Source organism: Halomonas sp. LBP4, from assembly GCF_003202205.1.
GTDB classification, from domain to species: domain Bacteria; phylum Pseudomonadota; class Gammaproteobacteria; order Pseudomonadales; family Halomonadaceae; genus Halomonas; species Halomonas flagellata.
The window spans coordinates 573,810-631,480 of the sequence record NZ_PDOG01000002.1 but is presented as its reverse complement, the minus strand read 5'-3'; the positions used below and the strand labels follow the sequence as shown (position 1 = coordinate 631,480).

Sequence of the window (57,671 nt, the reverse complement as noted above, 5' to 3'; positions counted from 1 at the left end):
GGAAGGTACCAGGCTCCGCATTCACATAGCTTCCCGAGCCCTTGAACAGGTTGTCGATATGAGTCTTCTTGCGGGTGCCCGTCAGCTTCTTCTTGAAGACCTCACGCGGGGCCGAATTGCGTGACACGTACTGCGTCATCATCTCGCGGTTGGTCAGCTCCACCAGCAGGTTGATGGCCACCACGGACTTTCCGGTGCCAGGCCCGCCCTTTACGATAAGGCACTGCTTGTTTCCGGTGGCCGCGCGATGCGCAAGGTCGATCGCGGTTTCATAGACCAGCTTCTGATCGTCAATCATCAGAAACTCGGCGTTGCCTTGCATCATCGACGCCAGCGCATCCGCCAGGTTCTTGCTGGGCTTGATCACACCATGCTCGATACGATACATGATGTCGTTACTATCGCCGTATTTGATGTGCTGCTTTAGAAACTCGGACAACCGCATGGCATCGCGCGAGATAAAGACCGGCGCACGCCTGGTGTGGTTCTCATAGAAGGGGTCATTGATCGCATTGCCCTGCTTCATGTTATGAAGGTAGGTACAGGGCACCAAGCTGATCGACTCTGAGCGCACGGTTTCGTTGTAGTCCTCGATCAAGGCTGCATAGGACCACGCTTGGTACGAAGGATGGTTAGTTTCCCGGATACCGGAGCCCAGTTGAGTACGCACAATGGCATCTTTCGGGGTAACCTCGACCGCCTGCCACTGCTTTAGCTCCACGATGATGGCAGCATCATCCCGCTGGTGATTCTTGCCGGTAAGGATGAAGTCCACACGGCGATTGGTCAGCGGAATATTGTACTCGATTGCCACCCCAGCCGACGCTGGAATACCTTCATCAAGCAGCACATTCATCATGAATCGAAGAGAGTTCTCCCAAGACGTCACCTCGTTGCGGGGCGAGTTGCGATTCAGCTTGCGAGCCACCTCGTTCTCGATGGCTTCTCCGATCACGTTCGCACGCACATCGTCGATAAACTGCTGCTTGGTGGCATTATAGACCAGCATAGGTCTGAAACTCCATTTATAAATTTTTTCTAATTAATTCTGCTTTCATTGCCATATCACCTTTCATTAAGCTCATTTTCGCTTGGTAGCCAACACCTGCCGTCCCTTATCTGTGAGCCGGTAGCGCTGCTTGCTACTGCGAGGCTTGTCGGGAATGGTCATCTCCAGCAGGCCACGCACCAGCAATGGCTTGAGAATCGTATTGGCGAAGTGCTCGCGGTGGCTGAGCCCCGCTGCCTCCTGTAGGACAGCGCGCGATACCGGACTTATGGCCGCCTGAAGCACCACCGCCTCTTGCTCGGTGACTTGTCCGGTACTTGTCCGGTACTTGCCCGGTACTTGTCCCATCGCTGGATCTGTCGTGTCTTCGGGCTTCTGTACTGCTTGCGACCGCCATACCACCGCCCGGAACTGGTTGCTGTCCCGCTCATCGATCAAGTCGATCTTCGGCCAGGCATGCAGGGCACGAGGAATGCCGGTCCCCATGCCCCGGTAAGGGAGGATATGGGCAGCATGGCCAGCCAGCACCTTGTTGCGACGATTGGAGCGCCCAGCGCGGATCTGTTCCGGAGTCAGAGCATCCGGCAGATGACCGGGGCTGATGATTTCCACCCGGTCGGCGAAGACGAACAGGCGAATGGTGGCACTGACCAGGAAGTCGCGGTGTATCAGGGCATTGACCAGCAGCTCCTCGAAGGCGTCTTCGGGGATCTCCAGTTGTCCCAGGGTGTTGAACCCCCGGTCGCCCTGCACGTGGTGCAGGTTGCGCTTGATGAACGCCATGGCACGCCGGTACTGCTCCTCCAGCGGGCCATCGATGTTCTCGCTATCCAGGTACTGCTTGTCGTACAACACGGTGCCTGGGAAGGCCACGGCGGTGATTTCGCACACCTGCAGGCGGCGCTGTGGCTGCTTGCCGAACAGCAACATGCCGGCCAGGTTGGGGACGCCGTCGCGGGCCAGGTCGATGTTTTCCAGCAGTTGCATGGGCGGCAGGCCCGCCTGCTCGATGCTCTGGCCGTAGCGACGCTCGAAATAACGGGCAAAGGCACGCTCGTCGATGTCGTCGGTACTGGCGTCACGCACCGGCACCTGATCGGCCTGGAGCAGTCCGGATTGCTGAAACAGGCGCTGCATTTCCTCGCGTGCGGTCACATGGCGCTTGTCGGCGCCGTTCTTGACCCAGATTCGGCCCTGCAAGTCCACGTAGGGCTTGTTGATGCCCTCGGGCACCTCCACCACGATGACCAACCCTGCCTCGGTCTGGACGTTGTGGCTGGTGGGGTTGAGCGGCGGACGCACATGCTGGCTGGCCGCGTTGGAGATCAGCTGATTGAGTCGGCCGACATCTTGCCGGCTCAAGCCGGCAATGTGGCCATCATCGGTGACGCCGATAAAGAGCCGGCCACCGGCGCCATTGGCCAGCGAAGCCAGCTCCGACGCCAGAGCGTTGACGTTGGTAAAGTCTGCCTTGAACTGATGGCGACTGTCCTCACCACGCTCCAGAACGGCTTGCAGAGCGCTTTCGTCCATCATCACTTGCTCTCACTGACAGCTTGAAAGCCCACTACGGCCGCCCGCTGCGCACGACGTCCAGTGTCCACGATGCTTCCCCCACGTATCGAACGCTAATTATGAGTAGTCGAGGGAATCATACACGGCATGGTCGCCCTACCGCAGCCCACGGACGCTTCGAGGCGAGTGAGTCGCTATGGCAGCAAGCGGGAAACGATACCGCGAGATGGTGGGCCCAGCTGGACTCGAACCAGCGACCAAAGGATTATGAGTCCTCTGCTCTAACCAACTGAGCTATAGGCCCTTTCCGGAAAGCGCCGAACAGCGCTGCCGTATGATAGCGAATGCCACGGAGCGAGGCCAGACCCAAGGCGCGTGGCGCTCGTCTTCCACCCCGTTGGGCACTTCCTGCCCGTTCGCGTGTCTTCATGCCAGACATGGCACCCTCTGGAGATTTCCTGGTGACGAAACGACTTCTTGGCCTCGGCATGGGGCTTGGTGCGGTATTGCTGCTGGCGCTGCCGGCCGTGGCGGCGTGGGAGCTGGACCCGGCGCAGTCGCGGGTGGCGGCGACGGTGGTGCAGATCGGCCCCGACGGGCCGGTCCCCCGCCATCACGAGGTGCGCCGGCTGGCCGGCAGCGCCGATGCCAGCGGCGCTCTGGAGCTGCCGCTGCGGCTGAACCAGAGCGACGTGATCGAGAAGCTGGGACCGCTGCCGCCCTGGCTCTCGGGCCTCACCGAACGCCCCCTGGCCACCCTGACTACCCGCTTCCCGCCTGAGCAACTCGAGCAACTGGCCGTCGGCGACTCGCTGGTGGAGGTGCTCGAGCTCTCGGTGCAGTCGGGCCATGCCACGCGCACGGAGCCGCTGGCGGTGCGCTTCACCCGGGAATCCGCCGACCGGATCCGGGTGACCAACGCCGAGCGGGTGGCGCTGGACGGCCAGGAGCTGATGGCCGACCCCACCCTGCGCTCGATCCTGCTGCTACTCGGCTACGAGCGGATCGGCGACGAGGTGCCGGTCAGTCTCGATGCCATGCTGGTTCGGCAGTAGCCTCCCGGAGCCTGCGGCCTCCCCACGAATATCTCGATGATGGCGGCACCTTCGCAGAAAATGACGCCGAGGCCCGGCCCTATGGGGTCAGACTCCGGCCGAGTTGTCGGGCCTGTCATAGGCACGGGGCGAGCGGATTCGACGCCGCCGGGGTCTGACCCCATAGGGACCGGCAGCGCTGGCAGCCTCCCTCCCACCCATGCCCAATGCATTGATAATGCTGAAATATTTCTGGGGAGGCCTCAGGGTCTGACCCCACAGGGCCTCAAAGGGCCGCCTCCCCCACCTCCAGCGCCCCGGTCTGCACCCGCCACTGGGCGGCGTAGCGGCCATCCCGTGCAAGCAGTTCGGCGTGGGTGCCCTTCTCCACCACCCGGCCGGCGTCGATCACCACGATCTCGTCGGCGTGGACGATGGTCGAGAGCCGGTGGGCGATCATGATCACCGTGCGGCCGTGGCCGATCTTGCGCAGCGAGCGCTGGATCGCCGCCTCGGTCTCGTTGTCCACGGCGCTGGTCGCTTCATCCAGCACCAGGATCGGCGGGTCCTTGAGCAGCGCCCGGGCCAACGACAACCGCTGGCGCTGGCCGCCGGAGAGACGCACGCCACGCTCGCCCACCGGGGTGTCGAGCCCCTGGGGCAACGCCACGATGAATTCCCACGCCTCGGCGGTTCTGGCGGCCTCGATCACTTCCGCCTCCGATGCATCCGGCTTGCCATAGGCGATATTGTCGCGAATCGAGCCCTCGAACAGGTAGACGTCCTGGCTGACCAGGCCGATCGCCTGGCGTAGCGAGACCAGGCTCACCCCGTCGATCGGCTGGCCGTCGATGTAGATCTGCCCCGCGCTCGGGTCGTAGAAGCGCAGCAACAGCTTGATCAGCGTCGACTTGCCGGAGCCGGTGGCGCCCACCAGCGCCAGGGTATGGCCCGCGGGCACCCGCAGGCTGACGTCCTCGACCCCCACCCCACTGGCGGCGTAGTGGAAGCGCACCCCCTCGAAGCTCACCTCGCCGCGCACCGGTCCGGCCAGCGGCCGACCGTGGTTGTCGCGCACGGTGATCGGCACCGCCAGCAGGTCGAGGATGCGCCGGGTACTGGCCATGGCGCGCTCGAAGAGGTCGATCACCTCGGCGAGCCCGGTCAGCGGCCAGAGCAGCCGCTGGGTGAGGAACACCAGCACGCCATAGGCACCCACGTTCAGGTCGCCGCGCAGCGCCAGCATGCCGCCCACGGTGAAGGTGGCCAGGAAGCCGGCCAGGATCGCCATGCGGATCACCGGGATAAAGGCCGAGCTGACGCGGATCGCCCGGCGGTTGGCCTCCACGTAGGCCTCGCTGGTGGCGCGCAGCCGCTCGGCCTCGCGGGCTTCGCTGGTGAAGCTCTTGATGGTGGCGATGCCGGCGAGGTTGTTGGAGAGCCGGCTGGCGAGGTCGCCGACCTTCTCGCGCACGTCGGCGTAGAGCGGGCCGGCCTTGCGCTGGAAGAAGAAGGCGCCCCAGATGATCAGCGGGATCGGCGTGAAGGCGAGCAGCGCGATCAGCGGCGAGATGACGAAGAACACCGCCCCCACCGCCACCACGGTGACGCCCACCTGGATCAGCGAGTTGGCCCCGCCGTCGAGGAAGCGCTCGAGCTGGTTGACGTCGTCGTTCATGGTGGCGACGAGCTGGCCGGAGCTCTTCGACTCGAAGAAGGCCATGTCGAGGCGCTGGGCGTGCTCGTAGGTGTCCAGGCGCATGTCGGCCTGCAGGCGCTGGGCCAGGTTGCGCCACAGGATCTTGTAGAGGTATTCGAAGATCGACTCGCCGGCCCAGATAAAGAAGGTGAGCACGGCCAGAATGAGGATCTGCTCTTGCGCAGACTCGAAGCCGAGCCGGGCGACGAAGCTCTCTTCCTGGTTGACCACCACGTCGATGGCCACCCCGATGAGGATCTCCGGGGCGATGTCGAAGAGCTTGTTGATGATCGAACAGGTCGTCGCCGCGACGATGCGGCGGCGGTACCCCCGGGCATAGCGCAGCAGGCGCACCAGCGCCTGGAAGCTGTTGGCGGAAGCGGTGGAGGACATGGGTGTTTCCTTGTCGACAAGGAGACCAGCTTAACGGAGAGTCGCCCGCCTCCACCAATGTCGCGCGCCGCTTCGGCTTCCGGGCGCGGCCCGGCGCTTGCATCGCCACTCGCCGATTCACGACAATGGTGGGCTTCCCCTCTCGCAAGGACACTCGATGTTCGCCGAACTCTTTGCCGTCATGGCCCCGGTGCTGGCCGGCGCCGGGCTGGGCTTCACCTGGATCCGCCTCGGCCACCCCTATCCGGTGGAGTTCGTCACCCGGCTGGTCTTCAACATCGGCACGCCGGCGCTGGTCCTGGCCTCGCTCGCCGACGCCGAGATCGATGCCGGCAGCTTCGGGCGTACCATGCTGGCCACCGCCCTGGTCATCATCGCCATGGCGGGCCTGGCCTTCTTGCTCGCCTGGCTGCTGAAACGCGACTGGCGGGTGCTGCTGGCCCCCACCATGTACCCGAACACCGGCAACATGGGGCTGCCGGTGGTGCTCTACGCCTTCGGCAGCGCGGGCTTCGCCTTCGGCATCACCGTGATGGTGACCGTCTCGCTGTTCCAGTTCACCGTGGGCAGCGTGCTCGCCAGCCGCGGCAATCCGCTGAGGACCCTGGTGAAGACCCCCACCGTCTACGCCATCCTGATCTCGCTGGCCCTGTTGCTCACCGATACCCGGCTGCCGCTGTGGCTGCACAACAGCGTCGACCTGATCTCCGGCTTCACCGTGCCCTTGATGCTGATCACCCTCGGCGTGTCGCTGGCCAGCATCCAGGTCAGGAACCTCAAGTCGGGCATCGGCTTCAGCCTGCTGCGCATCCCCGCGGCGGCCCTGGTGGCCTGGGGCATCGGCCGGCTGCTCGGCCTGCCGCCCCTGGCCCTGGGCATCCTGGTGCTGCAGATGAGCATGCCGGTGGCGGTGTTCAACTACCTCTTCGCCCAGCGTGCCGGGCGCGAACCGGCGTATGTGGCCAGCCTGGTGTTCTGCTCGACCCTGCTGTCGCTGTTCTACCTGCCGGTCCTGCTGGCGATCCTGATGTAACCGCCGCCATTCTGCCCACCGGGGGAACACCACGCTCACCCGGGAGTCCGTATCAGAGTCGCTATGCTGGTACAGGGAAGCCGAGCCGTAATGGACAACCACCGAGGGGAGAACGGAATGCACCCGTCATTCAAGCTGTTGCCCACCACCCTGCTGCTGGTCGGTGCCGTGACTGCCACCCAGGTTCAGGCGGTCGAGGTGATCGAGGAACGCATCGCCACCGAACACCATGAGCTGCGTCTGGAGCGCATCGCTTCCGGCCTCGAGCACCCCTGGGCCATGGCCCTGCTGCCCGATGGCCGCTACCTGGTCAGCGAGCGTCCCGGCGGGCTGGCACTGGTCGACGAGACCGGCGAGATCACCCGCCTCGACGGCGTGCCCGAGGTCAATGCCCGGGGTCAGGGCGGCCTGCTCGATGTGGTGCTGCACCCGCAATACGGGGATGGCGACCACGACTGGGTCTACTTCACCTGGAGCCAGGCCGGCCGCGGCGGCACCGCCACCACCCTGAGCCGCGCCAGGCTCGACGGCGAGGCGCTGGTCGAGGTCGAGGAAGTGTTCGTCCAGGACCGCTATTCCGACCCCGGCCGGCACTACGGCTCGCGACTCGCCTGGCTACCCGACGGCAGCCTGTTGATGAGCATCGGCGAGCGCGGCAGCCCCGAACGGGCCCAGGACGGTGGCGACCATGCCGGCAGCATCCTGCGCCTGACCGAGACCGGTGGCGTGCCCGAGGACAACCCCTTCGTCGACGATGAGGCGACCCTCGACGCGCTCTACACCCTCGGCAACCGCAACCCCCAGGGGCTGACGGTCGCCACGGACGGCACCATCTGGTCGACGGAGCACGGGCCACGCACCGGCGACGAGCTCAACCGCCTCGAACCCGGCGAGAACTACGGCTGGCCCGAGGTCTCCCTGGGCTTCGCCTACACGAGCGACAAGCGCATCGGTCGTGACAGCGCCCCCGGGATGCGCGACCCGGTGCACGTCTTCGACGGGCGTTTCGCCCCTTCCGGGCTGGCCGAGGTGACCAGCGACGCCTTTCCGGCGTGGCAGGGCGACCTGCTGGCCGGTGGCCTGCTCAGCGAACGGCTCGAGCGCCTGCGCCTGGCGGAAGACGGCTCGGTCAGCAGCGAGGTGATCCTCGACGGCCAGATCGGCCGCATCCGCGACGTGCGCCAGGGGCATGACGGCTACCTCTACCTGCTCGAGGACGATGCGCGCGGCGGTCTCTACCGGCTGGTGCCGGCCGACTGATCCTCCGCCCACCCGACCGGATACGCCATGCGCCTGCGCAACATCATCATTCTCACGGTCATCGTGCCGATGTTCTTCATCCTGGTGGTCTTCAGCCTGGTCGCGATCAAGTCGCTGGAAGACAACGTGCGCTCCAAGCTGCAGACCGAGGTCCAGATCATCACCCATGCCATCGGCACCTCGCTGGGCTATGCCCTGGAACGCGACACCCCGGAGTCGCTACAGGAGTCGTTGCACTCCGCCTTCTCCTTCCACCGCATCTACGGCGCCTACGTCTTCGACACCGAAGGCGAGGAGATCTACGGCCTGGGCCTCGGCAGGGCCCTGTTCGACGCCGATGACATCCGCGCCGTGGTCGACTCCGGCGAGCTCTCCGGCCATTATCGCCAGCACGATGGCTGGACCTACTACTCGGCCCTGCTGCCGTTGACCACGCCCGACGGCGAGACCCGCGGCGTGCTGCAGGTCAACCGGCTCAATACCGGCATCGAGAACTACACCGGCTTCATCAGCCTGCTGGCGGTGCTGGTCTTCGTCATCGGCGCCGCCGGCATCGTGTTCAGCATCTGGTGGGGCTTCCGTCGCCATATCGAACAGCCGCTCAACCGCCTGCTGGCGGTGATGGCCCGGGTCGAGGAAGGCGACCGTCGCCAGCGCGCGGTGATCGGCGGCCCCCAGGAGTACCGCCGCCTGGCCGGCGCCCTCAACGGCATGCTCGATGCCATGGCCGAGAAGGACGCCGACATCGAGGCGCGTCGACTCAAGGAGATCGAGCTGGAGAAGCGGCTGCGCAAGTCCCGCAAGCTCGCCGAGCTGGGGGTGTTGGCCGCCGGCGTGGCCCACGAGATCGGCGCCCCGCTCACCGTGATCAAAGGCCAGGCCCAGCGCCTGGCCCGGCACGAGGCAATCGGCGGCGACGAGCGGGCGCGCCTCTCACGCATCCGCGGCGAAGTGGACCGCATCGTCGAGATCGTGCGTCAGCTGATGGAACTCGGGCGTCGCCACAACGTCGAGAAGGAGAGCCTGCCGCTGGATGCCCTCGTCGGGTCGGCTCGGGAACTGGTCGAGGAGGAGCTGGAACGCCAAGCCATCCGCCTGGAGCTGGACCTGCCCGAGCCGCCGCCGCAATTGCCGGCCAACGGTCAGCAGTTGATCCAGGTGCTGACCAACCTGCTGCGCAACGCCGCCCAGGCCGGCGAGGTCCATCGGGTGCGGCTGCGCGCCCGGGTGGAGGGCGACGAGCTGCGCCTGTGGCTGGAGGATGACGGCCTCGGCATCCTCGATGCCGACAAGCCGAAGGTGTTCGATCCCTTCTTCACCACCAAGCCGGTAGGCCAGGGCAGCGGACTCGGCCTCTCCATGGTCCATCGCATCATCAACGATCATGGCGGTACCATCGGCGTCTTCGACAGCGAACTGGGCGGCGCCGGTTTCGAGATCGGCCTGCCGCTGGACGACACCATGCCTGGCGACACCTGCCAACGAGGAAACGCGACGTGACGCGGAAGGATTCTTCCCCCACCCCGGCTCCCATCCTGATCGTCGAAGACGACCCGGCAATCCTCGAGCTGCTCGAGGAGGAGCTGCAGGATGCCGGCTACCCGACCCTCGGCGCGGGCAGCGCCGAAGAGGCCATCGCCACCCTCAGCCACAGCGAGGTGGCGCTGGTGATCAGCGACGTGCGCCTGCCCGGCATGAGCGGCATGCAGTTGCTGGAGCAGTTGCGCGGCGAGGGCAACTCCCTGGGCTTCATCGTGATCACCGCCTTCGGCACCATCGACCAGGCGGTGGAGGCACTGAAGATCGGCGCCGACGATTTCCTGACCAAGCCGCTCGACCTGGAGGGGGTCCGCGAGGCGGTCTACCGGGTACTCGAGCATCGTCGGCTGGCCGCTCGCTTCCGCCGGGACGCCCCGCCCGGCCACTTCCACGGCATCGTCGGCGAGAGCGAGGCGATGCAGACGCTGTTCCACGACGCCGCTCGCCTGGCCAGAAGCGATGCCCCCATCCTGGTGCTGGGCGAGAGCGGCACCGGCAAGGAGCTGCTGGCCCGAGCCATCCATGCCGAGAGCCCCCGCGCCGAGGGTCCCTTCATCGGGGTGAACTGTGCCAGCATCCCCTCGGAACTGATGGAGAGCGAGTTCTTCGGCCATGTGAAGGGCGCCTTCACCGGCGCCGGCGATTCCCGCCAGGGGCTGTTCCAGGCCGCCCATGGCGGCAGCCTGTTCCTCGACGAGATCGGCGAGATGTCGCCCGGCCTGCAGGCCAAGCTGCTGCGCGCCCTGCAGGAGAAGACGGTGCGCCCGGTGGGCGCCGAGCGAGAGGAGCCGGTGGACGTGCGCATCATTGCCGCCACCCACCGCGACCTCGAGCAGGAGATCACCGACGGCAACTTCCGTAGCGACCTCTTCTACCGCCTGGAGACCTTCTCGTTGCGTATCCCCCCGCTGCGCGAGCGGAATGGCGACGTCGAGCGACTGGTCGCGTCACTGATCGACAAGCATGCCGAAGCCCAGGGCAAGGCCATCGACAAGGTCGAACCCGCCACCCTGCAGGCGCTGCTCTGCTACCCCTACCCGGGCAACGTGCGCGAGCTGGAGAATGCCATCATGCGCGCCGTGACCCTGGCCGAGGGTGGCCAGCTCAGCCACGCCGACCTGCCCGAACGCATCCGCGACCATGGCGAGGAGCAACGCCGCAACACCAGCGAGGCCCAGGCCGGCCGCGCCCTGGAACCGACCACCCCGCAGCAGGGCTGGCCGAGCCTGGAGGACGTCGAGAAGCGCTATATCCGCAAGGTGCTCGAGGCCACCGGCGGCAACAAGCGCCGCACCGCCGATATCCTCGGCATCGCCAGGCGCACCCTCTATCGCCGCCTGGAAGAGGAGGAGTAGCAGAGCGAGTCCGCGAAAGCGGGTCCCGGCTCGAAAAAAGGCCCTTGCGGGGAGCAAGGGCCGACAAGGGCGTCATTGCGGTCAGCGGCTGGCTGAGGGGGAGTGCGGCGGGACCGCCGACCGCCCCATGCGACGCCAAGAAGTTCGTCAAGAAAGACTCTAGTTCCTGAAGACTCCATCCCTGGAGTGCCCCGGTGCCAGGCACCGGGGAGGAGACGATGACGCCTCCTGTTCCTGGTAGCCTCCGCGGTCATCGTTCGCTGCTCGACGCGGGGCCGTTACCAGCCGCTGCCCCCGTCGTCATCCGCGGGATTATCCCACTCCTCTTCTTCCCCGCTTTCTTCCTCGATCATGGGATCGTTAGCCGGATCGCCCTGCTCGCCGCCGCTGGGACTTGGCATGGGCTCACCACCATCGCCGAAGCCGGGGTCGTCTGCCGGTGCACCAGGATCGGCCGGCGCGGCCGGGTCAGCCGGGACAGCAGGGTCGGCCGGGGTGGTCGGATCCATGGTGGGATCGGCCGGTGCTGCCGGATCGGCCGGTGCTGCCGGATCCGCCGGGGTGGCCGGATCCGCTGGGGTGGCCGGATCGGCCGGGGGCTCATCGTGAAAATCGGCGAAGGCCAGCGGGCTGGCCATCAGGCCGAACGATACGCCGAGAATACCGAGCTTCTTGAGAAAGTCCTTAGACATCATACTGCACCTCCATTCACTTCCATTCGCTGGAGTTAAGGGCTTGAGTCGCCGGCCGCCTCGACGGCCGGCGTGTGCCTGGTGGGGCGAGCACCATCAGGAGTCTTCTTCCTCCTCCTCCTGGTCATCACCCGCCATCGTTTCCTCACTACCGGTTTCTTCCTCGCTACCCGTTTCCTCGCTACTCATGGGGTCCTCCTCGACCGGTTCCTGAACTGGCTCCTGGTCCTGGCTCCCCATGACATCCTCATTGCCGCTCATGGCATCGTCGTTGCTACCCAGGGGCTCCTCATTCGCTCCGGAACCCTCCTGCATGCCGGGATCCTGAGCCGGCTCCTCCATGGGGGCGTCCTGTTCCATCGGCGGCATCTCGTCGCCGTTGTCACAACCCGCCAGGGCCAGGGTGCCCAGCGACAGCGCCACGATGGCGGCGGCCGCTGCCAGGCGGTGTCCGGTGCCGGGGATGCGAGTCTGCTTGTCGTGCGTCATGTGGAAGGTCCCCCCTTTGTCGTTCCATGTTCACCCTGAAGAAAGCACAGGGCATGCCAGCCACACCGAATCCAACGAAAATCACCAATTATCAATTGTTTGAAAGCGACACAGCAATCCGCCCGGTGGCTGCGAGGGGGCCGTCACGCTGGTGCAAACTGACACATGGGTCAGGACTGCCTCATCGCGACCGGCTCGCGGCACCGGAGCAAACGTCAAAAAGCGACGGGGAGGCATCCAATGGATGCCTCCCCGTCGTCATCGAGTGCTGGCCCCGAGATCAGCCGGGCGAGAGTCCCCGCAGCCGTTCGCCGCGGCGACGCAGCAACTCGAGGGTGGTGAGCAGCAGCATGGAGAGGACCACTAGCAGGGTGGCCACGGCCAGAATCGTCGGGCTGATCTGCTCGCGGATGCCCGACCACATCTGGATCGGCATGGTGCGCTGCTCGGGACCGGCGATGAACAGCACCACCACCACCTCGTCGAAGGACGTGATGAAGGCGAACAGCGCCCCCGACACCACCCCCGGCGTCACCAACGGCAGCACCACCTTGAAGAAGGTCCGCGTGGGGTTGGCACCCAGGCTGTGGGCGGCGCGGATCAGGGTGGTATCGAAGCTCGACAGGGTCGCCGTGACCGTGATCACCACGAAGGGAATGCCCAGGGCGGTATGGGCCAGTATCACCCCCGGGTAGGTCTGGGCCAGGTTGATCTTGGAGAAGAAGAAGAACATCGCCGCGGCGGAGATGATCAGTGGCACGATCATCGGCGAGATCAGCAGCGCCATGATGGCCCCCCGGGCCGGCATGTGACGGCTGGAGAGCCCCAGCGCCGCAATGGTCCCGAGCACCGTCGCCAGTATCGTCGAGGCGATGCCGATGATGAAGCTGTTCTTGATGGCACCGAGCCAGGCGCTGGAGGTGAAGAAGTCCTGGTACCAGCGCAGCGAGTAGCCGGCTGGATCGAACCGCAGCATCGCCTCCGAGAAGGTGAAGTAGGGCTCGGCGTTGAACGACAGCGGAATGATCACCAGCAGCGGACCGATCAGGAACAGGAAGATCAGTGCGCAGAGGCCCAGGAAGGCGTAGTGCCAGAGGCGTTCGCCACGGGTGGCATAGGAAGGAATGGCCATCGGATTACCCCAGCTTGACCTTGTCGACGCCGATCAGGCGATTGAAGACCAGATAGAAGACAACCACCACGAACAGCAGGATCGAGGCGATCGCTGCGGCAAGCCCCCAGTTCAGCGAGGTCTGCATGTGGTAGGCGATGTAGTTGGTGATGAAGCGTCCTGACTGACCGCCCACCAGCGCCGGGGTGATGTAGTAGCCGATCGACAGGATGAATACCAGGATGCCGCCGGCGGCGATGCCCGGGATGGTCAGCGGAAAGTAGACCCGACGAAAGCTGAGGAAGGGCTTGCCACCCAGCGAGCGGGCCGCGCGCATATAGCTCGGCGGGATGGTCTTCATCACCGAGTAGAGCGGCAGGATCATGAACGGCAGCAGGATATGCGTCATGGCGATGATGGTGCCGGTCTTGTTGTGGATCATCTGCCAGCGCGCCTCGTCGGCGATCACCCCGATGGCCACCATCATGTCGTTGAGCACCCCCTGGGACTGCAGGATGGCGATCCAGGTGGTGGTGCGCACCAGCAGCGAGGTCCAGAACGGCAGCAGCACCAGGATCATCAGCAGGTTGGAGTGGCGCAGCGGCAGGGTGGCGAGCAGGAAGGCCACCGGGTAGCCGAGCAGCAGGGTCAGGCCGGTGATCACGGCACTCATCCAGAAAGTGCGCCAGAACAGGGACACATGGATCTCGAGGTGGTCCGGCACCTTGGCGATCTCGCCGTCCGGCGTCAGCTGACGGTCCACCGCCGCCAGGTAGTAGGAGGGCGTATAGGGCGAGGCTTCGCGCCGGATCAGCTTCCAGGTGTCGAGCTCCCCCCAGGTGTCATTGATCGCGATCAGCGACTCGCGATAGGGCGGCTCGACGCTGCCCATGCGGCGGGCCGTGCGGCTGATCGTCGAGCGCATGCCAGACTTCTCGTAGTTCAAGCGGCTCGACAGCAGCCCGAGGTTGCGCGCCGCCTGGCCTTCGCGCAAGTCCTCCACCAGGGCGGCGAAGACCGGCTCATCGGGCAGCGACTCGCCGTCCCACCTCTCCAGGGCCGCGACGGTACGCGGCAGGTGGGTGGACACCTCGGGGTTGTCGACGCTGCGCCACAGCATGTCGAAGATCGGCATGACGAAGGCGACCACCAGGAACAGCAGCAACGGCGACACCAGCAGGAAGGCCTTGACCTTCGAGCGGCGCACGGCGCGGCGCAGGCTGACCTTGAGCGGCACGCCATCGGCGGTGGTCAGTAAAGCAGAGGGTGATTCGGACACGCAGGCCTCTCCATCGAGCGTAGAAAGCGATCGGGATGCATCGGTGGGGCCGCCACCCGCGAGGCGGGTGGCGGCGGGGCCTCACTGGGCCAGCCAGGCGTCGAAGCGCTGGGTCAGTTCGTCGTTGTAGTCGGCCCAGAACTCGTCATCCTTCTGGATGGCGGTGGCGAAGTTGGGGCCGTAGGTGGGCATGTGCTCTTCCATCTCGATGCCGGTCTCGGCATGGGTCGAGACGAACTCCGCCGAGGACCTGCGCGCCGGGCCGTAGGAGATGTACTTCGCCTGGTCGGCCAGGCGCTGGGTGTCGGTGGCGAAGTAGAGGTAGTCCTTGACCTTGTCGAGCTTGCCGGTGGGCACCACCCAGCCGTCGAGCTCGAACACCTGGGCGTCCCAGATGATCTCGAAGGGCTGGTCCTCGGTGACCATGGCGTTGAAGATGCGACCGTTGTAGGCCGAACCGAAGGCCACCTCCTGGTCGGCGAGCAGCTGCGGCGGCTGGGCGCCCTCCTCCCACCAGATTACCTCGTCCTTGATGGTGTCGAGCTTGGCGAAGGCACGCTGGATGCCCTCCTCGGACTCGAGCACCTCGTAGACGTCTTCCGGTGCCACGCCATCGGCCACCAGCGCCCACTCGAGGTTGTTGATCGGCTTGCGCATCAGGGTCCGCTTGCCCGGGAAGTTCTCCAGGTCGAAGACATCGGCGATGGTGCTGGGCTGGTTGTCCTCGGGGAACATCTCGGTGTTGAAGGCGACGACGTTGGAGTAGACGATCGAGGCGACGAAGCATTCGCCCAGGGCACCGTCGACGAAATCCTCGCTGGGGGGCGTGCCGTCGGGGGCGTCGGCCAGCAGCGTGTCATGATCCAGGGGTTCGAGCAGGCCTTCGGCGCAGGCGATCATGGCATCCGCCGGCAGCATGTCGACCAGGTCCCAGGTGACGTTGCCCGCCTGGAACTGGGCGCGCAGCCCGGCCAGGGCGTTGCCGCTGCGGTCGATGTTGACGATCTCGCCGCCGTTCATCTCCATCCAGGGCTCGTGATAGGCCTTCTGCTGGCTCATGCTGTAGGCCCCGCCCCAGGAGACGATATTGAGCGTCTCCTGGGCCTGGGCCGTGGCCGCCAGGCCGAGGCCGGTCATGCCCGCCATCGCGATGGCGATACCGAGGCGTCCCTTGCGACTGTTGATGTCTTGCTGTGTCATGCTGCTTCTCCGCGCGTTGTTGTTCGTTCGTGTGACATCGATCCACCGGCACTCCCGCCGGCCTCGGGCCGTAACCCTGTCCTTCTTCCCTGCTCGGTCTCGCTACGACATCTCGTCGAGACGCCCGTCAGGCATCCAGGGCGCGACAGTCGCCCCAGGACCAGCCGACCTCGATGGTCTGCCCCGGCGTCAGCGCCGGGTGTCCCTTGGCGTTGGGCGTCTTGATGATGAACTCGTCGTTGCCACAGACACGCAGCCGTGTGCGCAGGTGATCGCCGAGATAGATCACCTCCATCACCTCGCCATGGAAGCGATTGTCGTGGTCCGTGTCCTCGCCACCGACGAGGATATCGACCCGCTCCGGGCGCAGCGAGAGCGTGGTGGGCGTTCCCGCCCCTCCCGAGGCCACGGCCCTCGCCAGCACCGTCTCGCCGCTGTCGAGGCGCACCCGGCAGCGCTCGCCGCTGTTCTCTACCACCTCGCCGCGCAGGCGATTGTTCTCACCGATGAAGTAGGCAACGAAGGCATTCTCCGGCTCCTCGTAGAGGGTCTCGGGGGAAGCCAGTTGCTGCACGACGCCGTCGTTGAACACCGCGATGCGGTCCGACATGGTCAGCGCCTCGGTCTGGTCGTGGGTGACGTAGATCATGGTCACGCCGAGGCTGGCATGAATCCGCTTGATCTCGTACTGCATCTCCTCGCGCAGGTTCTTGTCCAACGCCCCCAGGGGCTCGTCCATCAGCACCAGCTCGGGCTCGAAGACCAGGGCCCGGGCCAGGGCGACCCGCTGCTGCTGGCCGCCCGAGAGCTGGGCCGGGCGGCGGTCACCGAACTCCTCGAGGCGCACCATCGCCAGGGCACGTGCCACCTTGCGCTTGATCTCCTCCTTCGAGAGGTGGCGCACTTCCAGTGGAAAGGCGAGGTTCTCGGCCACCGTCATATGGGGAAAGAGGGCGTAGTTCTGGAAGACCATGCCGATGCCCCGCTTGTGGGGCGGCTGGCCGCTGATCGGTTCGTTCTTGAGCAGGATCTCGCCGTGGGTCGGGGTCTCGAAACCCGCCATCATCATCAGGCAAGTGGTCTTTCCCGAGCCTGAGGGGCCCAGCAGGGTGACGAATTCACCCTGCCGAATGTCCAGGTTGAACCCCTTGACGACCAGCTCGACACCGTCATAACTCTTCTGGACATTGACGAAACGGGCAAAACACGACGACGCTTCTATCGTTGCTACCCTTTCCTCATCTGCTTCGAGGGTCTCGTTCATGAAAACTCCCTGGTAGAGATCCGTTACGGCAAGGCGAGCGCTCGCATAACCGGACAGGCATGATTTATTCTTGTAACCTAATGTGTGACGCCGACAATAAGGGCAGCGAGGGAGTGCCGCAATCCCCGCGGTGGACAAACAGCGTTGAACGCCTGAGTACCCGCCACCTGTAAAGTCGGCTATGCCCGCGTAGCACCTGGAGACGCGCAGGCGGAGCAGAACCCGGGCGCCGAGACGCTTTGAAATCCGGCACAGCCATTTTCATGGCGTACCATCGCCAGGGCGTGCAGGACGGTGGGCCACGATCGTTTGACGAAATGAATGGCGTTACCCTCAGGGCACACCAAACTGGAGAGCATGGAGACCGCATCGACAACCACCCAACACGAGAGCCCCCGAGGGAGCAAGGAGACTGAACATGTACCGCAAGATCATGGTGCCGGTGGACCTGGCACACATCGACGTTATCGAGCCCGCCCTGAAGACGGTGGCCGATCTGGCGCGTCACTATGACGCCGAGGTCTGTTATGTCGGGGTCACGGCCACGACGCCGGGCAGCGTGGCCAGAACCCCCGAGGAGTACCAGCAGAAACTCGAGACCTTCGCCCAGCAGCGCTCCCAGGTGCACGGCCAGCCCGTCAGCACGCACCTCATCACCGACCCCGATCCGATCGCCGACCTCGACAATCTCTTGATCGAGGCCATCGATGCGTTGGGCGCGGACCTGGTGGTCATGCCGACCCACCCGCCGCAGCACCTGGACGTGCTGATGACATCCCACGGCGGCAAGGTCGCCACCCATACCGACGTGTCGGTGTTCCTGGTCAGGCCGGCCAAGCAGTGAGCGCCTGTCCCCGAAACCGCCCGACAACAAGAACCTGACGAACTGAAGGGAGAAGGCTCCATGGAAAAGCATTCTCGTGACGAAGGCGCCGCGGCAGCGAGCCAGCCTTCGGAAGGCATCCCGGCCCCGGAAGGGCCCGCCAACCTGATCGATACCGACTACGTGATCGGCCAGGACAACATCACCGCCAGCCCCCTGGGGATCAACCTCGACCTGCACGGCAAGGTCTTCACCTTCTCCTCCCTGGTGATCCTGTTCTTCGTGATCATCACGCTGGCCCTGCAGGACCAGGTCGAGCCCATCTTCAATGCCATGTTCAGTTTTCTGACCGGGAACCTGTCGTGGTTCTTCCTGCTGGCCGCCAATATCTTCGTGGTCCTCTCCATCGTGCTGATCTTCACCCCCCTGGCCAAGGTTCGGATCGGCGGCATGCATGCCAAGCCGGATTTCAGCTACCTGGGCTGGTTCTCCATGCTCTTCGCCGCCGGCATGGGCATCGGGCTCATGTTCTACGGGGTCTCCGAGCCGATCACGCACTTCGACACCGCCCTCGGCGGCGTGGCCGCGGAGAATGGTGCACGCACCGACTGGGCGCCGTTGGGTGCCGCCCTGGGCGACGAGGAAGGCGCCATTTCGCTGGGCATGGCCGCCACCATCTTCCACTGGGGGCTGCACCCCTGGGGGATCTATGCCGTGGTGGCCCTGGCCCTGGCGCTGTTCTCCTACAACAAGGGGCTGCCGCTGACCATGCGCTCGATCTTCTACCCGATCCTGGGCGAGCGTATCTGGGGCTGGCCGGGGCACGTGATCGACATCCTGGCGGTGTTCGCCACCCTGTTCGGGCTGGCCACCTCGCTGGGGCTGGGCGCCACCCAGGCCACGGCGGGGCTCGGCTACCTGTTCGGCGTGCCCGCCACCAACACCACCATGGTGCTGTTGATCATGGGCATTACCGCCGTGGCGCTGGTCTCGGTGGTGCTCGGCGTCGACAAGGGCGTGAAGCGGCTGTCGCAGCTCAACATGGTGCTCGCCGGCCTGCTGCTGCTGTTCGTGATCCTGGTGGGCCCGACCCTGATGATCATCACCGGCTTCTTCGAGAACCTGCTCTCCTATGCCGTGAACCTGCCGGCGCTGTCCAACCCCTTCGGGCGTGAGGACGCCAACTTCAGCCAGGGCTGGACGGCCTTCTACTGGGCCTGGTGGATCGCCTGGTCGCCCTTCGTCGGCATGTTCATCGCCCGGGTGAGCCGTGGGCGCACGGTACGCGAGTTCCTCATCGCGGTGCTGCTGGTGCCGTCCATCGTCTCGGTGCTGTGGATGACCTCCTTCGGCGGCACCGCCATCGACCAGGCCGTCAACCAGGGCTTCGAAGGCGTCCGGGAGGCAGCCCTCGAGCTGCAGCTCTTCCAGATGCTCGGCCAGCTGCCGCTGACGGCCATCACCTCCTTCGTGGCCATCGTGCTGGTGATGGTGTTCTTCATCACCTCCTCCGACTCCGGGTCGCTGGTGATCGACTCCATCACCGCCGGCGGCAAGGTGGATGCCCCCAAGCCCCAGCGCGTGTTCTGGGCCGTCATCGAGGGCGCCATCGCCATCGCCCTGCTGCTGGGCGGCGGCCTCACGGCCCTGCAGACCGCGGTGATCACCACCGGCCTGCCCTTCACCCTGGTGCTGCTGGCGGCCTGCTACGCCATCGTCAAGGGCCTGATGAGCGAGCCCAGGGCCTGACCCGGCTCAAGCCAACGACGACGAGGGCGGCCTGCGGGCCGCCCTCCTTCGTTTCGATGCTTGCGTCGTTCTCGACATCGTCTGCTCAGCTATCGCCGTGCCATCAGCTCCATAACTGGCCCACCGGCGTCTCGGGCGTGTAGTGCGCGGCGATCTGCGCCTGCAGCAGTTCGGCGGTGGCCAGGGCATCGGTCAGGGCATGGTGCCCCTGGTAGGCGGGCAGGCCGTAGCGGGCCCGGCTGTTCTGCAGCCGGATCGAGACCGGCGGGCGGCCCAGCCAGCGACGGAAGCGCGCCCACAGCGACTGGCGATGGATCCGCGCCTCCAGCGACATGGTGTCGATCATCGGGAAACGGATGCCCTCGCCGAGCCGCGCCCGCACGGCCTCGTTGAGGAAGGGCCGCTCGATATGACGGTAGTGGACCACCGCCAGGCGTCCGGCCAGGGCCTCGAGCAGGTCGGGAAGCACCGCCTCCAGGTCCGGGGCGGCGGCCACCTCGGAATGGGTGATATGGTGATAGGTCACCGACTCGCGGCTCAGCGGGCGGGACGGCCGCACCACCCAGTAGCGCCGCTCGGCGAGGCGGATACGCGACAGGCTGAAGGGCACCAGGCCGATGCTGACGATGGCGTGCCGCCGGGCATCGAGCCCGGTGGTCTCCATGTCCATGGCGACCATGGGGACCTCGGCGATGGGCGTCTCGGCGGCCGGGCAACCGGCGGTGAAATAGTCGACGAGCAGCGGATGGCGCCTCCGTGCCGCTCGGTCGGCCAGGTAGGCCGGCCAGTCGGGCGACGCGCGGCGGAGAGCCGGGCGCAGGATGGCCATCGCCCTAGTGCCTCCGGCGGTCGGCGGTGGAGGGGATGGGGTAGCGGAACTTGAGGAACTTCTGGGCATTGCTCAGCACCTGGAAGGCATCCTTCAGGTTGTGCCGCTCGTCGTCGGCGACGTTCTCCGGCTCGATGTTGTTGTCGGGGGCGCGCTCGTGCTCGAGGTCGATCACCTGGTGGCGAATGCGCGCCATGGAGAGCAGTTCGAGGGCATAGCGCAGCTTCTCGCCCACCCCGGGGGCCAGCAGCTGGGTGCGGTCGATGTCGTCGAGCCGGGAGAAGCTGTTCTGGGCCCGGGAACCGCAGGCCAGGGCGTGCACCCGGATCAGGTCGACCATCGGTGCCGTGCCGCGTCGCTTGAGGTTGATCGAGTTGTTGTGCTTGCCGTCCTTCTCCATCACGAAGGTGCGGAAGAAGCCCAGCGGCGGTGTGCGGTTCAGGGCGTTGCGCGCCATCGCCGCAAGGAACAGCGGGCTCTTCGGCGCCTGCTCGGCTATCAGGTCCTGGAGCTGTTCGACGAGGGCGTTCTCGCCGTAGACGCTGTCCAGGTCGAAGAAGATCGAGCTGTGCAGCAACCGCTCCGGGGTGGGGTCATTGATCCAGTCGCGGAAGTAGTCCTTCCATACCGCGAGCGGCTGCCGCCAGCGCGGGTTGGTGGCCATGATGTCGCCGCTGCAGTAGGGGTAACCGCAGGCGTCCAGACCGTCGCTGACCCGCTTCGCCAGCGCCAGGAAGTAGGCGTCGTGCCGCTCGGGATCGAACTCGTCGTCGAGCACCAGGGCGTTGTCCTGGTCGGTGACGATGGCCTGCTCGTTACGCGCCATGGAGCCCAGGGCCATGAAGCAGTAGGGCACCGGCGGCGGCCCCAGCTCCTCCTCCGCCAGCTCCAGCAACCGCCGGGTGAAGCTGCGACCGATGGTGGAGAGCGCGCTGCCCACCATGTTCGAGTCGGCACCGTCGTGCACCATGCGCACGAAGGCCGCCTTGACGTCGGGCGCCAACTTCGCCAGCCCCTCGGCACTGGACTGGTTGAAGATATTGCTGACCAGATAGAGGCTGCTGTGCGTCTCGTAGCGGATGATGTCGGAGAGGTGGACGATGCCCACCGGGCGGCGGCGATGCATCACCGGCAGGTGGTGGATATTGTTACGCAGCATGCACAGCATCGCCTCGTGCACCGATTCGTCGGACTGGATCGCGATCAGCCGGTCACTGACCACCTCGCCCACCGGCGTGTCCGGCGGGAGACCCTCGGCCACCACCCGCTTGCGAAAATCGCTGTCGGTGAGAATGCCGCGCACCTGCCAGGCACGCTCCTCGCTGTCGCGGAAGGTGTAGCGCGGCTTGTCACCCGGCTCGCCCAGCACCAGCACGGCGGAGGCCTGGAAGTCGCTGAGCTGCTGGGCCGCCTGCTGCACCGTGGTGGAGGCCTCCACCATCACCGGGTAGCGGGTCAGCAGCTTGCGTACCCGGGTGATCATCATGTCGTTGTTCTTCTTCTGCTGCTCGACCGCCGTCTCCATCCGCGGACGCTCGAGCTCGACGAAGTCGGCGAAGTGCTCGTCGGCCTCGCAGAGGTGATGGAAGACGGCCTCGGGGATGAAGTAGATCAGGGCGTCTTCCATGGCCCTGGCGGGGAAGCGTACCCGATGGTTTCGCAGCAGGCTGAAGTGGCCGAAGATATCGCCCTCGCCCAGGCGGTTGTAGAGCTCGCCGTTGCGGCGGTAGACCTCCACCGCCCCGCTGCGGATGTAGCAGAGTTCGTGGAGCTCCTGGTCGAGGGCCAGGATCTCGCTGCCGGCCTTGAAGTAGGCCACCTCCACGCGCCCGGCCAACTCGTCGAGCAGATCGTCGCTGATGGTATCGAAGGGCGGGAAGCGCCCCATGTGCTGACGAACCTCCAGCAGTTCAACGTCCATGCACCAGGCTCCGGCAGCTGTGTAGGTCCCGCTAGTCTGGAATCTCGGCTCCCGGCTGTAAAGCCGGCCTCACACGACGAGGGCCACCCCGTGACGGGGTGGCCCTCGGAGCCGCCGGCCCTCGTGGCCGCGGTGAGTGCAGGATTCCCTCAGGAGGGATTCGCCATCTCCTGAACCCGTTGCATCAGCTCGGGGTCCTGCTGGATGGCCTGACCGATGGCGTTGAAGGTATCCACGTCGAGACCGCTGCCCTCGACCACCTCGACCATCCTGTCGTTGGCTTCCATGCGCACTTCCTGCTGGGTGGCCTCATCCTCGGCAGCCTGCAGACGCTCGGTATACTCCTGGGAAATCACGGCGATCTCCTGGGAGGCATCGGCGAACTGCTGCAGCTGCTCGTCGGTGAAGTCCTGGGCCGGTGCTGCCGCCTGCGGCTGCTCGGGCGCCTGGGCCGGGTCCTGCTGGGCGTGAGCCGTGGCGGTCATCATGCCCGCGGAAAGCAGGGCAGCCGAGAACAGTGCAGTCATCCTTTTCATGAATACCTCCAGGGTGTTGCGGTATGAATGGCCTCCTTGTGACGACGGCGAGCGGGTCCCGTTCAGAATTTTGATGTAATCAAATGAAACAAAAGGTACGCACAACTTAACAATCGTCTCTATAAAGAGACGGGGTGAGCCGGTGCTTCGCCAGGAACGGCGCCATGATCGCCTCTGGCGCCCCATGGCGAGAACGATAATGGGATGCCTTATCGAAAGGAATTCGCCGCGCTGGGACATCGCACTTTGCTAAATCGTGGTGGCACAGTATGGTCGAAAGCCGTTCGTTCTCATGCTCCCTCGATCCGGATACTGCCCGACCGATGAACCCGACACCCTCCTCTCCCCTCGCCTCGGCCTGGCTGGCCGCCATGCCCATCCTGTTCGTGGCGCTCTGGAGCACCGGCTTCATCGGTGCCAAGTTCGGCCTGCCCTATGCCGAACCCTTCACCTTCCTGTTCATCCGTTTCGTGCTGACCCTGGCGCTGCTGGTGCCCCTGGTGCAGCTGCTGGGAGGCGGCTGGCCGCGGGGTGCGAGGCTGTGGGGGCATATCGCCGTCTCGGGACTGCTGGTCCACGGCGCCTATCTGGGCGGGGTCTTCTACGGCATCTACCAGGGCATGCCGGCGGGGCTGGCCTCGCTGCTGGTGGGACTCCAGCCGCTGCTGACCGCGGCACTCGCCGGGCCGCTACTGAACGAGCGGCTGGCACCGCGACAGTGGCTCGGCCTGGCGCTGGGGCTGGTGGGCATTACCCTGGTGCTCGGTGGCAAGCTGGATCCGGGGGACGGCCTCTTCCAGGGCTTCGGCATCGGGGCCCTGGTCAGCGTGCTGGTGGCGCTGGTGGGTATCTCGCTCGGCACCCTCTACCAGAAACGTCATTGCGTCGGGATGCCGCTGCTCTCGGGCACCGTGGTGCAATACCTGGGCGCCGGGGCGGTGCTGGGGCTGGGGGCGCTGCTGTTCGAGGAGCGCAGCATCGCCTGGACCCCGACCTTCGCCCTGACCCTGGGCTGGCTGGTGCTGGTGCTGTCGATCGCCGCCATCCTGCTGCTGATGGCGCTGATCAAGCGCGGCGAGGCCTCGCGGGTGGCCAGCCTCTTCTACCTGGTGCCGCCGGTGACGGCGCTGGAGGCCTGGATTCTCTTCGACGAGCGACTGCCGCTCCCGGCGCTGGCGGGCATGGCCATCGCCATCGCCGGGGTGGTGCTGGTGGTCAAGGGCCGACCGCCCGGCTGAAAGCGGAAAGCGGCACTCGATGTCGCGCCCCTCGGGTACCTAACGATCGAAGACCACGGTGCGGCTGGCGTGCAGGAAGACTCGCCGCTCCACGTGCAGGGCCACCGCCCGGGAGAGGGTCAGACACTCGATGTCGCGCCCCTTGGCCACCAGGTCCTCGGGGTAGTCGGCGTGACTGACCGGCTCCACCCCCTGGGTGATGATCGGCCCCTCGTCCAGGTCGTCGTTGATGTAATGGGCGGTGGCCCCGACCAGCTTGACGCCCTTGTCGTAGGCCTGGTGGTAGGGCCTGGCGCCCTTGAAGCCGGGCAGCAGCGAGTGATGGATATTGATCGCCCGTCCACTGAGCTTCTCGCACAGGTCACTGGACAGCACTTGCATATAGCGCGCCAGGATCACCAGCTCGGCGCCGGTCTCCTCGATCACCTGCCAGACCCTGGCCTCCTGCTCGGCCTTGGTCTCCGGGGTGATCGGCAAGTGGTGATAGGGCAGGCCATGCCAGACCGCCAGCGGCTCCAGGTCCGGGTGGTTGGAGACCACCGCCCGGATCTCGATCGGCAGCTGACCGGTGCGATAGCGATAGAGCAGGTCGTTGAGGCAGTGATCGGCCTTCGAGACCATGATCACCACCGGCATGCGCGTCCCCGGAGCGGTCAGCTCGAAGGTCATGTCGAACTCGGCGGCTCGGTCGACGAAGGCGGCGCGGAAGGCCTCGCCCTCGAAGTCGGGCGCTGGCGGGCGGAACTCGGTACGGATGAAGAAGCCACCGCTCAGCCGGTCGTCGAAGGAGTGCTGCTCGGTGATGTAGCAGCGCTGCTCCTTGAGGAAGCGGGTGACCACGTCCACGGTACCCAGGCGACTGGGGCATTGGGCGGCCAGGATCCAGGTATCGGCAGTACGGCTCATGGCAGAACTCCTGTCGAAAGAAGGCCGGGGAGAACCCCGGCCTTGTAAAGCTCCTTGGATGAAGGCCGGGCTCAGCGTTCGACGCCGATGCCGTACTCCTCTCCGGCATCCAGCAGCCAGCGATAGGTGTAGTCGGCGAAGCTGCGGCGTACCACCAGCTCCCAGCGCTCCTCGCCGGGACGGCGCAGGATCACCGTGGTCTTGGCAAAGACGGTGGTGACGCCCTTGCCCACCGGGAAGTGGCTTGGATGGACGTCGTAGACCACCGACTTCATCAACAGCTCCCGAGCGGCCTCACCCTCGAGTTCGACCAGGGTCTGGCCGCCGCTGACGTTGCTGATGGCGATATGGGCGCCGCCCAGGGCCGCGCGCAGCCGGTTCTCCAGCTCGAATTCCTCGCCGCCGGGGACGATGACCAGCCACTCGTCCGGGGAGATCCACTGGACCGAACGCACGCCTTCGGCGTCGTGCACCAGCCCCTGGGGCTCGCCGGGCAGCGAGACGCCGAGCACCTCGCGCACCGCCTCGTCGAGGACGATGGCCCCGCCGCGCAGCACCAGGTGGCCCAGGAAGGGGTGCTCGCGCAGCACCACCCGGCTCTTGCGGTCGGGGACCGGAGCCCCCGAGCGGCGGTAGGAGTAGGCCAGCGGCGATTCCACCGGGATCTTGGCCTCGGTGCGGGTATCGAAGGTTGCGACGTTAGACATTCTGACGCTCTCCCTTGGGATCGAGGAAGATGGGGCTGACGATCTCGGCCTCATGGACCTGGCCGTCGGCCATGGGCAGATAGACGGTCTCGCCCATCTTCTGCTGACCGCCCTTGACCACGGCCAGGGCGAAGCCCGAGTCGAGGGTCGGGCTGTAGTAGCTGGAGGTCACGTGCCCCACCATGGGCATGGGGATGGCGTGCTTCGGATCGAAGACGATCTGGGCGCCCTCTTCCAGCACCACCTTGGGGTCCTTGGGCTTGAGGCCCACCAGCTGCTTGCGGTCGGTACGCGCGGTATCCGGACGCGACAGGGCCCGCTGGCCGATCCAGGAGAACGGCTTGTCGTAGCCGATCGCCCAGTGCATGCCCAGGTCCTCCGGCGTCACCGAGCCGTCGGTGTCCTGGCCGGCGATGATGAAGCCCTTCTCGGCGCGCAACACGTGCATCGTCTCGGTGCCGTAGGGCGTCAGGCCGTACTTCTCGCCATGGGCGAACAGCGTCTCCCAGACGTGCAGGGCATAGTTGGCCTGGACGTTGATCTCGAAGGCCAGCTCGCCGGTGAAGGAGATCCGGAACACCCGCGCCGGTACGCCGGCCACGACGCCCTCGCGCCAGTCCATGAACTTGAAGCTCTCCTTGTCCAAGTCCATGTCAGTCACTTCCGCCAGCAGCTTGCGCGCCTCCGGCCCGGTGATGGTCATGGTCGCCCAATGATCGGTCACCGAGTTGAAGTAGACCTCGAGCTCCGGCCACTCGGTCTGGTGCCACAGTTCCAGCCATTCCAGCACCGTGGCGGCGCCGCCGGTGGTGGTGGTCATCAGGAAGTGGTTCTCGCCCAGGCAGCTGGTGGTGCCGTCGTCGAACACCATGCCGTCGTCCTTGCACATCAGGCCATAGCGGACGCGGCCGGGGGCCAGCTTGGCCCACTTGTTGGTGTAGACCCGGCCCAGAAACTCCCGGGCGTCGGGACCCTGGATGTCGATCTTGCCCAGCGTCGAGGCATCCAGAATGCCCACGGCCTCGCGCACCGCCAGGCACTCGCGGGCCACCGCCTCGTGCATCGTCTCGATCTTGCCATTGACGGTCTTCGGGAAGTACCAGGGGCGTTTCCACTGGCCCACGTCCTCGAACTCGGCGCCGTGCTCCACGTGCCACTGGTGCATCGCGGTGTAGCGCTCCGGATCGAACAGCTCGCGGCAGTGACGACCGACGATGGCGCCGAAGGTCACCGGCGTATAGTTGGGCCGGAACACCGTGGTGCCCACCTCGGGGATCGACCGCCCCAGGCAGCGGGCGGCGATGGCCATGCCGTTGATGTTGCCGAGCTTGCCCTGGTCGGTGCCGAAGCCCATGGCGGTGTAGCGCTTGACGTGCTCGATGGACTCGAAGCCCTCCCGGGTGGCCAGCTCGATGCCCGCCGCCGTGACGTCGTTCTGCAGGTCGACGAACTGCTTGGGCGCGCGCAGGGTCGGCTTCTCGTGGGGGACCTGGTAGAGGGCCACGGCCGCACCGTCGCGACGCGCGGCGACCTGGGGCAGGCTCACCGAGGCCGCCGCGAAGCCGGCTTCCGACGCGGCCCGGCTGCCCGCCTCGACGCCGTCGGCCAGCACCTCGGCGGTGGCGTAGACGCCCTGAGCCCCGCCGGCGGCGCTCACTCCCTTCACCAGGGTGGGCACGAAGCCGAGGATGTCATCGTTCCAGGTCGGCCGTGCGCCGGTGTGGGAGGCCAGGTGGATCACCGGGCTGTAACCACCGGAGCTGGCGATGGTATCGCAGGTCAGGGTCTCGGCGGCACCGGCCACGCGGAAGCCGTCCAGGTCGATCTTCGCCACCCGGGCGGCGTTAACCCGGGACTCGCCCCTGGCCTCGATGACCGCGCTACCGGGGATGATGCGGATACCGCGGGCGCGGGCCTGCTCGACCCACTCGCCGTCGGGCGATGGCCGGGCGTCGGCGATGGCCACCACCTCGCGGCCGGCCTCCTGCCAGTCCAGGGCGGCACGATAGCCATGGTCGTTGCTGGTGGAGAGCACCAGCTTGTGGCCCGGCACCACGCCGTAACGGCGAATATAGGTGGAGACGGCCCCGGCCAGCAGATTGCCCGGCACGTCGTTGCCCGCATAGACCAACGGCCGCTCGTGGGCGCCGGTGGCCAGCACCACCCGGCCCGCGCGCACCCGGTGCATGCGCGAGCGCACCTGGCGACGCCCGGTGACGCGCGGCGCGACCTCGCCGAGATGCTCGGTGCACCGCTCGTGCAGGGTCACGAAATTGTGGTCGTGGTAGCCGTTGGCGGTGGTGCGCGGCAGCAGGGTGACGTTGTCACGACCGGCGAGTTCGGCCACCGCCGCGGCTACCCACTCCCCCGCCGGCTCATCGTCGAGCAACTCACGGCTGTCGAGCAGCGAGCCACCCAGCTCCTCCTGCTCGTCGGCCAGGATCACCCGGGCGCCGCTGCGGGCGGCGGCCAGCGCGGCCGCCAGGCCCGCCGGGCCGGCACCGATCACCAGGACGTCGCAGTGCCGGTGCAAGTGGTCGTAGATGTCCGGGTCGGCTTCCGCCGGGCTACGCCCCAGGCCCGCGCTCTTGCGGATGTATTTCTCGTAGGTCATCCACAGGGAGGCCGGGGCCATGAAGGTCTTGTAATAGAAGCCCGGGGGCATGAACTGGCCGCCCAGCTTGCCGACCAGGCCCATCAGGTCGCGCTGCACACTGGGCCAGCCGTTGGTGCTGCGCGCGGTGAGGCCGTCGAACAGCGCCTGCTGGGTAGCGCGTACGTTGGGGACCTGGGCGGCCTCAGTGCTGCCCAGCTGGACGATCGCATTGGGTTCCTCGGCACCGGCGGCGACGACGCCGCGGGGGCGCGAGTACTTGAAGCTGCGGTTGACAATGTCCACCCCGTTGGCCAGCAGTGCCGAGGCCAGGGTATCACCGGCATAGCCCTGGTAGGCCTGGCCGTTGAAGGTAAAGCTCAGGGGCTGGCGGCGATCGATGCGCCCGCCCTGAGTGAGGCGATTCGGCTGGCTCATGCGCGGACTCCTTCATGAAGCGTTCCCTGGTCGGCGGCGTCACGGGACGGCCGGCCTTCGGGGTGCTCGGCAGTGACTGTCGGCTGCTCGCCCATCTTGTAGGTCTCGAGGATCTCGTAGGTCACGGTGTTACGGGTGACGTTGAAGAACTTGCGGCAGCCCACGGCGTGCACCCACAGCTCGTGGTGGATGCCGCGCGGGTTGTCGCGGAAGAACAGGTAGTCGCCCCACGCCTCGTCGCTGCAGGCATCCGGATCCTCGGGCCTGGCGATGTGCGCCTGACCCTTGGGGTGGAATTCCTCTTCCTCGCGGTGCTCGCCGCAGTAGGGGCAATGAATATAGAACATGTCGGCTTTCCTCTGCGGTTGGTCAGTGCGCCACGCCGGCTGCACCATGCTCGTCGACCAGCGCCCCGGTATGGAAGCGGTCAATGGAGAAGGGCGCGGCAATCGGGTGCATCTCGCCCTTGGCGAGGCTGGCGGCGAAGACATGGGCCGAACCCGGAGTGGCCTTGAAGCCACCGGTGCCCCAGCCGCAGTTGAAGTAGAGCCCCTTGACCTGGGTCTTGGAGAGGATCGGACAGGCATCCGGGCAGGTATCGACGATGCCGCCCCACTGGCGGTTCATGCGCACCCGGGAGAAGATCGGGAACATCTCGACGATGGCCTGCAAGGTGTGCTCCACGGTGGGGTAGCTGCCGCGCTGCCCGTAGCCGTTGTAGCCGTCGATGCCGGCCCCGATGACCAGGTCGCCCTTGTCCGACTGGCTGATATAGCCGTGGACATGGTTGGACATCACCACGGTGTCGAGCACCGGCTTGAGCGGCTCGGAGACCAGCGCCTGCAGCGGATGGGACTCCAGCGGCAGCTTGATCCCGGCCATCTTCGCCAGCACCCCGGAGTTGCCGGCGGCCACGCAGCCGACGGTCTTGGCCTCGATGTCGCCACGGTTGGTGTGCACGCCATAGATCTGGCCATCGCGGATCTTGAAGCCGGTGACCTCGGTCTGCTGGAGGATGTCCACGCCATGGGCGTCGGCGGCACGGGCGAAGCCCCAGGCCACGGCGTCGTGGCGCGCCACGCCGGCCCGCGGCTGCCAGGAGGCGCCGAGCACCGGGTAGCGGGCGTTCTTGGAGCAGTCCATGATCGGCACCAGTTCCTGGACGCCCTTGGCGTCGAGCACCTCGCCGTCGATGCCGTTCAGGCGGTTGGCGTTGACCCGGCGCTGGATGTCGCGCATGTCCTGCAGGGTATGGCCCAGGTTGAGCACACCCCGCTGGGAGAACATGACATTGTAGTTGAGGTCCTGGGACAGCCCCTCCCACAGCTTCATGGAGTGCTCGTAGAGGGCCGCCGCCTCGTCCCACAGGTAGTTGGAGCGCACGATGGTGGTGTTGCGCGCGGTATTGCCGCCCCCCAGCCAGCCTTTCTCGAGCACGGCGACGTTCTTCACGCCGTGCTCCTTGGCCAGGTAGTAGGCCGTGGCCAGGCCGTGGCCGCCGCCACCGATGATGATCACGTCGTACTGCTTCTTCGGCGTGGGGTTGCGCCACTGGCGCTGCCAGTTCTCGTGGTGGCTCAGTGCGTGCTTGACCAGCCCGAAGCCTGAATAACGTTGCATGCTGTCTCTCCTCGATCGGTCCCCGACCGGTTGGTCGGGGACCACCCCGACGAACGGGTTCAGGCGATGGATGTCTCGTGCGCCAGCGAGGCGGCGTCACCGTATACCGGATAGCGCGCGCAGAGCGCCTCGACCTTCTCGTGCACCTCGGCTTCCACGGCCTCGCAGTTGCCCTGCTCGGCCAGCACGTCGAGGATGTCGCAGATCCAGCCGGCCAACTCGGAGCACTCCTCGACGCCGAAGCCGCGGGTGGTCACCGCCGGGGTACCCAGGCGCAGTCCCGAGGTCACGAAGGGGCTCTGGGGATCGTTGGGCACGGCGTTCTTGTTGACGGTGATGTGCGCCCGTCCCAGGGCCGCATCGGCGTCCTTGCCGGTCACGCCCTGGCGGATCAGCGAGACCAGGAACAGATGGTCGTCGGTACCGCCGGAGACCACGTCATAGCCTCGGTCGACGAACACCCTGGCCATGGCGCGGGCGTTGTCGATCACCCGCTGCTGGTAGCGCACGAAGTCCTGGCTCATGGCCTCCTTGAAGGCCACCGCCTTGGCGGCGATCACGTGCATCAGCGGGCCGCCCTGCTGGCCCGGGAAGACCGCCCCGTTGAGCTTCTTGTACAGCCCCTCGTCGCCGTGGGCCGAGAGGATCAGGCCACCGCGCGGGCCGCGCAGGGTCTTGTGAGTGGTGGTGGTGACCACATGGGCGTGGGGCAGCGGGCTCGGATACAACCCGGCCGCCACGAGCCCTGCCACATGAGCCATATCGACCAGCAGCCAGGCGCCGACCTCGTCGGCGATGGTGCGGAAGCGCCGCCAGTCGACCACCCGCGAATAGGCGGAGAAACCGGCGATGATCATCTTGGGACGATGCTCACGTGCCAGACGCTCTACCTCGGCGTAGTCGATCTCGCCGGTCTCCGGGTTCAGGCCGTACTGCACGGCGTGATAGTGCTTGCCGGAGAAATTCGGCGCCGCCCCGTGGGTCAGGTGGCCGCCGTGGGCCAGGCTCATGCCCAGCACGGTGTCGCCCGGGCTGACCAGGGCCATGAAGGCCGCGGCATTGGCCTGGGCGCCGGAGTGGGGCTGGACGTTGGCGTAGTCGGCGCCGAACAGGTCGCAGGCGCGCTCGATGGCCAGACGCTCGACCACGTCGACGTGCTCGCAGCCGCCGTAGTAGCGCTTGCCGGGATAGCCCTCGGCATACTTGTTGGTCAACTGGGAGCCCTGGGCCGCCATCACGTGCCGGCTGGCATAGTTCTCGGAGGCGATCAGTTCGATATGGGCCTCCTGGCGCACCGCCTCGTCGGCGATGGCGCTGGCTAGGGCGGGGTCATAGGCGTCCAGGGCGGCCTGGGGGCGGTATCCTTCACGGTCGGTCATCTCGGGGCTCCGGCTTGTTGTCGTTGACGAGATCATTGGGTGCGTTCACCTGCCGCGATGGTATCCCCGCGGTCGAGATACCATGCTGCTTGCAAGCGTCACGACTCGATGCGTTTGCGACATCGCTGTCGTCTTTCCGACATCCGGTTCGGATGGGTGCCCGTCCCATCGGACGGATGAAACCCGAGGCCGCAAACTAAAGGCAACCGGCGTGCCCCGGACTTCCTCCCTCCGGGGCACGCCGGTTGCCGAAGCGTCCTCTCCTCACGGATATCAGGCGTGCATGCCCTCGCCTCTGGGCGTAAAGGGGCACGCAAAGGCGAGGGCCAGCGAGTCCTTCAGTACTCCACCACCACGTCGCCCAACGGCTTGCTACAGCAGGAGAGGATATAGCCCTCGGCGACGTCCTCGTCGGTGATGCCGCCGTTGTGCTCCATGTCGACCTGGCCCGAGGCCAGCGGTACCCGGCAGGTGCCGCAGATGCCCATGCCGCACGCCTTGGGGATATGCAGCCCCAGCTTGGCCGCCGCCGAGTGCACCGTCTCGCCGGGCTGGATGCGTACACTCTTGCCGGTGGTGCTGAACTCGACGCTGATCAAGTCGGCCGCGTCGAACTCCTCGGCCTCAGCCTCGGCCTGCTCGGCATGCTCCAGCACCTCCTCCTGCACCTCGACCGGCGTGGCACCGAAGGACTCCTCATGGTAGTGGCTCATGTCGAAGCCGTTGTTCTTGAGCAGGTTCTTGACGGCGTTCATGTAGGGCGTGGGGCCACAGCAGAAGATCTCACGCTCCAGAAAATCCGGCGCCATCAGCTCCAGCATCTGCTGGCTGAGGTAGCCACGGAAGCCGGCCCAGGCCTCGCCCAGCTCGTCGCTGTGCTCGCAGACGATATGCAGCTTGAATTCAGGGATCCGCGAGAAGATGTGCTCCAGCTCGCGGTGGAAGATGATGTCCCGGGGCGTGCGGGCACTGTGCACGAACTCGATATCCACGGCAGAATTGGTATCGAAGAACCAGCGCGCCATGGACATCAAGGGGGTAATGCCCACGCCGCCGGAGAGCATCAGGATCTTATCCGCCGGGTAGTCGATGGCATTGAAGTTGCCCACCGGCCCGTGCACCGCCAGCTCGTCACCCAACTTGAGATTGTCGTGGAGCCAGTTGGAAACCTTGCCGCCGGGCACCCGCTTTACGGTGATCGAGAAGCTGTAGGGCACCGAGGGCGAGCTGGAGATGGTGTAGGAGCGCATGATCGGCTCGCCGTCGATCTCCAGCTCCAGGGTCACGAACTGGCCTGGCTTGAAGAAGAACAGCACCGGCTGCTCGGCCATGAAGCAGAAGGTGCGCACGTCCCAGGTCTCCTGGATCACCTTGACACAGCGCACCGCATGGCGGCCGTTGGTCCAGGTCTGGGTCGTGACGGGGTTGAGGAAGTTCATTGTCATGTTCGTGTCGCCTGGGCTGCACCATGGGAGGGTCCGACCGCGGTGCGACCGCTTGTCGTTGGGCGGAATTCTGCGCCAGTCGATGGCGCCCCCACTTGTCTGTCAGCGACACGGGCATGCCCGTGATTTCCACTCGTCGCCCTTTTTCATGATCCGGACGTCGCCCCTGCATCGACGCCTGTCGCCGGCAGACAACTCTGCCCTCGCCGGCTGATCCACACTCGCCCTGTTTTCAGCCAACACCGCGACTGGCGTGTGCGGTCCATCACACGACGCCACCCCTCTCACAACACCGATAATCCGCCCGATGCCGCACGCGCGGCCTGCACGAGGAAGTGTTTCCATGGATCCGATTTCCCACCTCTACCTGGACGATGACCTGGCCCCGGCACGCGAGGCCACCAGTGCCATGCTTGCCAGTCGCGCGCGAAACTTCTCGCTGCCCCAGCCCTTCTACAACGACGCCCGGCTGTTCGCCCTGGACATGCAGGAGATCTTCGGCAAGGAATGGCTGTTCGCCGGCATGACCTGCGAGATCCCCGCCAAGGGCAACTACATGACCCTGGAGATCGGCGACAACCCGGTGATCCTGGTGCGCGGCAACGACGGGGCGGTGCACGGTTTCCACAACGTCTGCCGCCACCGCGGCTCGCGGCTGTGCGTCAGCGACAAGGGCAAGGTCGCCAAGCTGGTCTGCCCCTACCACCAGTGGACCTACGAGCTCGACGGCCGGCTGCTGTTCGCCGGCAGCGACATGGGCGAGAATTTCGATCTGAATGCCTACGGACTGAAGCCGGTACACGTGCGCACGGCGGGCGGCTTCATCTTCGTCAGCCTCGCCGAGCAACCGCCGGCCCTCGACGACTTCCTGGAGACCCTCGAGCACTACCTCAAGCCCTACGACATGGCCAACGTCAAGGTGGCGGTGGAGTCCTCCATCGTCGAGCAGGCCAACTGGAAGCTGGTCATCGAGAACAACCGCGAGTGCTACCACTGCAACGGCGCCCATCCGGAACTGCTCAACTCCCTGCAGGAATTCGATGATACCGATGACCCGCGGGCCACGCCCGCCTACAAGGCGCTGGTGGCGAAGAAGCAGAGCGAGTGGGACGACCAGCGGGTGCCCTGGCAACTCAAGCGCTTCGGCAAGCGCAACCGCCTGACCCGCACGCCGCTGCTCAACGGCATCGTCTCCATGACCATGGATGGCCAGCCGGCGTGCAACAAGCTGATGGGCCGGCTCGAAAGCCCCGACATGGGTTCGCTGCGCATCCTGCACCTGCCCAACTCCTGGAACCACTTCATGGGCGACCACGCCATCGTCTTCCGCGTGCTGCCGCTGGGCCCCCAGCAGACCCTGGTGACCACCAAGTGGCTGGTGCACAAGGACGCCGTGGAGGGGGTCGATTACCACACCGAGACCATGCGCCGGGTGTGGGATGCCACCAACGACCAGGACCGTCGCCTGGCCGAGGAGAATCAGCGCGGCATCAACTCCAAGGCCTACGAGCCCGGCCCCTACTCCGAGACCTACGAGTTCGGGGTGATCGACTTCATCAACTGGTACAGCGAGCGGATGCAGGAGAACCTGGGGCATAGCGTCCCGAGCCTGCAGGTGGTCCGCAGCTAAGCCTAAGCCTTCCGCCATACCCGACGGGGCCCGCCATCGCGCGGGCCCCGCCGTTTCGGCCTCGACAATGACCAGAGCCCGACGCCGTGGCCAGCCGCCATGTCCATGCCGCCGTCCATGAGGGACTCGCCCTCTGAAACAAGCGCCCCCGGATCTCTCGATCCGGGGGCGTCTCGGTCTTCAGGCTCGGTTCCGCTATCGCAAGGCCGGCAGAAGGAACCGCTCCAGCGCCGCCCGCACCGAGGGCAGCATGATATTGGTCTGCTCGCGGAGCTCCTGCACCAGCTCCTGCAACCCGGGCACTCCCACCTCGGCATGCTTGAGCAGTGCCATGCGGGCGCTGGTCTCCGGGCAGGCCCCCTCGGGAATGCGGATGCCGAGCGCCACCAGGCGGTTGCGGAAATCATCACCATCGATCAGGTCGACGATCATCATGGGTCTGCCCTCCTGCTGCTCTTGGCTTGCCGTTTCCTTGACATGACACGATTGCTCATTCGCTCTCCGCCAGCGCCGCTTCCGCACGGCCGAGGCGGCAGGCGGCATACTTGAACTCCGGGATCTTGCCATCGGGGTCCAGCGCCGGGTTGGTCAAGATGTTGGCCGCCGCCTCCACATAGCAGAAGGGCACGAACACCATCCCCTCCGACATCAGCGGGTCGACCCGCGTCTTCAGGGTGATGGCCCCGCGCCGGGTGGTGATGGTGATCGGCTCGCCCGGCGCCATGCGCAGGCGCACCAGCTCCGCCGGGGCGAGGCTCGCCACCGCCTCGGGCTCGAGGTCGTCGAGTACCAGGGAACGGCGGGTCATGGAGCCGGTGTGCCAGTGTTCAAGCTGGCGCCCGGTGATGAGCACCGTGGGGTAGTCGCCGTCGATGGGCTCGTCCGGCGGCAGCGGCCGGGTCGGGGCGAACTTCGCCCGCCCGCTCCCGGTGGGGAAGGCATCGCTGAACACCACGTCCGCGCCAGGCGCGTCGTCGGCCGGACAGGGATAGATCACCGAACTCTCCCGCTCCAGGCGCTCCCAGGTGATGTGGTCGAGCGACGGCATGCCCTGCTTCATCTCGGCGAACACCTCGCGGGGGTGGGCGTAGTGCCAGCCCAGGCCGAAGCGGTTGGCGATCTCCTGGATGATCCACCAGTCGGGCTTCGCCTCACCGGGCAACGGCACGGCGGCACGGCCCAGTTGCACCTGGCGGTTGGTGTTGGTGACGCTGCCATCCTTCTCCGCCCAGGCCGAGGCCGGCAGGATCACGTCGGCGAACTGGGCGGTCTCGGTGACGAACAGGTCCTGCACCACCAGGTGCTCGAGCTCGCCGAGCGCCTGACGGGCGTGCTCGAGGTCCGGGTCGGACATCGCCGGGTTCTCGCCCTGGATGTACATCCCCTTGATGGTGCCGGCATGGATGGCATCCATGATCTCCACCACGGTGAGCCCCGGCGTCTCGTCGAGCGGCGTGTTCCACAGCTCCTCGAAGGCGGCACGCACCTGGGCGTCGGTCACCGGCTGGTAGTCGGGCAGCACCATGGGGATCAGGCCGGCGTCCGAGGCCCCCTGGACGTTGTTCTGGCCACGCAGCGGGTGCAGGCCGGTGCCGGGGCGGCCGATCTGGCCGCAGGCCAGCGCCAGCGAGATCAGGCAGCGCGCGTTGTCGGTGCCGTGGACGTGCTGGGAGATGCCCATGCCCCAGAAGATCATCGCCTTGTCGGCGGTGGCGTAGAGTCGGGCGATCTCGCGAATCAGCGCCGGCGCGACGCCGCAGGCGGGCGACATGGCCTCGGGGGTCAGGTCGCGCACATGGGTCTTGAGCGCCTCGAAGCCCTCGGTGTGGGCGTCGATGTAGTCCTGATCGTAGAGCTCCTCGCTGACGATCACGTTGAGCATGGCATTGTAGAGCGAGACGTCGCCACCAGGGGTGAAGCGCACGCTGCGGTGGGCATAGGCGTCCAGCGCCTGGCCACGGGGATCGAGGATGATCAGCTTGGTGCCATTGCGCGCCGCCTGCTTGAAGTAGGTGGCCGCCACCGGGTGGTTGATCGCCGGGTTGCAGCCGGTGAGGATCACCACGTCGGACTGCAGCGCCTGCATGAAGGAAGCCGTCACCGCCCCCGAGCCGATGCACTCCATCAGCGCCGCCACCGAGCTGGCGTGACACAGCCGGGTGCAGTGGTCGACATGGTTGGAGCCAAAGCCGGTGCGCACCAGCTTCTGGAACAGCCAGGCCTCCTCGTTGGAGCACTTGGCGCTGCCGAAGCCGGCCAGGGCATCGGGCCCGTGGGCCGCCTTGAGGTCGACGAGCCCCTGGGCGGCGACATCCAGCGCCTCCTCCCAGCTCGCCTCGCGGAAATGGGTCAGCGGCGCGAGCGGGTCGAAGCCGGGGTCGAGCCCCTTGGGCACCCCCGGCCTGCGGATCAGCGGCCTGGTGATCCGCGAGGGGTGGTTGGGGTAGTCGTAGCCGAAGCGCCCCTTGACGCACAGCCGGTTCTGGTTCGACGGCCCGTCGCGCCCCTCGACGAACAGGATCCGGTCGTCCTTGATGTGGTAGGTGAGCTGGCAGCCCACCCCGCAGTAGGGACAGACCGAGTCGACGGTGCGATCGGCCGCCTTGGAGTCGCCGCGACCCGCGGCGTCGATCAGGGTCGCCGGCATCAGCGCCCCGGTAGGACAGGCCTGGACGCACTCGCCGCAGGCCACGCAGGTGCTCTCGCCCATGGGGTCGTCGAAGTCGAAGACGACCTTCGAGGCGGCGCCGCGATGGGCCAGGCCAATGACGTCGTTGCCCTGGACCTCGCGGCAGGCGCGTACGCAGAGGTTGCACTCGATGCAGGCATCGAGGTTGACGTTCATCGCCGAATGCGTGGTGTCATGGGTGAGTGAGCCCTTACGGGGGGCCACATGGTGGACGGTGGGCGCCTCTCGCTCGGCCCGCGCCGGGAGCCGCTCGCGCACCGCGGTGGCGTCGATGGCCAGTCGATCGGCCATGGCCCAGAAGTGGCTCGAGCGGTCGGGGCTGTCATCGCGGTCGGGCTGGTCGGCAATCAGCAGCTCCATCACCCCTTCGCGGGACACCCGGGCCCGCTCGGAGGTGGCGCTCCTGACCACCATGCCGGGGGTCGCCTCGCGCAGGCAGCTCGCCGCCAGCACGCGTTCGCCCTCGATCTCCACCATGCAGGCGCGGCAGTTACCGTCGCTGCGATAGCCGGGGGCATCCTTGAAGCAGAGGTGGGGAATGGTCTCGCCGGTGCGCTTGGCCACCTGCCACAGGGTCTCGCCGGGGTGAGCGCTCACCTCGGCGCCATCCAGGGTCAGGGTGAAGGTCTCTGGTGTCATGGTCTACCTCCCTACCCTTTCACGATCACGTTCTGGCTGGCGAGTTCACCGCGGAAGTCCCGCAGCAACCCCAGCACAGGATTGGGCGCCGCCTGGCCCAGGCCACAGATGGAGGCGTCCATCATTACCTGCGACAGCCGTTCGAGCTCCTCGACCCGCCACTCGTCGCGCTCGAGCAGGGTGAGCATCTTCTCGGTACCGACCCGGCACGGCGTGCACTGGCCGCAGGATTCGTCGGCGAAGAAGGCCAGCAGGTTGGTGGCCACCGCTCTCAGGTCGTCCTGGTCGGACAAGACGATGATGGCGGCCGAGCCGATGAAGCAGCCCTCCGCCTGCAGGGTGTCGAAGTCCAGCGGGATATCGGCCTTGCTCGCCGGGAGTATCCCCCCGGAGGCGCCGCCGGGCAGGTAGCCGGCGAGCCGGTGCCCCTCGGCCATGCCGCCGCAGTACTCCTCGATCAGCTCGTTGAGGGTGATGCCGGCGGGCGCCAGGTGCACGCCCGGACGACTGACCCGGCCGGAGACCGAGAAGCTCCGCAGGCCCTTGCGGCCATGGCGGCCGTGGCCGGCGAACCAGTCGGCCCCCTTCTCCCAGATCAGCGGGATCCAGTAGACGGTCTCGACGTTGTTGACCAGGGTCGGGCGGTCGAAGAGCCCCTTCTGGGCGACGAAGGGCGGGCGGTGGCGCGGCTTGCCGGGCTTGCCCTCCAGCGACTCGATCATCGCCGACTCCTCGCCACAGATATAGGCACCGGCCCCCCGGCGCAGCACGATGTAGCCCGGCGGCACCAGGCCGGCGGACTCGAGTTCGCCGATCGCCGCGTGCAGCACCCGGTGCAGGCCGGGGTACTCGTCACGCAGGTAGATGTAGAGCGCCTCGGCCTCCACCGCCCAGGCGCTGACCAGGGCCCCCTCGAGGAAGCGGTGCGGCGAGCGCTCCAGGTAGTAGCGGTCCTTGAAGGTACCGGGCTCGCCCTCGTCGGCGTTGATGGCGCAGTAGCGCGGCCCCGGCTCCTGGCGCACGAAATGCCACTTCTTGAAGGTGGGGAAGCCGGCGCCGCCCAGGCCGCGCAGGTTGGCGGTCTCGAGGGACTGCATCAGCGCCTCCACCGTCACCCTGCCGGCGCGGCAGTCGGCGAGCAGCCGGTAGCCACCCGTCTCGCGATAGTCGTCGAGGCGCTGCCAGAGGATCGCCTCGGGGTGGAAGTGGCCGGTATCGACCACCGACTCGACGCCCTCGCGGGTGGCGAACAGCACATGGTGGTGCCCCACCTCGACCACCGGCGCCGTCTCGCAGCGCCCCATGCAGGGGGCGCGCACCACCCTCACCCTGGCCGGGTCGACGCCCGCCTTGAGCTCGGCCTCGAGGGTGGCGGCACCGGCCAGCTGGCAGGAGAGCGAGTCGCAGACCCGGATCGTCGTCTCCGGCGGTGGCGTCTGGTCGTCGTGGACCACGTCGAAGTGGGCATAGAAGGTGGCGGTCTCGTAGACCGCGGCCATCGGCAGGTTCATGTAGGCGGCCAGCGCCCGCAGGTTCACCAGCGACAGGTGACCATGGGCATCCTGGATGGCATGCAGGTGTTCGATCAGCAGGTCGCGGCGGCGCAGGTCGGCATCCTTGCGTTCGTCGCCGAGCAGCTGGCGCAGCGCCGCCAGGGCGACGGGGGGCAGATCACGGCCACGGGGCCTGCCGCGGAAACGGCGCTTGGGGGTGACGGTCTCGACGGTCATGAGGGGCTCGTTGTTCTCGGTTGGCGCTTACCTGTCTTGCATGTTCGCACCGGCTTCGGGCAGGGGCAATGCCCGGCAGACCCGGAAGGCAGCCCCCGGACATGCAGAGGTCGTTTCGGGGATGGCCCCGGCATCCTGCCGGGGCCGCTCGCTGGCGATCGGACAGGTCAGGCGGCGACGCTGCCATGGGGGTCGATGACGAATTTCTTGGCCGCGCCGCCGTCGAAGTCGGCGTAGCCCTGCGGGGCTTCGTCCAGGGTGATCATCTGGACGTTGACCGCATCGGCAATATTGACCTTGCCGAACAGGATCGCTTGCATCAGCGGGCGATGGTACTGCATCACCGGGCACTGGCCGGTATGGAAGGAGTGAGACTTGGCCCAGCCGAGGCCGAATTGCATGCTCAGCGCGCCATGCTTGGCGGCTTCGTCGACAGCGCCCGGGTCTTCGGTCACGTACAGGCCCGGGATACCGATCTGACCGCCGGCCCGGGTCAGCTGCATCGCCGAGTTCAGTACGGTGGCAGGTGCTTCCTTGCCGTGGTTGCAGCCACAGGCATGGGCTTCGAAGCCGACGCAGTCCACAAAGCAGTCGACTTCACGCTCGCCGAGGATCGCCTCCAGCTTGTCGGCCATGTCGCCGTCCTGGGTCAGGTCGAGGGTTTCGCAACCGAAGCTGCGGGCCTGGGCCAGACGTTCTTCGATCATGTCGCCGACGATGACGCAGGCGGCCCCGAGCAACTGGGCGGAGACCGCCGCCGCCAGGCCCACGGGGCCGGCGCCGGCGATATAGACGGTACTGCCCGGCCCCACCCCGGCGGTAACGCAGCCGTGGAAGCCGGTGGGAAAGATGTCCGAGAGCAGGGTCAGGTCACGGATCTTCTCCATGGCCTGGTCGGCGTCCGGGAACTTCAGCAGGTTGAAGTCGGCGTAGGGCACCATGACGTACTCGGTCTGTCCGCCGACCCAGCCGCCCATGTCGACATAGCCGTAGGCCGCGCCGGGACGCGCCGGATTGACGTTGAGGCAGATGCCGGTGCGGCCCTCCTTGCAGTTGCGGCAACGGCCGCAGGCGATGTTGAACGGCACCGAGACCAGGTCGCCCGGCTTGATGAATTCGACATCGCGGCCGCACTCGACCACCAGGCCGGTGATCTCGTGGCCCAGCACCAGGCCGGACGGCGCGGTGGTGCGGCCACGCACCATATGCTGATCGCTACCACAGATGTTGGTGGTGACGACTTTCAGGATCACGCCGTGGTCGCATTTGCGATTGCCGAGGGCAAGCTCCGGATAGGCGATGGATTCGACGGCGACTTTACCCGGGCCCTTGTAGACGACTCCGCGGTTGGCTGCACTCATGGCTGGCTTCCTGTGTCTTGTTGTAGGGGGTGGCGCAAACGCCACTCAGAGACCTTAGCGGTACTGCTCACCGCACTCGTTTCCCAATGAGTCATCTCTATGCTCAATCACGACATCCTCTTCAGCATGATTCATCGCATGTGCGCGTGGATATCCGGAGGTCGTTTTCACGACACCCCCCTTCCCCGGCAGGCTCAACAATGCGCAGGCCCGGGGATGCTCCGGCATCCCCGGGGACCAACAACAACACCCAAGGAACCCCGATGAAGAGCGATGACGACCCGATCCTGTCCCCCGGACAGGACAATACTCAGATACTGGGGCTGGATTTCCACCACCCCGTCTTTCCCCTCTCGGCGCTGGCCATCCTGGCCTTCATTCTCTATGCCCTGATCTATCCCGATGCCGCCAACTCCCAACTGACCACGGCCCGGGGCTGGTCCATCGAGCACTTCGATTGGCTGTTCATGATCGCCGGCAACCTCTTCGTGCTGCTGAGCATCGCGCTGATCGTGCTGCCGGTGGGCCGGATTCGGCTCGGCGGCGACGGGGCCCGGCCGGAGTACTCGACCACCTCCTGGTTCGCCATGCTGTTCGCGGCGGGCATGGGCATCGGCCTGATGTTCTGGAGCGTGGCCGAGCCGGTGGCCTACTACACCGACTGGTACGGCACGCCGCTCAACGCCGCCGCCCACACCCCGGCCGGGGCGAGTGCCGCGATCGGCGCCACCATGTTCCACTGGGGCCTGCACCCCTGGGCGATCTACGGCGTGGTCGGCCTGTCGCTGGCCTTCTTCGCCTACAACCGCGGCCTGCCCCTGACCCTGCGCTCGGCCTTCACCCCGATCCTCGGCGACCGGGTGCGTGGCTGGTTCGGCCATGTCATCGACATCGTCGCGGTGCTGGCGACCATCTTCGGCCTGGCCACCTCGCTGGGCTTCGGCGCCTCCCAGGCCGCGGGCGGGCTCAACTACCTGTTCGACATCCCCAACACCATCGGCACCCAGCTCGCCATCATCGTCGGCGTCACCGTGGTCGCGCTGTTCTCGGTGTGGCGGGGCATCGACGGCGGGGTGAAGCTGTTCTCCAACATCAACATGGTGATCGCCCTCGCCCTGCTGGTCTTCGTGGTCATCACCGGCTCCACCCTGCTGTTCCTCAACAACCTGTGGGATACCACCCTCGCCTATGTCAGCCATATCGTGCCGCTCTCCAACTGGGTCGGGCGTGACGACACCACCTGGTATCACGGCTGGACGGTGTTCTACTGGGCCTGGTGGATCTCCTGGTCGCCCTTCGTCGGCATGTTCATCGCCCGGGTCTCGCGGGGGCGCACGGTGCGCGAGTTCCTTACCGCCGTGCTGGTGGTGCCGACCCTGGTCACCATCGTCTGGATGAGCGCCTTCGGCGGTACCGCCCTGGCTCAGTCCGCCGCCGGCGTCGGTGAGCTGGCCCACGGCATCAGCGACGTCTCCCTGGCGATGTTCCAGATGCTCGAGCATCTGCCGCTGACCACCCTGACCTCCAGCCTGGCGATCCTGCTGGTGCTGATCTTCTTCATCACCTCCTCGGACTCCGGCTCGCTGGTAATCGACAACATCACCGCCGGTGGCAAGACCGATGCGCCCCGCGGCCAGCGTGTCCTCTGGGCCACCCTGGAGGGAGTGATCGCCGGTATCCTGCTCTACGGCGGCGGTGAAACCGCGCTGGGCGCCCTGCAGGCCGGCGCAGTGGCCACCGGCCTGCCCTTCACCCTGATCCTGCTGGTGATGGCCTACAGCCTGGTCAAGGGACTGCGGGAGGAGCAGAGCAGACTGGTGCTGGCCAGGACAACCGACTGAGCCGTCCTGCGTCGGCCCCTCCGGGGCAGGCACCCTGAAGCGGAACGAGACGACCCCGGCATTGCCGGGGTCGTTGCGTCGGGGCTCTCTCACCGCGAGGCCCGAGGGGCTCGACCTCGAGGAGGCGAGCGGGCATGGTAGTGCTTTCCCTTCTGGCCGCTCGTCGGACACCCATTCGCCTGTCGAAGACGCCACGGAGAGACGACCCGATCGAGAGTTCATGGCCATCGAGGCCGAGGAGGTACCACCGATGTCGAACCGTTCCACCCGATTCCTGTGCCTGACCGGCCTGCTGTCGCTGCTGGCCCTGGCGACCAACGCCTTCGCCCAGCAAGCCTCGCCGGAGGGCGCCGACACCGATGTCACCACCGAGCAATTTCGTGACTGGGAGGTGATCTGTCCGAGAGAGGCCAGCGCGGGCATCTGCACGATGAGCCAGGTGGTCAGCAACCCGGACAGCGACCAGCCCCTGATGCGGGTGATCATGGCCTACCCGCCGCAGCTCGAGGGCCCGGCGATGACCTTCCTGCTGCCACTGGGCGTGCATCTCGCCTCTGGCCTGCAGCTGAGCGTGGACGGTGTCGAGCCGGCCCAGTTCCCCTACCAGACCTGCCTGCAGCAGGGCTGCCGTGCCGACCTTCCCGTCGAGCCGGCCCTGCTGCAGGCATTGCGCGGCGGCAGCGCGGCCACGCTGAGCCTGATCGGGCCCCGCGGCGACCGCATGGACCTCGACATCTCCCTGATGGGCTTCACCGACGCCAACGCCCGCATCGCCCCCTGACGGAGGGCCCCACCAAGCGCCAGCCCCAGCATCATTGAGGCCGCGTCAAAACGCCTTTAGGGCGTACCGGCGAGATCGCCCCGCAGCAGCGGGGCGATCTCGTTGCAGTAACGTATCGATGTGAGCTCACGGTGGCGTTGAGAACACCGCTCTTATTGAAGCTGGCCGGGCCACCTAAGTCATCAGGAGTGAAGTGGTCCAACTGGAGCGGAGCAGTCCGCGGCATGACGTTGCCTGGCTGCTGCTCGAGTTCCGCGTGGCCGATCGGTTGGAAGACAATCTCGGCCCCATCGGCGCGATGTTCTACGCTTGGAGCGTGACCTATTGCATGACCACATCACCGGGCATGCAGGGCGCCGGCTTCGGCACTTGTGGCCTGCCGGAATCGCGGGTCCGCGAACTGGCCGCCAAGGCCGGCTTCGCCCGGGTCGAGGTCGTCCCCTTCGATAACCCCTTCAACAAGGTCTATGTGGCCGAGAAGATGGCGGCGTGACCCGAAGCGGAGGCGGGCCCCGTCTCCGCAAGGAGGCAGACCATGAGACATCGCAATCTTTCACCCAAGGCACTGGCGGCTCCAGTGGGCATGGCACTGGTCCTGGCGAGCGGTTTCCCCCTGGCCTCGGAGGGTACCGAGGAGCATGGCGACACACCGCGCGAGGCGTTCCTCTATGTGGTCGCCATCGACGCGGGCGACGGGAACAACCCGGACATGCTGGCCATCGTCGGCGCCGACCCGGACCGTGCGGACGAATATGGCGAGATCGTGAGGATGGAGTCTCTCACGCACGTGGGCGACAACGTCCACCATTGGGACTACTCGCTGGATCAGGAGCGGCTCCTCATCCCGGGACTGTTCTCCGATCGCATCTACGTGTTCGACATCTCCGAAGACCCGCTGGCCCCGCAACTCGTCCGGGAGGAGGAAGGCCTGCGGCCGGACAGCGGCTACGTCGCACCGCATACGGTGAGCCCGCTGCCCGGCGGCGTCGCCTTGGTGTCGATGCTCGGCGCCGACACCCCCAGCACCGGCCCCGGCGGCCTGGTGCTGATCGACGGCGAGACCGGCGCGTTCGTGCGTCACTTCGGTCCAGGCCCCGAGCGGGCGGCGGATGAAACCGGCCCCGAGTTCATGTACGACATCGCCTATAACGCCGACCTCAACCGGCTGGTCACCACCACCTGGGGATTCCCGGGAGACGTGCTGGAGAATCCGTACGGACCGAGTGGCGACACCGTCTCCGTGTGGGACCTGGAGAAGGAGGAGGTCATTCAGGTCGTGCACCTCGGCGAGCAGAGTGGTGCCACGGAGGCGGACTGGTTCCACGCGTCCGACGCGCGCTACGGCTACACGATAGGCACCTCCGGGAACGCCTGGCTGTGGGAGGACGAGGACGGCAACGGCCTGCTGGATTTCCACCGGGTCCTGAGCGACCTCGCCCTGCCTTGTGACATGACCCTCTCGCCCGATGACCGCTATCTCTACATCGCGAACTGGTTCGGTGACCAGGTACAGCAGTACGAGATCAGCGATCCCTACCAGCCGGAACTGGTGGGTGAGGCATCCGTGCCACACCCATGCATGATGCGCCTGAGTCCCGACGGGGAGCGGCTGTACGTTACCAACTCGGTGTTGAGCACGTTGGATGACGACCCGGAGTTCGGCCCCCGCAACGACGCTTACGGCATCTATCTGCTCGAGGTGGATGCCGAGCAGGGCGGGCTGTCGCACGTGACGGAGGACGGCAGTGCCTGGGCGGACTTCTCGAGCGTGCAGAAGGAGAACGGCGTCGGCCCGGCCGGCCCGCACATGATCCTGTTCGATCCCGGCGTCCTGATCGAGGCAGGCCACCACTGACTCGGTCCCGGTGCGAGGCGACCCATCTTCGCCTCGCACCTCTCGTCGGCGGCCAGGGGGGCATGTCGAAGGGCCAGGGCATGGCAAACGAGCCCTAGCGTAGGACGCCCTCTTCCTTGAGCAGCTTGAGGATCGCCTCGGCGCCCTGCTCCGCCGAGACGCCTTCCAGCACCTGGCCGCTGCCGCCCTCCGCCTTGGCGGCGGCGGCCTTGAAGCGATCCCGGGCCGAGGCGGCCTTGACGATCTTCAGGCGCTTGGGGCGCTTGCGGGCCGGGGCCAGCCGCCACTCGGCCAGCTCCCGATCGGGCTCGGCGGGGACCGAGGTCGCCTCGAGCTCGGCCCGGCGGGCCGGGCCGAAGGCGCTCTGGCGCGCCACCGGGGCCGCCCCATCCACGCTGACGATGGCCGGCAGGCGTACCTTGAGACGCCGCCGCTGGCCCCGGGGCAGGGCCTGCAACAGGGTCGCCACGCCGTTCTCGACCTTTTCCACCGCGGCCAGGCCATTGACCAGCGGCCAGCCCAGGCGCTCGGCCAGGGCATAGGGCAAGAGTCCCGAGCCTTCGCCACGCTCCGCCCGAGCGCCGGTGATCACCAGCTGCGGCGGCGCCGCGGCCAGGTGCTCGGCCAGGGCCGGGATGGCATCGCTGCCCTCGGCCTGCTCCAGCAGCGTCAGGCTCTCCAGTCCCATGCCCAGGTAGCCGCGCAGCGCCGCTTCGCTCTCCTCGCCGCGCGGGCCGGCATGCAGCAGGCTGACCCGGCTGCCGGGCAGCTGGCGCTCCAGGCCCAGGGCCAACTCCAGGCCCCGGGCATCCTGATCGGCGCGGCGGGCGCGCCCGGTGATGGGGTGGCGACCCACCGAGACCAGTACCGCCACCTCGACTCCCTGCTGTTCAGGCCGCATCGCGCTGCCCTCCTCGCTGCTGTTCCACCTTGGCCACCAGGGCGGCGAGGATCTCGCCGCTGTCGCCGATCACCGCCAGGTCGGCGCGCTTGATCATGTCGCATCCGGGGTCGAGGTTGATGGCCACCACCTTGTCGCAGCTCTGGATGCCCTGCAGGTGCTGGATGGCCCCACTGATGCCCACCGCCAGGTAGACCCGGGCGGTGACCCAGGTACCGGTGGCCCCCACCTGACGGTCCCGTGCCATAAAGCCGTCGTCCACCGCCACGCGGGAGGCACCCTCGGTGGCCCCCAGCACCCTGGCAGCATGATGGAAGCCGTCCCAATCCTTGACGCCGTTGCCGGCGGAGACGATGAACTCCGCCTCGGCGAGCGCCACCCCGGCGGGATCCACCGCCACCTGGCCCAGGTCCTCGATCCGCGAGAAGGCGCTGGGAATCGCCTCCGCCAGGCTCAGCGGCTCGGCGGCATGACGGGTCTCGTCCACCGGCTCGGCGCACTCGGCCAGGGCCAGGGCGACCCGCGGCAGGGGGCGCTGGATATCCAGGCTCTCCGCCGCACCGCGGGCGGTGCAGCCCCAGCCCAGCGGTGCCTCGCCATCGGCCTCGATCTGCCAGACGCCGGTGGCGGGGCGCTCGCCCAGGCGCAGCGCCAGGCGCCGCCCCAGGTCGGCCCCGCCCAGGGGCGAGTCGGGCAGCAGCCAGTGACGCGGCGCCAGCTCCCGCTCCACGGCGGAGAGCGCCGCCAGACGCGCCTCGGGGGCGAAGCCGGCGTAGGCGTCGTCGTCGAGGTGCATCAGGCGATCGATGCCCGCCTCGCCGAAGCCCTCCTCCTTGTGCTCGCCGAAGACCACGGCCAGCACGGCGCCGGGACGCTCGGGGTCGGCATCGGCCAGGCGCCGGGCCAGGCCCAGCAGGTCCTTGTCGTGGCCGGAGAGGCGCCCGCCGGAGAGTTCCGGCACCACCGCCACCAGGAAGGCCGGGGCCTCGATGGTGACGTCGCGACGGCTGTCCTGGGCCGCCTGGCGGGCCCCACCCGCGGCCTGGCCGCCCTGCTGGGCGCCGCTGCGGTCGATGCGCTTGACGCCATTGGGGCCGATAAAGCCGATGGCATGGGGGTTCTTGCGAATCACCCCGTTGGGCCCCATCCACTCTACCGCGGCAGTTCCCTGCCCCAGTTCGGCCAGGACATCCAGATGCTCGGGATGCAGGCGGTTACGGGCGATCCACTCGCGGCGTGGATCACGGCGACGAATCTCGCTCATCAGATCACCTCCTCGGCCTGGGGCCGGTGGGTCGCGCCGGCGGCGGGACGCGCCACCAGGGCATCGGCCACCAGCTCGGCGATATCGCGCACTTCGGCGGTGGCATCCACCACGCCCTCGAGCATGGCGGTGCACTGGGGGCAGCCCACCGCCACCAGCTCGGCGCCGGTCTCCTTGACGTCGTTCATGCGCATATCGGGAATCCGCCGCTCGCCGGGAATATCGGTGATCGGCGCCCCGCCGCCACCGCCGCAGCAGCGCGAGCGGAAACCGGAGCGTTCCATCTCCTTGACCTCAATGCCCAGCGCCTTGAGCACGTTGCGCGGCGCCTCGTACTCGCCGTTGTAGCGGCCGAGATAGCAGGGGTCGTGATAGGTGACATTGCCGCCCTTCCAGGGCGCGAAGGCCAGCCGGCCGGCCTCAAAGAGCTCGGCGATAAAGGTGCTGTGGTGACGCACCTCGTACTGGCCGCCCAGCTCGCCGTACTCGTTGCCCAGCACATGGAAGCTGTGGGGGTCACAGGTGACGATGCGCTGGAAGCGGTACTGGGCCAGGGTGGCGATATTGCGCTTGGCCAGGGACTGGAAGGTCGCCTCGTCGCCCAGGCGCCGCGCCACGTCGCCGCTGTCGCGCTCCTCGTTGCCCAGCACCGCGAACTCCACCTCGGCGGCACGCAGCACCTTGACCAGGGCGCGCAGGGTGCGCTGGTTGCGCATATCGAAGGCCCCGTCGCCCAGCCACAGCAGCACCTCGGCCTGCTTGACGTCGGCCATCAGCGGCAGGTTGAGGTCCGCCGCCCAGTGCAGCCGCGCGCCCGGATCGAAGCCGCCGGGGTTGTCGGTGGCGATCAGGTTGTCGAGCACCTCGGCGCCCTTGTTGGGGGTCTGGCCCCGCTCCAGGGTCAGGTGGCGGCGCATATCGACGATGGCGTCCACGTGCTCGATCATCATCGGGCACTCTTCCACGCAGGCGCGGCAGGTGGTGCAGGACCACAGGGTCTCGGCGTCCACCAGGGCCTTGCCCTCACGGGCCACGATGGGCCCATGGGGGGTGCCGTGGTGCTCGCCCACCGGCTTGCCGGGGTAGGGGCTGCCGGCGTAGTTGGCATCGCTGCCCCCGGCCAGGCCCACCACCATGTCCTGGATCAGCTTCTTGGGGTTGAGCGGCTGGCCGGCGGCGAAGGCCGGGCACACCGCCTCGCAACGCCCGCACTGCACGCAGGCATCGAAGCCGAGCAGCTGGTTCCAGGTGAAGTCGGCGGGCTTCTCGACGCCCAGCGGCGCCGCCTCGTCGTCCAGGTCCAGTGCCTTGAGGCCGGTGGAGCGGTTGCCCTCACCGAAGCGCTCGGCGCGACGGTGGAAGGCCAGGTGCAGGGCGCCGGCGAAGGCGTGCTTCATGGGCCCGCCCCAGGTCATGCCGAAGACCATCTCGCCCAGGCCCCAGACCACCACGGCGGCCAGCAGCAGCGCCAGCAGCCAGTGGCCGAAGTCGGCGGGCAGCAGGCCCACCGCCGGCAGGGTGATGGCGAAGACGCTCAGGGAGAAGGCCATCAGGCTCTTGGGCAGGCGCATCCAGGGGCCCTTGGAGAGCCGCGCGGGCGGGTTACGGCGGCGCCGGGCCACGAACAGGCTGCCGACGAACATGGTGGCGCTGGCCGCCAGCAGCAGCCAGCCCAGCACGCCCTGGGCCAGGCCCAGGCCATGCACCAGGATCATCAGCACGGCGGCGGCCACGAAGCCACCGGCGGTGGCCACGTGGGTATTGGACATCACCTTGTCGCGCCCCACCACATGGTGCAGATCGACCAGGTAGCGGCGCGGCATGGCCGCCAGGCCCTTGAGCAGCGGCACGGCGGAGGGCCGCCCCTGGCGCCACAGGCGGACACGCCGCCAGGCGCCGATCACCGCCAGGCCCAGGGCGGCGAAGATCAGGATCGGCAAGAGCGTCTCGAGCATGGTACTCACCTCATCGATAGTGGTACGGCCATGGCAGGCGTCCGGTAGTGCGGTGGCTCAGCGCCTTCGCGGCCGTGCCGAGGGGCCGGCGATGCGGCGCGATCCTGCCGAAGGGACTCGGCAGAGACGCGGGGGGCCAGGGAAGGCCCTTCCGCGTCGTGATCGCTGGCCCGCAAGCCAGGCCCTCGGGGTTTCATGGCCGGGCGGCCCGGGAGCCGCCCACCGGACGACAAGCGCCGTCAGAAGTCCTTGCAGATCCGCAGGGCGTCGTAGATGGCCGCGTGGGTGTTACGCGGCGCCGTGCAGTCGCCCAGGCGGAACAGCAGGAAGCCGTCCCCCGCCTCGCTCAGGCAGGGCTGGGGCTGAATGGCGTAGAGCGCCTCCAGGTCCACCTGCCCCTTGTTGCGGGACTGCTCCTTGAGGGCGTAGTAGAGCCCTTCGTCGGGACGCACGCCGTTCTCCACCACCACCTGGTCGACCACGCGCTCTTCCAGGGCACCGGTGTACTCGTTCTCGAGCACCGCCACCAGGCCGTCGCCCTCCCGGTAGACCTTATGCAGCAGCAGGTCGGAGGACATGATCACCTCCTTCTCGTAGAGGCTGCGGTAGTAGGTCGGGAAGGTGGTGCCGCCCACCGCGGCGCCGGGCTTGATGTCGTCGGTGACGATCTCGACCTTGGCGCCCTTGTCGGCCAGGTAGTCCGCCGCCGAGAGCCCGGCGAACTCGCAGATGGTGTCGTAGATCAGCACGTTCTTGCCCGGGGCGACCTTGCCGGAGAGGATGTCCCAGGTGCTGACCACCAGGCTCTCCTCGGGATTCTCGGAGTAGCCCCACTGCGGATCCTGCTCCAGGAAGGGATGACCGCCGGTGGCCAGCACCACGATATCCGGGCGCAGGTCGAGCAGGGTCGCCTCGTCGGCGCGGGTGCCCAGGCGCAGGTCGACGTTCAGGCGCGCCAGCTCCAGCTGATACCAGCGGGTGATGCCGGCGATCTGGTCGCGCTGCGGGGCCTGGGCGGCGATGGTGATCTGCCCGCCCAGGGCCTCGGCGGCCTCGAACAGGGTCACCTCATGGCCGCGCTCGGCGGCGACGCGAGCCGCCTCCATGCCGCCGGGGCCACCGCCCACCACCACGACCTTGCGCTTGGGCCCTTCGCTCTTCTCGATGATATGCGGCAGGCCCATGTACTCGCGGGAGGTGGCGGCGTTCTGGATGCACAGCACGTCGAGGCCCTGGTACTGGCGGTCGATGCAGTAGTTGGCGCCCACGCACTGCTTGATCTGGTCGACCTGGCCCATCTTGATCTTGGCGATCAGGTGCGGGTCGGCGATATGCGCCCGGGTCATGCCCACCAGGTCCACATAACCGCCTTCCAGGATGCGCTGGGCCTGGTTGGGGTCCTTGATGTTCTGGGCGTGGATCACCGGCACGCTGACCACTTCCTTGATGCCCGCCGCCAGGTGCAGGAAGGGCTCCGGCGGGTAGGACATGTTGGGAATGACGTTGGCCAGGGTGTTATGGGTATCGCAGCCGGAACCGACCACGCCGAAGAAGTCCACCTGGCCGGTGGCATCGTAGTAGGCGGCGATCTGCTTCATGTCGTCGTGGGACAGGCCGTCCGGGTGGAACTCGTCGCCGCAGATGCGCATGCCCACCACGAAGTCGTCGCCGACCTCGGCGCGCACCGCCTTGAGCACCTCCATGCCGAAGCGCATGCGGTTCTCGAAGCTGCCGCCCCACTGGTCCTCGCGCTTGTTGACCCGCGGGCTCCAGAACTGGTCGATCAGGTGCTGGTGCACGGCGGACAGCTCGACACCGTCGAGGCCGCCTTCCTTGGCCCGGCGCGCGGCCTGGGCGAAGTCGCCGATGATGCGCCAGATCTCCTCCTCCTCGATGGTCTTGCAGGTGGAGCGGTGCACCGGCTCGCGGATGCCGGAGGGCGACAGCAGGGTCGACCAGTCGTAGCCGTCCCAGCGCGAGCGGCGCCCCATGTGGGTGATCTGGATCATGATCTTGCCGCCGTGCTTGTGCACGGCATCGGCGAGGTTCTGGAAGTGCGGGATGATGCGGTCGGTGGCGAGGTTCACCGAGCTCCACCAGCCCTGGGGGCTGTCGATGGAGACCACCGAGGAGCCACCGCAGATGCACAGGCCACAGCCGCCCTTGGCCTTCTCCTCGTAGTACTTGACGTAGCGGTCGGTGGTCATGCCGCCGTCGGTGGCGTACACCTCGGCGTGGGCGGTGCTGACGACCCGGTTACGGATGGTGAGCTTGCCGATCTCGATCGGCTGGAAGATCGCGTCGAATGCCATGGTTCTCTCTCCTCGTTCCCGGGACTTAGCGGGCGGCGCCGGTCAGCGGCTTGGTCTCGAAATAGCCCACCTCGCAGCCTTCTTCGGCGGCGCTCTGGGTCTGCTCGGCGACGGTACGCAGGTCACTGCCGCGGGCGGCGAGGATCTGGTCCATGGCGCCGGCGAACCAGCCGGTGAACATGTACTCGACCTTGCGACCCACCTTACCCAGTTGGTAGACGAAGGCGCTGTGCTCCAGGCGCACCCGACAGGTGCCGGCATCCAGGTCGATGGCCTCGGTGATGAAATGGCCCCAGCCGCGCTGGGAGAGGCGCTTCATGTAATGCTCGAAGACGTCCACGCCCTCGAGGCCATGGCACTCGGCCTCCTTCTCGCACCAGTGCCAGGCGCTCTTGTAGCCGGCGTGGTAGAGAATCTCGGCGTACTTCTCGGCGCCCAGCGCCTCTTCGACGGCCACATGGTTGTTGATGAAGAAGTGGCGCGGCACATAGAGCATGGGCAGGGCATCGGTGGTCCAGACGCCGGTTTCGCTATCCACTTCAATGGGCAGTTCGGGGGCCATCTTGGTCACGGGCGTTATCCTCTAAACTCGTTGTTCTTGGCACTAGTGTTCGGTGTCGAAAAATCGCGTGGGGTCGGCGGTCAGGCGCCCCAGACGTCCTTGAGGACGCGGACCCAGTTGTCGCCCATGATCTTGCGGGTCTGGGACTCGCTGAAGCCGCGCTTCAGCAGCGCCTCGGTGAGGTTGGGGAACTCGCCGATGGTGCGGATGCCCTCGGGGTTGATGATCTTGCCGAAGTTGGTCAGGCGGCGGGCGTAGCCCTTGTCATGGGTCAGCCACTCGAAGAAGTTCTTGTCGTGGCCCTGGGTGAAGTCGGTGCCGATGCCGATGGCGTCCTCGCCGACGATATTCATCACGTACTCGATGGCCTCGACGTAGTCGTCGACGGTGGCGTCGACGCCGGCGCGCAGGAAGGGGGTGAACATGGTCACGCCGACGAAGCCGCCGTGGTCGGCGATGAACCTGAGCTCGTCGTCGGACTTGTTGCGCGGGTGCTCCTTGAGCCCGGAGGGCAGGCAGTGGGAGTAGCAGACCGGCTTCTGGGACTCGAGGATCACCTCGGTGGAGGTCTTCTCACCCACGTGGGAGAGGTCACACATGATGCCGACGCGGTTCATCTCGGCGACGATCTCGCGGCCGAAGCCGGAGAGGCCGCCGTCGCGCTCGTAGCAGCCGGTGCCCACCAGGTTCTGGGTGTTGTAGCACATCTGCACCACGCCCACGCCCAGCTGCTTGAAGATCTCGACGTAGCCGATCTGATCCTCGAAGGCATGGGCATTCTGGAAGCCGTAGATGATGCCGGTCTTGCCCTCCTCCTTGGCCCGGGTGATGTCGGCGGTGGTGCGCACCGGACGCACCAGGTCGCTGCACTCGGCCATCAGGGCGTTGGACTTGACGATGTTGTCGACGGTGGCCTGGAAGCCTTCCCACACCGAGACGGTGCAGTTAGCGGCGGTGAGGCCGCCGCGACGCATGTCCTCGAACAGCTCGCGGTTCCACTTGGCGATGATCAGGCCATCGATGACGATGGCGTCGTCGTGCAGCTCACTGGGGGTCATGTCGGGGGCTCCGGGGTTGTGTTCGACTTGCCGGCAGCATAGCCCCGGCCCACCCCGGCCCGACGCTTGGAAGCGACGGGAAGAATCTCAAAAACGTCATGGCTGTCGCGATCGCGACGACAGCCATGAGCAAGAATAGCGCTGGATAGGCTTTGGTCGAAAAAGTCGGCGAGCGAAGGCCAGACAAGGCAACAATCAGCGCAAAAGCGGAGTTTACGTGGGTGTAAATGAGCATTTTAAGCTGATTTTTAACGCCGTATGGGCGAGCGCAGGCAGTTTGCGGATAAAGCCTAGAGCTGTTCCAGGTAGGCGATGCCGCCCAGGTTGTTCATCTGCTGGCGAATCCAGGCGCTGCGCCGGTCCACATGAGGCGTGGGGCGAGCGGCGTCCCAGCCCCGCGGATTGGGCAGGATGGCGGCCAGGCGGCTGGCCTGGTGGGCATTGAGCTGGGCCGCCGAGACGCCGAAGTAGTGCTGGGCCGCGGCCTCCAGGCCGAAGACGCCGTGGTCCCACTCGACGATATTGAGATAGACCTCGAGGATGCGCTCCTTGGGCCACAGCGTCTCGATCAGCAGGGTGAACCAGGCCTCCAGGCCCTTGCGCAGCCAGCTGCGACCGGTCCACAGGAAGAGGTTCTTGGCGGTCTGCTGGCTGATGGTGCTGGCCCCACGCAGACGGCTACCGTTGCGGCTGGCTTCCCAGGCGCGGCGCATCTCGTCGACGTCGAAACCACGATGCATCGGGAAGCGCTGATCCTCGGCGGCGATCACCGCCAGCTTGGCATGGTCGGAGAGCGCCTCCCGGGCACGCCACTGGTGCTCGATACGCATCGGCTCACCGGCCACCCAGGACTGCACCTTGCGCTCGACCATCACCATGGAGCCGAATACCGGCAGCACCCGGAACAGCAACACCAGCAGCAGCGAGAGCCCGACGAAGCCGAGCAGCACCAGCGCCAGCAGGCGCCCCAGCCGACGCCACGGAACGGGCATCACGCCGGGGCCTCAACACGGGAAATGCCGGATGGCCGCTGGACGACGGCAAACCGCATCAAGCCCTCCTCATGGCTTCAAGCGCACGCTGGCGTAGGTGGGCTCGCCCCGCGCCTGGTCGAGGGCGACCACGGCACTGGAGACCGGCTCCAGCGGCACGGCTTCGAAGGCCGCGCCCTGCAACAGCGCGGCCGCCTCCTTCTTCAGGGCCAGTGGCGAGAGATCGATCGTGCCGCTGCCCAGGCGCTCGTCGCGGGGCGGCATGCCGAAGAACTCCCGGTAGCACTTGGAGAAGTGTGGCGTCGAGACGAAACCGCAGGCCGAGGCCACCTCGATGATCGACATCGGGGTCTGCTTGAGCAGCTGGCGGGCCCGGGTCAGGCGCAGCTTGAGGTAGTAGCGCGATGGCGAGCAGTGCAGGTACTTCTGGAACAGCCGCTCCAGCTGGCGGCGGGAGACGTCCACATACTCGGCCAGTTCGTCGAGGGCGATGGGCTCTTCCAGGTTGGCTTCCATGAGCGCCACGATCTCCAGCAGCTTGGGCTGGGTCGTGCCGAGCACGTGCTTGAGCGGCACCCGCTGGTGGTCGTGTTCGTTGCGCACCCGGTCACAGATGAACATCTCCGAGATGCCGGCGGCGAGCTCCCGACCGTGGTCGCGACCGATCAGGGTGAGCATCATGTCGAGCGGTGCGGTGCCCCCCGAGGCCGAGGCCCGGTCGCGGTCGATGGAGAACAGCCGGGTGGTCAGCACCACCCGCGGAAAGGCCTCCTGCATGGCGGCCAGACACTCCCAGTGGATGCTGGTCTCGTAGCCGTCCAGCAGCCCGGCCTTGGCCAGGGCCCAGCTGCCGGTGCAGATGGCCCCGAGCCGCCGGGAGAGCCGCGCCTGGGACTGCAGCCAGACCACGTGCTCGCGTTGTACGCTGCGATTCGGCCCGACACCGCCGCAGACGACGACCATGTCCAGCGTCAACGGCATCGTGACCGCCACGTCCGGGGTGACCTGCAGGCCGTCGCTGGCCCTGACCGGCCCGCCGTCGACGCTCAGGGTGTACCAGCGGTAGAGCTCGCGGCCAGCCAGCTGGTTGGCCATGCGCAGCGGCTCGATGGCGGAAGCGAGCGAAATGAGGGTGAAGTTGTCCAGCAGGAGAAAACCGAGGGTCTGCGTCCTGTCATGGTCAGCGGGGGCTCGAGAAGCATGTTTCATCGTCATCCCTCCAAACCCCGACGCCTCTTGAGGGTCGGTGTCACGGAAGCCAAAGTTGTCGTTGTCTGCAGAAGGTCATGGCCAGACCGGCGGACCCGGCGACACTGGCTGCCACCCTGCAGTGCCGCAGATAGTTGCACGCCGATGGGGGGAAACACAATCGTTCGCTGCCCCGTCACCGGGGCAATATCGCAAGGCGGCCGGCACCGTCGCGATGCCGGCCGGAACCGCCCGATCCCGCCACCCGCTCAGCCCTTGTTCAGGCGCTCGGCATGATAGCGCAGGTGGTCCTCGATGAAGGAGGCGATGAAGAAGTAGCTGTGGTCATAGCCGGGCTGTCGCCGCAGCGTCAGGGGATGCTCGTGCTCGGCACAGACCGCCTCCAGTCGTTCGGGCCGGAGCTGCTCCTCGAGGAAGTCGTCCGCCTCACCCTGGTCGATGAACAGCGGCTGGCTCGAGGCGCCCCGGGCGACCAGCTCGCAGGCGTCGTACTGGGTCCAGCTGCCGACATCGTCACCCAGGTAGCCGGAGAAGGCCTTCTGGCCCCAGGGGCACTGGGTCGGATTGACGACGGGGGCGAAGGCCGACACCGAGCGGTAGTGACCGGGCCGACGCAGGGCCATGATCAGCGCCCCGTGCCCGCCCATGGAATGTCCGCTGATCGATTCACGACCATTGACCGGGAAGTGCTGCCGCACCACCGAGGGGAGCTCCTCGGTCACGTAGTCGTACATCCGGTAGTGCTGCTTCCAGGGCTCCCGGGTGGCATTGACGTAGAAGCCGGCACCCGAACCGAAGTCATAGCTGTCGTGCTCACCGGGCAGGTCGGTCCCCCGGGGACTGGTGTCCGGACAGACGATGGCGATGCCCAGTTCCGCGGCAAGGCGGTGGGCGCCGGCCTTCTGCATGAAGTTCTCGTCGGTGCAGGTCAGCCCGGAGAGCCACCACAGCAGAGGTACGCGTTGAGTCTCCGCCTGGGGCGGCAGGAAGATGGCGAACACCATCTCGCAATCCAGCGCCCGGGAACGGTGGCGGTAGCGCTTGTGCCAACCACCGAAACTCTTGTTGGCCGACACCAGCTCGAGGTTTTCCATCATGGTCATGGCGATCGCCCCCTCAGTAGTGGAGCACGCTGCGGATGCTCTTGCCCGCGTGCAGCAGCTCGAAGGCCTCGTTGATCTGCTCGAAGGGCATGTCATGGGTAATGAAGTCGTCGATGTTGATCTCGCCGTCCATGTAGCGCTTCACATAGCCCGGCAGCTCGGTGCGGCCCTTGACGCCACCGAAGGCCGAGCCCTTCCAGACCCGCCCGGTGACCAGCTGGAACGGCCGCGTCGAGATCTCCTCGCCGGCCCCGGCCACGCCGATGATCACCGACTCGCCCCAGCCCTTGTGGCAGCACTCCAGCGCCGAGCGCATCACGTCGACGTTGCCGATGCACTCGAAGGAGTAGTCGACGCCGCCGTCGGTCAGGTCGACGATCACCTGCTGGACCGGGTCGCTGTAATCCTTGGGGTTGACGAACTCGGTGGCGCCGAACTGCTTGGCCAGGGCGAACTTGTCCGGGTTGACGTCGATGGCGATGATCCGCGACGCCTTGGCCATCACCGCGCCCTGGATCACCGCCAGGCCGATGGCGCCCAGGCCGAACACGGCGACGGTCGAGCCCGGCTCGACCTTGGCGGTGTTGAGCACCGCGCCGATGCCGGTGGTCACCCCGCAGCCGAGCAGGCAGATCTTGTCCAGCGGCGCCTCCTTCGAGACCACCGCCAGCGACACCTCGGGCAGCACGGTGTACTCGCTGAAGGTGGAGCAGCCCATGTAGTGGTGGAGTTG

The 57,671-nt window shown here is 66.8% G+C and carries 46 protein-coding genes and 1 tRNA gene (1 of these 47 only partly in view); 13 read left to right on the top strand and 34 right to left on the bottom strand.

Translation table 11 applies throughout. The features are described 5' to 3' along the window. The 3 genes from CR157_RS09975 to CR157_RS09965 form a co-directional block, all read right to left on the bottom strand. Nucleotides 1–1,009: the 5' end (the start) of a DNA/RNA helicase domain-containing protein gene (locus CR157_RS09975; RefSeq protein WP_110283366.1), read on the bottom strand. 1,382 nt of this gene lie to the left of the window's left edge; the window shows 1,009 of its 2,391 coding nt (coding positions 1–1,009); its start codon is at nucleotides 1,007–1,009; the stop codon falls past the left edge of the window. Between the two features lie 72 nt (nucleotides 1,010–1,081). Next, entirely contained in the window at nucleotides 1,082–2,545 is a 1,464-nt protein-coding gene (locus CR157_RS09970) for an RNA-binding domain-containing protein (RefSeq protein ID WP_258364127.1), read from the bottom strand. A gap of 206 nt (nucleotides 2,546–2,751) precedes the next feature. Then, a tRNA-Ile gene (locus CR157_RS09965) sits at nucleotides 2,752–2,828 on the bottom strand. 157 nt (nucleotides 2,829–2,985) lie between these two features. On the opposite strand from CR157_RS09965, the gene CR157_RS09960 reads away from it, so the two are divergent. Then, nucleotides 2,986–3,579 (top strand): hypothetical protein, encoded by a 594-nt coding sequence (locus CR157_RS09960; protein WP_258364126.1) that lies wholly within the window; start codon nucleotides 2,986–2,988, stop codon nucleotides 3,577–3,579. Between the two features lie 265 nt (nucleotides 3,580–3,844). On the opposite strand, the gene CR157_RS09955 is transcribed toward CR157_RS09960, so the two are convergent. Further along, entirely contained in the window at nucleotides 3,845–5,650 is a 1,806-nt protein-coding gene (locus tag CR157_RS09955) for an ABC transporter ATP-binding protein (RefSeq protein ID WP_110283364.1), read from the bottom strand. 157 nt (nucleotides 5,651–5,807) lie between these two features. Here CR157_RS09955 and CR157_RS09950 point away from each other — a divergent pair, with 157 nt between their 5' ends. The 4 genes from CR157_RS09950 to CR157_RS09935 all read left to right on the top strand — a co-directional run bounded on the left by CR157_RS09950 (nucleotide 5,808) and on the right by CR157_RS09935 (nucleotide 10,837). Continuing rightward, nucleotides 5,808–6,683 (top strand): AEC family transporter, encoded by an 876-nt coding sequence (locus CR157_RS09950; protein WP_110283363.1) that lies wholly within the window; start codon nucleotides 5,808–5,810, stop codon nucleotides 6,681–6,683. A 117-nt stretch (nucleotides 6,684–6,800) separates the two neighbouring features. Then, complete coding sequence (locus tag CR157_RS09945) at nucleotides 6,801–7,943, top strand: PQQ-dependent sugar dehydrogenase (RefSeq protein WP_110283362.1); 1,143 nt, start codon at nucleotides 6,801–6,803, stop codon at nucleotides 7,941–7,943. 27 nt (nucleotides 7,944–7,970) lie between these two features. Then, a complete protein-coding gene (locus CR157_RS09940; protein WP_110283361.1) occupies nucleotides 7,971–9,443 on the top strand; it encodes a sensor histidine kinase in 1,473 nt (490 codons plus the stop codon). Continuing rightward, entirely contained in the window at nucleotides 9,440–10,837 is a 1,398-nt protein-coding gene (locus CR157_RS09935; protein ID WP_110283360.1) for a sigma-54-dependent transcriptional regulator, read from the top strand. Before CR157_RS09940 ends, CR157_RS09935 begins: the two co-directional genes overlap by 4 nt. Before the next feature lie 278 nt (nucleotides 10,838–11,115). Here the strand turns inward: CR157_RS09935 and CR157_RS09930 are convergent, their stop codons facing one another. The 6 genes from CR157_RS09930 to CR157_RS09905 all read right to left on the bottom strand — a co-directional run bounded on the left by CR157_RS09930 (nucleotide 11,116) and on the right by CR157_RS09905 (nucleotide 16,872). After that, complete coding sequence (locus tag CR157_RS09930) at nucleotides 11,116–11,532, bottom strand: hypothetical protein (protein ID WP_110283359.1); 417 nt, start codon at nucleotides 11,530–11,532, stop codon at nucleotides 11,116–11,118. A gap of 93 nt (nucleotides 11,533–11,625) precedes the next feature. Continuing rightward, nucleotides 11,626–12,018, bottom strand: coding sequence for a hypothetical protein (locus CR157_RS09925; protein WP_110283358.1), 393 nt, complete (start codon nucleotides 12,016–12,018; stop codon nucleotides 11,626–11,628). Nucleotides 12,019–12,298: 280 nt separating this feature from the next. Continuing rightward, nucleotides 12,299–13,150 carry an ABC transporter permease gene (locus CR157_RS09920; protein WP_110283357.1) on the bottom strand — a complete coding sequence of 284 codons (852 nt, stop codon included), beginning with the start codon at nucleotides 13,148–13,150 and terminating at the stop codon, nucleotides 12,299–12,301. 4 nt (nucleotides 13,151–13,154) lie between these two features. Beyond that, entirely contained in the window at nucleotides 13,155–14,408 is a 1,254-nt protein-coding gene (locus CR157_RS09915) for an ABC transporter permease (protein WP_110283356.1), read from the bottom strand. 81 nt (nucleotides 14,409–14,489) lie between these two features. After that, nucleotides 14,490–15,608, bottom strand: coding sequence for an extracellular solute-binding protein (locus tag CR157_RS09910; protein ID WP_110283355.1), 1,119 nt, complete (start codon nucleotides 15,606–15,608; stop codon nucleotides 14,490–14,492). 127 nt (nucleotides 15,609–15,735) lie between these two features. Then, complete coding sequence (locus CR157_RS09905) at nucleotides 15,736–16,872, bottom strand: ABC transporter ATP-binding protein (RefSeq protein WP_110283354.1); 1,137 nt, start codon at nucleotides 16,870–16,872, stop codon at nucleotides 15,736–15,738. Between the two features lie 418 nt (nucleotides 16,873–17,290). Between CR157_RS09905 and CR157_RS09900 the strand changes: the two genes are divergently transcribed. Both CR157_RS09900 and CR157_RS09895 read left to right on the top strand, forming a co-directional pair. Then, nucleotides 17,291–17,716 carry a universal stress protein gene (locus CR157_RS09900; protein ID WP_110283353.1) on the top strand — a complete coding sequence of 142 codons (426 nt, stop codon included), beginning with the start codon at nucleotides 17,291–17,293 and terminating at the stop codon, nucleotides 17,714–17,716. 60 nt (nucleotides 17,717–17,776) lie between these two features. After that, nucleotides 17,777–19,444, top strand: coding sequence for a BCCT family transporter (locus tag CR157_RS09895; protein WP_110283352.1), 1,668 nt, complete (start codon nucleotides 17,777–17,779; stop codon nucleotides 19,442–19,444). A 103-nt stretch (nucleotides 19,445–19,547) separates the two neighbouring features. Here CR157_RS09895 and CR157_RS09890 read toward each other — a convergent pair whose 3' ends face one another. The 3 genes from CR157_RS09890 to CR157_RS09880 all read right to left on the bottom strand — a co-directional run bounded on the left by CR157_RS09890 (nucleotide 19,548) and on the right by CR157_RS09880 (nucleotide 22,730). Next, the gene (locus CR157_RS09890; protein ID WP_110283351.1) at nucleotides 19,548–20,273 is read right to left on the bottom strand and encodes a 3'-5' exonuclease; all 726 of its coding nucleotides are present in this window, start codon (nucleotides 20,271–20,273) and stop codon (nucleotides 19,548–19,550) included. 4 nt (nucleotides 20,274–20,277) lie between these two features. Continuing rightward, nucleotides 20,278–22,194 carry a DUF294 nucleotidyltransferase-like domain-containing protein gene (locus CR157_RS09885; protein WP_110283350.1) on the bottom strand — a complete coding sequence of 639 codons (1,917 nt, stop codon included), beginning with the start codon at nucleotides 22,192–22,194 and terminating at the stop codon, nucleotides 20,278–20,280. A 149-nt stretch (nucleotides 22,195–22,343) separates the two neighbouring features. Further along, a complete protein-coding gene (locus tag CR157_RS09880; RefSeq protein ID WP_110283349.1) occupies nucleotides 22,344–22,730 on the bottom strand; it encodes a DUF4168 domain-containing protein in 387 nt (128 codons plus the stop codon). 323 nt (nucleotides 22,731–23,053) lie between these two features. On the opposite strand from CR157_RS09880, the gene CR157_RS09875 reads away from it, so the two are divergent. Next, nucleotides 23,054–23,968: a DMT family transporter gene (locus tag CR157_RS09875; protein ID WP_110283348.1), complete on the top strand. Its 915-nt coding sequence runs from the start codon at nucleotides 23,054–23,056 to the stop codon at nucleotides 23,966–23,968. A gap of 39 nt (nucleotides 23,969–24,007) precedes the next feature. On the opposite strand, the gene purU is transcribed toward CR157_RS09875, so the two are convergent. The 7 genes from purU to CR157_RS09840 form a co-directional block, all read right to left on the bottom strand. Beyond that, nucleotides 24,008–24,874: a formyltetrahydrofolate deformylase gene (gene purU / locus CR157_RS09870; protein WP_110283347.1), complete on the bottom strand. Its 867-nt coding sequence runs from the start codon at nucleotides 24,872–24,874 to the stop codon at nucleotides 24,008–24,010. 71 nt (nucleotides 24,875–24,945) lie between these two features. Further along, nucleotides 24,946–25,581 carry a sarcosine oxidase subunit gamma gene (locus CR157_RS09865; protein ID WP_110283346.1) on the bottom strand — a complete coding sequence of 212 codons (636 nt, stop codon included), beginning with the start codon at nucleotides 25,579–25,581 and terminating at the stop codon, nucleotides 24,946–24,948. Next, nucleotides 25,574–28,612 (bottom strand): sarcosine oxidase subunit alpha family protein, encoded by a 3,039-nt coding sequence (locus CR157_RS09860; protein WP_110283345.1) that lies wholly within the window; start codon nucleotides 28,610–28,612, stop codon nucleotides 25,574–25,576. Before CR157_RS09860 ends, CR157_RS09865 begins: the two co-directional genes overlap by 8 nt. Next, entirely contained in the window at nucleotides 28,609–28,959 is a 351-nt protein-coding gene (locus tag CR157_RS09855; RefSeq protein WP_110283344.1) for a sarcosine oxidase subunit delta, read from the bottom strand. The genes CR157_RS09860 and CR157_RS09855 overlap by 4 nt, the downstream gene beginning before the upstream one ends. A 22-nt stretch (nucleotides 28,960–28,981) precedes the next feature. After that, nucleotides 28,982–30,232, bottom strand: coding sequence for a sarcosine oxidase subunit beta family protein (locus tag CR157_RS09850; RefSeq protein WP_110283343.1), 1,251 nt, complete (start codon nucleotides 30,230–30,232; stop codon nucleotides 28,982–28,984). Between the two features lie 59 nt (nucleotides 30,233–30,291). Further along, nucleotides 30,292–31,611, bottom strand: a complete 1,320-nt coding sequence (gene glyA, locus CR157_RS09845) for a serine hydroxymethyltransferase (RefSeq protein WP_110283342.1) — start codon at nucleotides 31,609–31,611, stop codon at nucleotides 30,292–30,294. 338 nt (nucleotides 31,612–31,949) lie between these two features. After that, a complete protein-coding gene (locus CR157_RS09840) occupies nucleotides 31,950–33,056 on the bottom strand; it encodes a hybrid-cluster NAD(P)-dependent oxidoreductase (RefSeq protein ID WP_110283341.1) in 1,107 nt (368 codons plus the stop codon). Between the two features lie 343 nt (nucleotides 33,057–33,399). Between CR157_RS09840 and CR157_RS09835 the strand changes: the two genes are divergently transcribed. Continuing rightward, nucleotides 33,400–34,686 carry an aromatic ring-hydroxylating oxygenase subunit alpha gene (locus tag CR157_RS09835; protein ID WP_110283340.1) on the top strand — a complete coding sequence of 429 codons (1,287 nt, stop codon included), beginning with the start codon at nucleotides 33,400–33,402 and terminating at the stop codon, nucleotides 34,684–34,686. A gap of 195 nt (nucleotides 34,687–34,881) precedes the next feature. Here CR157_RS09835 and CR157_RS09830 read toward each other — a convergent pair whose 3' ends face one another. The 4 genes from CR157_RS09830 to fdhA all read right to left on the bottom strand — a co-directional run bounded on the left by CR157_RS09830 (nucleotide 34,882) and on the right by fdhA (nucleotide 41,105). After that, nucleotides 34,882–35,121, bottom strand: a complete 240-nt coding sequence (locus CR157_RS09830; protein WP_110283339.1) for a hypothetical protein — start codon at nucleotides 35,119–35,121, stop codon at nucleotides 34,882–34,884. Between the two features lie 55 nt (nucleotides 35,122–35,176). Then, nucleotides 35,177–38,014 (bottom strand): formate dehydrogenase subunit alpha, encoded by a 2,838-nt coding sequence (gene fdhF / locus CR157_RS09825; protein ID WP_110283338.1) that lies wholly within the window; start codon nucleotides 38,012–38,014, stop codon nucleotides 35,177–35,179. 11 nt (nucleotides 38,015–38,025) lie between these two features. Further along, nucleotides 38,026–39,744: an NADH-ubiquinone oxidoreductase-F iron-sulfur binding region domain-containing protein gene (locus CR157_RS09820; RefSeq protein WP_110283337.1), complete on the bottom strand. Its 1,719-nt coding sequence runs from the start codon at nucleotides 39,742–39,744 to the stop codon at nucleotides 38,026–38,028. 167 nt (nucleotides 39,745–39,911) lie between these two features. Next, complete coding sequence (fdhA, locus tag CR157_RS09815) at nucleotides 39,912–41,105, bottom strand: formaldehyde dehydrogenase, glutathione-independent (protein ID WP_110283336.1); 1,194 nt, start codon at nucleotides 41,103–41,105, stop codon at nucleotides 39,912–39,914. A 263-nt stretch (nucleotides 41,106–41,368) separates the two neighbouring features. Here fdhA and CR157_RS09810 point away from each other — a divergent pair, with 263 nt between their 5' ends. From CR157_RS09810 to CR157_RS09795, 4 genes are all read left to right on the top strand, one after another. Then, nucleotides 41,369–42,946, top strand: a complete 1,578-nt coding sequence (locus tag CR157_RS09810; RefSeq protein ID WP_110283335.1) for a BCCT family transporter — start codon at nucleotides 41,369–41,371, stop codon at nucleotides 42,944–42,946. 250 nt (nucleotides 42,947–43,196) lie between these two features. After that, nucleotides 43,197–43,727 (top strand): invasion associated locus B family protein, encoded by a 531-nt coding sequence (locus CR157_RS09805; protein ID WP_110283484.1) that lies wholly within the window; start codon nucleotides 43,197–43,199, stop codon nucleotides 43,725–43,727. A gap of 193 nt (nucleotides 43,728–43,920) precedes the next feature. Further along, complete coding sequence (locus CR157_RS09800) at nucleotides 43,921–44,220, top strand: hypothetical protein (RefSeq protein ID WP_110283334.1); 300 nt, start codon at nucleotides 43,921–43,923, stop codon at nucleotides 44,218–44,220. Nucleotides 44,221–44,262: 42 nt separating this feature from the next. Then, complete coding sequence (locus tag CR157_RS09795) at nucleotides 44,263–45,582, top strand: selenium-binding protein SBP56-related protein (RefSeq protein ID WP_110283333.1); 1,320 nt, start codon at nucleotides 44,263–44,265, stop codon at nucleotides 45,580–45,582. A gap of 94 nt (nucleotides 45,583–45,676) precedes the next feature. Here the strand turns inward: CR157_RS09795 and etfB are convergent, their stop codons facing one another. From etfB to CR157_RS09745, 10 genes are all read right to left on the bottom strand, one after another. Continuing rightward, complete coding sequence (gene etfB / locus CR157_RS09790) at nucleotides 45,677–46,483, bottom strand: electron transfer flavoprotein subunit beta (RefSeq protein ID WP_110283332.1); 807 nt, start codon at nucleotides 46,481–46,483, stop codon at nucleotides 45,677–45,679. Next, nucleotides 46,473–47,747, bottom strand: coding sequence for an electron transfer flavoprotein subunit alpha (gene etfA / locus CR157_RS09785; protein WP_110283331.1), 1,275 nt, complete (start codon nucleotides 47,745–47,747; stop codon nucleotides 46,473–46,475). Before etfA ends, etfB begins: the two co-directional genes overlap by 11 nt. Further along, nucleotides 47,747–49,702, bottom strand: a complete 1,956-nt coding sequence (locus tag CR157_RS09780) for a (Fe-S)-binding protein (protein ID WP_110283330.1) — start codon at nucleotides 49,700–49,702, stop codon at nucleotides 47,747–47,749. The genes etfA and CR157_RS09780 overlap by 1 nt, the downstream gene beginning before the upstream one ends. Before the next feature lie 239 nt (nucleotides 49,703–49,941). Next, nucleotides 49,942–52,014: a dimethylglycine demethylation protein DgcA gene (dgcA, locus tag CR157_RS09775; protein ID WP_110283329.1), complete on the bottom strand. Its 2,073-nt coding sequence runs from the start codon at nucleotides 52,012–52,014 to the stop codon at nucleotides 49,942–49,944. Between the two features lie 25 nt (nucleotides 52,015–52,039). Continuing rightward, nucleotides 52,040–52,585, bottom strand: a complete 546-nt coding sequence (locus CR157_RS09770; protein ID WP_110283328.1) for a DUF5943 domain-containing protein — start codon at nucleotides 52,583–52,585, stop codon at nucleotides 52,040–52,042. 71 nt (nucleotides 52,586–52,656) lie between these two features. Continuing rightward, nucleotides 52,657–53,634, bottom strand: coding sequence for a dipeptidase (locus tag CR157_RS09765; protein WP_110283327.1), 978 nt, complete (start codon nucleotides 53,632–53,634; stop codon nucleotides 52,657–52,659). Nucleotides 53,635–53,924: 290 nt separating this feature from the next. After that, nucleotides 53,925–54,626 (bottom strand): monofunctional biosynthetic peptidoglycan transglycosylase, encoded by a 702-nt coding sequence (mtgA, locus tag CR157_RS09760; protein WP_110283326.1) that lies wholly within the window; start codon nucleotides 54,624–54,626, stop codon nucleotides 53,925–53,927. Nucleotides 54,627–54,695: 69 nt separating this feature from the next. Continuing rightward, nucleotides 54,696–55,835, bottom strand: a complete 1,140-nt coding sequence (locus CR157_RS09755; RefSeq protein WP_110283325.1) for a GlxA family transcriptional regulator — start codon at nucleotides 55,833–55,835, stop codon at nucleotides 54,696–54,698. A 248-nt stretch (nucleotides 55,836–56,083) separates the two neighbouring features. Next, nucleotides 56,084–56,938 carry an S-formylglutathione hydrolase gene (gene fghA, locus CR157_RS09750; protein WP_110283324.1) on the bottom strand — a complete coding sequence of 285 codons (855 nt, stop codon included), beginning with the start codon at nucleotides 56,936–56,938 and terminating at the stop codon, nucleotides 56,084–56,086. A 13-nt stretch (nucleotides 56,939–56,951) separates the two neighbouring features. Next, nucleotides 56,952–57,671, bottom strand: a 720-nt coding sequence (locus tag CR157_RS09745; protein ID WP_258364125.1) for a zinc-binding dehydrogenase, incomplete at its 5' end; no start/stop codon positions are given.

What these genes read in the sequence shown, in the direction of transcription:
- CR157_RS09945 (WP_110283362.1), top strand. Translation starts at nt 6,801, where the DNA reads ATGCACCCGTCATTCAAGCTGTTGCCCACCACCCTGCTGCTGGTCGGT.
- mtgA (WP_110283326.1), bottom strand. Translation starts at nt 54,626, where the DNA reads ATGCCCGTTCCGTGGCGTCGGCTGGGGCGCCTGCTGGCGCTGGTGCTG.
- fdhA (WP_110283336.1), bottom strand. Translation starts at nt 41,105, where the DNA reads ATGAGTGCAGCCAACCGCGGAGTCGTCTACAAGGGCCCGGGTAAAGTC.
- fdhF (WP_110283338.1), bottom strand. Translation starts at nt 38,014, where the DNA reads ATGACACCAGAGACCTTCACCCTGACCCTGGATGGCGCCGAGGTGAGC.
- etfA (WP_110283331.1), bottom strand. Translation starts at nt 47,747, where the DNA reads ATGAGCGAGATTCGTCGCCGTGATCCACGCCGCGAGTGGATCGCCCGT.
- CR157_RS09940 (WP_110283361.1), top strand. Translation starts at nt 7,971, where the DNA reads ATGCGCCTGCGCAACATCATCATTCTCACGGTCATCGTGCCGATGTTC.
- CR157_RS09885 (WP_110283350.1), bottom strand. Translation starts at nt 22,194, where the DNA reads ATGGACGTTGAACTGCTGGAGGTTCGTCAGCACATGGGGCGCTTCCCG.
- CR157_RS09925 (WP_110283358.1), bottom strand. Translation starts at nt 12,018, where the DNA reads ATGACGCACGACAAGCAGACTCGCATCCCCGGCACCGGACACCGCCTG.
- purU (WP_110283347.1), bottom strand. Translation starts at nt 24,874, where the DNA reads ATGAGCCGTACTGCCGATACCTGGATCCTGGCCGCCCAATGCCCCAGT.
- CR157_RS09805 (WP_110283484.1), top strand. Translation starts at nt 43,197, where the DNA reads ATGTCGAACCGTTCCACCCGATTCCTGTGCCTGACCGGCCTGCTGTCG.
- CR157_RS09855 (WP_110283344.1), bottom strand. Translation starts at nt 28,959, where the DNA reads ATGTTCTATATTCATTGCCCCTACTGCGGCGAGCACCGCGAGGAAGAG.
- CR157_RS09795 (WP_110283333.1), top strand. Translation starts at nt 44,263, where the DNA reads ATGAGACATCGCAATCTTTCACCCAAGGCACTGGCGGCTCCAGTGGGC.
- CR157_RS09840 (WP_110283341.1), bottom strand. Translation starts at nt 33,056, where the DNA reads ATGACAATGAACTTCCTCAACCCCGTCACGACCCAGACCTGGACCAAC.
- CR157_RS09850 (WP_110283343.1), bottom strand. Translation starts at nt 30,232, where the DNA reads ATGCAACGTTATTCAGGCTTCGGGCTGGTCAAGCACGCACTGAGCCAC.
- CR157_RS09820 (WP_110283337.1), bottom strand. Translation starts at nt 39,744, where the DNA reads ATGACCGTCGAGACCGTCACCCCCAAGCGCCGTTTCCGCGGCAGGCCC.
- glyA (WP_110283342.1), bottom strand. Translation starts at nt 31,611, where the DNA reads ATGACCGACCGTGAAGGATACCGCCCCCAGGCCGCCCTGGACGCCTAT.
- CR157_RS09920 (WP_110283357.1), bottom strand. Translation starts at nt 13,150, where the DNA reads ATGGCCATTCCTTCCTATGCCACCCGTGGCGAACGCCTCTGGCACTAC.
- fghA (WP_110283324.1), bottom strand. Translation starts at nt 56,938, where the DNA reads ATGACCATGATGGAAAACCTCGAGCTGGTGTCGGCCAACAAGAGTTTC.
- CR157_RS09865 (WP_110283346.1), bottom strand. Translation starts at nt 25,581, where the DNA reads ATGTCTAACGTCGCAACCTTCGATACCCGCACCGAGGCCAAGATCCCG.
- CR157_RS09950 (WP_110283363.1), top strand. Translation starts at nt 5,808, where the DNA reads ATGTTCGCCGAACTCTTTGCCGTCATGGCCCCGGTGCTGGCCGGCGCC.
- dgcA (WP_110283329.1), bottom strand. Translation starts at nt 52,014, where the DNA reads ATGGCATTCGACGCGATCTTCCAGCCGATCGAGATCGGCAAGCTCACC.
- CR157_RS09755 (WP_110283325.1), bottom strand. Translation starts at nt 55,835, where the DNA reads ATGAAACATGCTTCTCGAGCCCCCGCTGACCATGACAGGACGCAGACC.
- CR157_RS09955 (WP_110283364.1), bottom strand. Translation starts at nt 5,650, where the DNA reads ATGTCCTCCACCGCTTCCGCCAACAGCTTCCAGGCGCTGGTGCGCCTG.
- CR157_RS09860 (WP_110283345.1), bottom strand. Translation starts at nt 28,612, where the DNA reads ATGAGCCAGCCGAATCGCCTCACTCAGGGCGGGCGCATCGATCGCCGC.
- CR157_RS09880 (WP_110283349.1), bottom strand. Translation starts at nt 22,730, where the DNA reads ATGAAAAGGATGACTGCACTGTTCTCGGCTGCCCTGCTTTCCGCGGGC.
- CR157_RS09970 (WP_258364127.1), bottom strand. Translation starts at nt 2,545, where the DNA reads ATGATGGACGAAAGCGCTCTGCAAGCCGTTCTGGAGCGTGGTGAGGAC.
- CR157_RS09905 (WP_110283354.1), bottom strand. Translation starts at nt 16,872, where the DNA reads ATGAACGAGACCCTCGAAGCAGATGAGGAAAGGGTAGCAACGATAGAA.
- CR157_RS09780 (WP_110283330.1), bottom strand. Translation starts at nt 49,702, where the DNA reads ATGCTCGAGACGCTCTTGCCGATCCTGATCTTCGCCGCCCTGGGCCTG.
- CR157_RS09835 (WP_110283340.1), top strand. Translation starts at nt 33,400, where the DNA reads ATGGATCCGATTTCCCACCTCTACCTGGACGATGACCTGGCCCCGGCA.
- etfB (WP_110283332.1), bottom strand. Translation starts at nt 46,483, where the DNA reads ATGCGGCCTGAACAGCAGGGAGTCGAGGTGGCGGTACTGGTCTCGGTG.
- CR157_RS09895 (WP_110283352.1), top strand. Translation starts at nt 17,777, where the DNA reads ATGGAAAAGCATTCTCGTGACGAAGGCGCCGCGGCAGCGAGCCAGCCT.
- CR157_RS09765 (WP_110283327.1), bottom strand. Translation starts at nt 53,634, where the DNA reads ATGACCCCCAGTGAGCTGCACGACGACGCCATCGTCATCGATGGCCTG.
- CR157_RS09890 (WP_110283351.1), bottom strand. Translation starts at nt 20,273, where the DNA reads ATGGCCATCCTGCGCCCGGCTCTCCGCCGCGCGTCGCCCGACTGGCCG.
- CR157_RS09930 (WP_110283359.1), bottom strand. Translation starts at nt 11,532, where the DNA reads ATGATGTCTAAGGACTTTCTCAAGAAGCTCGGTATTCTCGGCGTATCG.
- CR157_RS09875 (WP_110283348.1), top strand. Translation starts at nt 23,054, where the DNA reads ATGAACCCGACACCCTCCTCTCCCCTCGCCTCGGCCTGGCTGGCCGCC.
- CR157_RS09900 (WP_110283353.1), top strand. Translation starts at nt 17,291, where the DNA reads ATGTACCGCAAGATCATGGTGCCGGTGGACCTGGCACACATCGACGTT.
- CR157_RS09910 (WP_110283355.1), bottom strand. Translation starts at nt 15,608, where the DNA reads ATGACACAGCAAGACATCAACAGTCGCAAGGGACGCCTCGGTATCGCC.
- CR157_RS09810 (WP_110283335.1), top strand. Translation starts at nt 41,369, where the DNA reads ATGAAGAGCGATGACGACCCGATCCTGTCCCCCGGACAGGACAATACT.
- CR157_RS09830 (WP_110283339.1), bottom strand. Translation starts at nt 35,121, where the DNA reads ATGATGATCGTCGACCTGATCGATGGTGATGATTTCCGCAACCGCCTG.